This window comes from Proteiniphilum sp. UBA5463, from assembly GCF_002427225.1.
Classification (GTDB): domain Bacteria; phylum Bacteroidota; class Bacteroidia; order Bacteroidales; family Dysgonomonadaceae; genus Proteiniphilum; species Proteiniphilum propionicum.
In genome coordinates this window covers 8,880-60,759 of the sequence record NZ_DIQL01000027.1, presented here as the reverse complement: position 1 = coordinate 60,759, position 51,880 = coordinate 8,880, and the positions used below count along the sequence as shown (strand labels likewise).

The 51,880-nt window shown below is 42.0% G+C and carries 34 protein-coding genes; 21 read left to right on the top strand and 13 right to left on the bottom strand.

Annotated features, from left to right (window positions below):
- Nucleotides 1-722, bottom strand: a 722-nt coding sequence (gene ruvB / locus B3B27_RS04870) for a Holliday junction branch migration DNA helicase RuvB (RefSeq protein ID WP_414703309.1), incomplete at its 3' end; no start/stop codon positions are given.
- A gap of 23 nt (nucleotides 723-745) precedes the next feature.
- On the bottom strand, nucleotides 746-1,666 hold the full coding sequence (queG, locus tag B3B27_RS04865) for a tRNA epoxyqueuosine(34) reductase QueG (protein ID WP_238869196.1): 921 nt from the start codon (nucleotides 1,664-1,666) through the stop codon (nucleotides 746-748).
- Nucleotides 1,667-1,875: 209 nt separating this feature from the next.
- Between queG and B3B27_RS04860 the strand changes: the two genes are divergently transcribed.
- The gene (locus B3B27_RS04860; RefSeq protein ID WP_238869193.1) at nucleotides 1,876-3,339 is read left to right on the top strand and encodes a lipopolysaccharide biosynthesis protein; all 1,464 of its coding nucleotides are present in this window, start codon (nucleotides 1,876-1,878) and stop codon (nucleotides 3,337-3,339) included.
- Nucleotides 3,326-4,234 (top strand): glycosyltransferase family 2 protein, encoded by a 909-nt coding sequence (locus B3B27_RS04855; RefSeq protein ID WP_238869192.1) that lies wholly within the window; start codon nucleotides 3,326-3,328, stop codon nucleotides 4,232-4,234. Before B3B27_RS04860 ends, B3B27_RS04855 begins: the two co-directional genes overlap by 14 nt.
- A gap of 354 nt (nucleotides 4,235-4,588) precedes the next feature.
- On the opposite strand, the gene rnr is transcribed toward B3B27_RS04855, so the two are convergent.
- Nucleotides 4,589-6,733: a ribonuclease R gene (gene rnr, locus B3B27_RS04850; RefSeq protein ID WP_238869190.1), complete on the bottom strand. Its 2,145-nt coding sequence runs from the start codon at nucleotides 6,731-6,733 to the stop codon at nucleotides 4,589-4,591.
- Nucleotides 6,734-7,031: 298 nt separating this feature from the next.
- Here rnr and B3B27_RS04845 point away from each other — a divergent pair, with 298 nt between their 5' ends.
- From B3B27_RS04845 to B3B27_RS04800, 10 genes are all read left to right on the top strand, one after another.
- Nucleotides 7,032-8,045, top strand: coding sequence for an NAD-dependent epimerase/dehydratase family protein (locus B3B27_RS04845; RefSeq protein ID WP_286833573.1), 1,014 nt, complete (start codon nucleotides 7,032-7,034; stop codon nucleotides 8,043-8,045).
- A 21-nt stretch (nucleotides 8,046-8,066) separates the two neighbouring features.
- Nucleotides 8,067-9,299 carry a Cof-type HAD-IIB family hydrolase gene (locus B3B27_RS04840; RefSeq protein WP_238869188.1) on the top strand — a complete coding sequence of 411 codons (1,233 nt, stop codon included), beginning with the start codon at nucleotides 8,067-8,069 and terminating at the stop codon, nucleotides 9,297-9,299.
- Complete coding sequence (locus tag B3B27_RS04835; protein WP_238869187.1) at nucleotides 9,296-10,369, top strand: isochorismate synthase; 1,074 nt, start codon at nucleotides 9,296-9,298, stop codon at nucleotides 10,367-10,369. The genes B3B27_RS04840 and B3B27_RS04835 overlap by 4 nt, the downstream gene beginning before the upstream one ends.
- A gap of 9 nt (nucleotides 10,370-10,378) precedes the next feature.
- A complete protein-coding gene (gene menD, locus B3B27_RS04830; RefSeq protein ID WP_238869185.1) occupies nucleotides 10,379-12,055 on the top strand; it encodes a 2-succinyl-5-enolpyruvyl-6-hydroxy-3-cyclohexene-1-carboxylic-acid synthase in 1,677 nt (558 codons plus the stop codon).
- A gap of 152 nt (nucleotides 12,056-12,207) precedes the next feature.
- Nucleotides 12,208-13,029 carry a 1,4-dihydroxy-2-naphthoyl-CoA synthase gene (menB, locus tag B3B27_RS04825; RefSeq protein WP_238869184.1) on the top strand — a complete coding sequence of 274 codons (822 nt, stop codon included), beginning with the start codon at nucleotides 12,208-12,210 and terminating at the stop codon, nucleotides 13,027-13,029.
- A gap of 11 nt (nucleotides 13,030-13,040) precedes the next feature.
- Nucleotides 13,041-14,096: an o-succinylbenzoate synthase gene (locus B3B27_RS04820; protein ID WP_238869182.1), complete on the top strand. Its 1,056-nt coding sequence runs from the start codon at nucleotides 13,041-13,043 to the stop codon at nucleotides 14,094-14,096.
- Between the two features lies 1 nt (nucleotide 14,097).
- Complete coding sequence (locus B3B27_RS04815; protein ID WP_238869181.1) at nucleotides 14,098-15,183, top strand: AMP-binding protein; 1,086 nt, start codon at nucleotides 14,098-14,100, stop codon at nucleotides 15,181-15,183.
- A 116-nt stretch (nucleotides 15,184-15,299) separates the two neighbouring features.
- Nucleotides 15,300-16,019, top strand: coding sequence for a 4-hydroxy-tetrahydrodipicolinate reductase (gene dapB / locus B3B27_RS04810; RefSeq protein ID WP_238869178.1), 720 nt, complete (start codon nucleotides 15,300-15,302; stop codon nucleotides 16,017-16,019).
- A gap of 22 nt (nucleotides 16,020-16,041) precedes the next feature.
- A complete protein-coding gene (gene lepB, locus B3B27_RS04805; RefSeq protein WP_238869177.1) occupies nucleotides 16,042-17,511 on the top strand; it encodes a signal peptidase I in 1,470 nt (489 codons plus the stop codon).
- A complete protein-coding gene (locus B3B27_RS04800; RefSeq protein ID WP_286833570.1) occupies nucleotides 17,508-18,149 on the top strand; it encodes a WbqC family protein in 642 nt (213 codons plus the stop codon). The genes lepB and B3B27_RS04800 overlap by 4 nt, the downstream gene beginning before the upstream one ends.
- Before the next feature lie 133 nt (nucleotides 18,150-18,282).
- On the opposite strand, the gene B3B27_RS04795 is transcribed toward B3B27_RS04800, so the two are convergent.
- The 4 genes from B3B27_RS04795 to B3B27_RS04780 form a co-directional block, all read right to left on the bottom strand.
- The gene (locus B3B27_RS04795) at nucleotides 18,283-20,034 is read right to left on the bottom strand and encodes a RagB/SusD family nutrient uptake outer membrane protein (RefSeq protein ID WP_238869175.1); all 1,752 of its coding nucleotides are present in this window, start codon (nucleotides 20,032-20,034) and stop codon (nucleotides 18,283-18,285) included.
- A 13-nt stretch (nucleotides 20,035-20,047) separates the two neighbouring features.
- On the bottom strand, nucleotides 20,048-23,572 hold the full coding sequence (locus B3B27_RS04790) for a TonB-dependent receptor (RefSeq protein ID WP_238869173.1): 3,525 nt from the start codon (nucleotides 23,570-23,572) through the stop codon (nucleotides 20,048-20,050).
- A gap of 151 nt (nucleotides 23,573-23,723) precedes the next feature.
- Complete coding sequence (locus B3B27_RS04785; RefSeq protein ID WP_238869172.1) at nucleotides 23,724-24,704, bottom strand: FecR family protein; 981 nt, start codon at nucleotides 24,702-24,704, stop codon at nucleotides 23,724-23,726.
- Between the two features lie 68 nt (nucleotides 24,705-24,772).
- Nucleotides 24,773-25,372, bottom strand: a complete 600-nt coding sequence (locus B3B27_RS04780) for an RNA polymerase sigma-70 factor (protein WP_238869170.1) — start codon at nucleotides 25,370-25,372, stop codon at nucleotides 24,773-24,775.
- Nucleotides 25,373-26,038: 666 nt separating this feature from the next.
- On the opposite strand from B3B27_RS04780, the gene gltX reads away from it, so the two are divergent.
- The 3 genes from gltX (at nucleotide 26,039) to B3B27_RS04765 (ending at nucleotide 30,950) form a co-directional block, all read left to right on the top strand.
- A complete protein-coding gene (gene gltX, locus B3B27_RS04775; RefSeq protein ID WP_238869168.1) occupies nucleotides 26,039-27,568 on the top strand; it encodes a glutamate--tRNA ligase in 1,530 nt (509 codons plus the stop codon).
- On the top strand, nucleotides 27,561-28,781 hold the full coding sequence (locus tag B3B27_RS04770) for a 3-deoxy-D-manno-octulosonic acid transferase (protein ID WP_238869166.1): 1,221 nt from the start codon (nucleotides 27,561-27,563) through the stop codon (nucleotides 28,779-28,781). Before gltX ends, B3B27_RS04770 begins: the two co-directional genes overlap by 8 nt.
- A 96-nt stretch (nucleotides 28,782-28,877) precedes the next feature.
- Entirely contained in the window at nucleotides 28,878-30,950 is a 2,073-nt protein-coding gene (locus B3B27_RS04765; RefSeq protein ID WP_238869165.1) for an HD family phosphohydrolase, read from the top strand.
- A 75-nt stretch (nucleotides 30,951-31,025) separates the two neighbouring features.
- Here the strand turns inward: B3B27_RS04765 and guaA are convergent, their stop codons facing one another.
- A complete protein-coding gene (gene guaA / locus B3B27_RS04760; protein WP_238869164.1) occupies nucleotides 31,026-32,546 on the bottom strand; it encodes a glutamine-hydrolyzing GMP synthase in 1,521 nt (506 codons plus the stop codon).
- Nucleotides 32,547-32,652: 106 nt separating this feature from the next.
- Between guaA and B3B27_RS04755 the strand changes: the two genes are divergently transcribed.
- The 5 genes from B3B27_RS04755 to B3B27_RS04735 all read left to right on the top strand — a co-directional run bounded on the left by B3B27_RS04755 (nucleotide 32,653) and on the right by B3B27_RS04735 (nucleotide 39,772).
- Entirely contained in the window at nucleotides 32,653-34,077 is a 1,425-nt protein-coding gene (locus B3B27_RS04755) for a tetratricopeptide repeat protein (RefSeq protein ID WP_286845038.1), read from the top strand.
- Between the two features lie 14 nt (nucleotides 34,078-34,091).
- A complete protein-coding gene (locus tag B3B27_RS04750) occupies nucleotides 34,092-34,565 on the top strand; it encodes a hypothetical protein (RefSeq protein WP_238869160.1) in 474 nt (157 codons plus the stop codon).
- Nucleotides 34,566-34,839: 274 nt separating this feature from the next.
- Nucleotides 34,840-35,826: a flotillin-like protein FloA gene (gene floA / locus B3B27_RS04745; RefSeq protein WP_238869157.1), complete on the top strand. Its 987-nt coding sequence runs from the start codon at nucleotides 34,840-34,842 to the stop codon at nucleotides 35,824-35,826.
- Between the two features lie 32 nt (nucleotides 35,827-35,858).
- Nucleotides 35,859-36,725 (top strand): nucleoside phosphorylase, encoded by an 867-nt coding sequence (locus B3B27_RS04740; protein WP_238869156.1) that lies wholly within the window; start codon nucleotides 35,859-35,861, stop codon nucleotides 36,723-36,725.
- Between the two features lie 242 nt (nucleotides 36,726-36,967).
- Complete coding sequence (locus B3B27_RS04735) at nucleotides 36,968-39,772, top strand: M16 family metallopeptidase (protein ID WP_238869154.1); 2,805 nt, start codon at nucleotides 36,968-36,970, stop codon at nucleotides 39,770-39,772.
- Nucleotides 39,773-39,898: 126 nt separating this feature from the next.
- On the opposite strand, the gene B3B27_RS04730 is transcribed toward B3B27_RS04735, so the two are convergent.
- The 5 genes from B3B27_RS04730 to B3B27_RS04710 all read right to left on the bottom strand — a co-directional run bounded on the left by B3B27_RS04730 (nucleotide 39,899) and on the right by B3B27_RS04710 (nucleotide 48,715).
- Nucleotides 39,899-41,383, bottom strand: coding sequence for a RagB/SusD family nutrient uptake outer membrane protein (locus tag B3B27_RS04730; RefSeq protein ID WP_238869152.1), 1,485 nt, complete (start codon nucleotides 41,381-41,383; stop codon nucleotides 39,899-39,901).
- Between the two features lie 21 nt (nucleotides 41,384-41,404).
- Nucleotides 41,405-44,464, bottom strand: coding sequence for a SusC/RagA family TonB-linked outer membrane protein (locus B3B27_RS04725; protein ID WP_238869150.1), 3,060 nt, complete (start codon nucleotides 44,462-44,464; stop codon nucleotides 41,405-41,407).
- Nucleotides 44,465-44,481: 17 nt separating this feature from the next.
- On the bottom strand, nucleotides 44,482-46,092 hold the full coding sequence (locus B3B27_RS04720) for a hypothetical protein (protein WP_407681788.1): 1,611 nt from the start codon (nucleotides 46,090-46,092) through the stop codon (nucleotides 44,482-44,484).
- A 318-nt stretch (nucleotides 46,093-46,410) separates the two neighbouring features.
- Nucleotides 46,411-47,667 carry an MFS transporter gene (locus B3B27_RS04715; RefSeq protein ID WP_238869148.1) on the bottom strand — a complete coding sequence of 419 codons (1,257 nt, stop codon included), beginning with the start codon at nucleotides 47,665-47,667 and terminating at the stop codon, nucleotides 46,411-46,413.
- A gap of 4 nt (nucleotides 47,668-47,671) precedes the next feature.
- A complete protein-coding gene (locus B3B27_RS04710) occupies nucleotides 47,672-48,715 on the bottom strand; it encodes a glycoside hydrolase family 130 protein (RefSeq protein ID WP_286845744.1) in 1,044 nt (347 codons plus the stop codon).
- A gap of 376 nt (nucleotides 48,716-49,091) precedes the next feature.
- Here B3B27_RS04710 and B3B27_RS04705 point away from each other — a divergent pair.
- A partial coding sequence (locus B3B27_RS04705; protein WP_286846961.1) for a ligand-binding sensor domain-containing protein occupies nucleotides 49,092-51,880 on the top strand: 2,789 nt, incomplete at its 3' end.

Sequence of the window (51,880 nt, the reverse complement as noted above, 5' to 3'; positions counted from 1 at the left end):
CCGTTCCCTTTTACCTGAGCGAAATCACGTACACGGCGCAAAAGCGCGTTGGCAACACGGGGAGTCCCCCTGCTTCGTGAAGCTATCTCCTCTGCTGCAATCTTTTCGCAGCCAATATGAAGTATATCAGCCGAACGCAGGATAATACCGGTAAGGGTATCCATATCGTAATATTCCAGGTGCATGTTAATTCCAAACCGTGCCCTCAGAGGGCTTGTAAGCAATCCACTCCTGGTGGTTGCCCCCACAAGGGTAAAAGGATTCAGGTCGATCTGTATTGAGCGTGCACTGGGGCCCTTATCAATAAGTATGTCTATGCGGTAATCTTCCATGGCGCTATAGAGGTACTCTTCAACCACCGGTGAAAGACGGTGTATCTCATCAATAAAAAGCACATCGTTCCTTTCAAGTGATGTAAGTACGCCTGCCAGATCGCCGGGCTTATCGAGCACAGGCCCCGATGTCACCTTAAACCCAACACCCAGTTCGTTAGCAATAATGTTTGACAATGTGGTTTTTCCAAGGCCGGGAGGCCCGTGCAGCAACACATGATCGAGCGATTCGCCACGCATGCGTGCCGCACTCACAAAAATCTTCAGGTTCTCCACTATCTTGTCCTGGCCGTTGAACCCTCCAAAGGTTAGCGGGCGCAGAGTATTCTCAAACTCACGCTCACTTTCCTGAAAATCCCGGTTGCTATGTATGTCGAATGTCTCTTCCATCATTTAATCTTGTACAAAAATAGCTATTTATAGCGAGTTTTGGAAATTGCTTCTATATTCCTTTTTAACCCGGAATATTTTGCCCTTTTTACAGATGAATTGCGAAAAATCTGCCGGTAGGTATCTTCATTCATCTCCTGAAGCCTCTCGTAATCGAGCGAAAGGAATTCATCCGAGGGATTAAGTTCCGGCGTATTGTGTGGCCGGGCATACCTGTTCCATGGACACACCTTCTGACAAATATCGCATCCGTAAACGTTATTGCTTAACAGTGGCAAAATTTCCGGTGATATCTCGCATTTATTCTCAATGGTTTGATATGAGATACATTTCCCTGAATTGAGCCAGTGAGGTTTTTCGATGGCTCCCGTGGGACAGGCATCGAGGCACCGGCGGCACTTCCCGCAAGAGTGCGAGACAGGAGCATCGTAATCCAGCTCAAGATCGACAATCAGCTCCCCAAGGAAAAAAAAAGAGCCCTTGCCTGGAATAATCAACAGAGTGTTCTTCCCGATGAATCCCAGTCCGGCCTGAGCAGCCCAGAAGCGTTCCAGCACAGGAGCTGAGTCTGTGAAATATCTTCCTGAAACGCCGTGAAAACGAAGTTTTATAAATTCAAACAACTGTAACAGTTTTTGACGGACCACAATGTGATAATCATTCCCATAGGCATAGTAAGCAAACTGCGGCACGCTATCAGGCAGCTTCCGGTGGGGGTAATAGTTCAGGGCGACCGAAATAATGGATTTTGCTCCTTCAACAAGGAGGCGCGGATCAAGCCTCTTGCTAATATTGCGTTCCAGGTATTTCATCCCGGCATGGTTATTCTCCGAGACCCACTTCATATAACGGGCCTCTTCCCCACTCTCTTCTGCTTTGCTGATGCCACAGGCATCAAAACCAAGTGAAAAGGCATATTGCTTTATTTCTTCAGAAAAGGTCATTCGACAAAAACACAAATAATAGTCTTGTATTATTCAAAAAAAACAACATCTGTTTAATTATTAATAGCGAACAGAATTTTAAAAAACATGTCCTATTTCTATGTACAGATGGGTGTTCAATAAATATTTACCGAACTGTGAATAGAATAGGCTTCAAAAATACAAAAAGTTACGTACTTTTGCAGTTATAACAGGGAATATAACCTCTAATGGCGGAATCAACGTTAAAACAAAAAACAACCGTTTCTCTTTTCTGGAGTTTTGCCGATAAGTTCGGCCAGCAACTGATCAATCTGGGGACGAGCATTGTTCTTATGAGAATTTTGGATCCATCGGAATATGGATTGATAGGTGCACTGGCTCTGTTTATCGCTTTTTCCGGATTACTTATTGACAGTGGCTTTACACGTTCATTGCTGAACAGAAAAACCATCTCGACGGCAGAATACAGCACTGTTTTTTATTTCAATATTTCACTCGCTCTACTGCTGTATGTGATTCTATTTTTGGCGGCACCCTTTCTGGCTAAGATATTTCACGAACCTCGCATTGAACCTGTTTCGCGAATACTCTTCTTGTCACTGATATTCAATTCAGGAGGTATAATACAGCAGACACTGCTGACAAAGAAAGCCGATTTCAGGGGAATTACAAGGATAAATATTGCCGCACTACTTATTGCAGCTTCAGTGGCAATTGTGATGGCACTGAATGGTTACGGCGTATGGTCACTGGTAGTTCAAACAGTTCTTTTAGCCTTTTTCCGCACCATTTTCCTTTGGTTTTATTCGAAATGGAAGCCGGTGATGATATTCAGCTTAAAGCTTTTACGCTCTTTCATGGGCATTAGCAATAAGCTTTTGCTTACATCGGTAATAAACGCAGTTTTCAACAATATCTACCCCAGCATCATCGCTTTCTTCTATCCCAACTCCATGAAACAGGTAGGATATTACAGTCAGGCGAGTAAATATCAGGATATCCCTTTTGGTATCCTATCCAACTCTTTTCGTTCCGTATCGATGCTTATCCTACCGGAGATCAACAATCAGACAGAGAGGCTTAAACGGGTATTGAGCAAAATGATCAAATCTCTCGCTTTCCTCTCTTTTCCTGCGGGATTTCTGATGATTTTGATAGCAGAACCTGCCTTCGCTATTCTGTTCAAAGAGAAGTGGCTGCCAGCTGTGCCTTACTTCAGGATATTATGCCTTGCCGGAGTGATATCACCATTTGCATTTGTACTGAACGAACTATTTATCTCTCGAGAGAAAGCTAACTATTTTCTCGGGGTTGAGATAGTACGTCGCATAATTCTTGTGCTGCTTATTGCCCTGCTTTTCAGTTACGGTATAATTGGCCTGGCAGCAAGCTGGGTGATATACACATATATTACCCTTATAATCTCTCTGGTTTTATCAGGAAGGTTAGTTGACTATTCGTTGCTCGAATTCCTTACCGATGCCTTACCTTACGCCCTGGTAGCGTTTGTAAGCTGTGCAGTGGGATATTTAATCACCCTGAATATAACAGGGAATTACCTCTTTCTTGTCATCAACATTGTGCTTGTAAGCATACTCTATCTGTTGTTGTGCCGCCTGTTTAAGCTGGAGATGGCCAAAGAGATTGAGGAGTGGCTCTCTTCCAAAAGAAAAAAACATGAAAAATCCTGACAACAACACCTTGGTATGTGTGATAATTGTTTCATACAATTTTGAGCCCTGGATTCACAAATGCATACCCTCGGTTCAATCATCCACATTGAGTGCAACTGTTCTGGTTATAGACAACAATTCGGCCGACTCCACATGCGAAACCATTAAAAGTGAATATCCTGATGTTGTACTCATTGAGAATAAGCAGAATCTTGGATTTGGCAAAGCCAACAATATAGGCATTAAATATGCCATTGAGAAAGGTTTCGAATATGTATTCCTGCTTAACCAGGACGCATGGATTGAGAAAGATACGCTTGAGAGGCTTGTGATAGCAGCGAAGAGTAACCGTTGCTACGCAATTATATCTCCCGTTCATCTGAATGGGAGAGGCAGTTCCGCCGATTACGGGTTCTCAGATTATACAGGGATAAAAAACCGTGAAGAGGCACTGCATCTCCCTTCTGAGATAGTAGAATATTCTTTTATAAATGCGGCCATGTGGTTGATTCCAGTTTCAATTTTGAAAGATGCGGGGGGGTTCGCACCAATATTTACCCATTATGGGGAAGACCGTAATTTTGTGCTACGTGTTCAAAAGCTGGGATATAAGATTGGAATAGTCAGGTCTGCCTTTGGATATCACGACAGAGAAGCCCGTACCTTAAGCCGCACACAATATTTTTATTCGGAATATGTCTATTTTTTGACTGAAGCGGTAAACCCGACATATTCATATTTCAAAGCTTTTGCATACAGCCTTCTTGCCGCTCTGAAGAAAGCCGTGCTTGCACTTTTCTCGGGCAAGTATGCGGATTTTAAAGAGTACATATCCATTATATTCCGGCTTATAGGAAAAAGCTCAGCCATATGCCGTACGCGAAATAATAAGGGGACTGAAATTATGAAATAGGTAACCCGCATCAGGATATCCTTTCGGGCGTCGAATCAGCGCTGTGCCAAAAGGGGACTGAAATCATGGAATAGGGAATCCGCTTCAGTAAGTAGCTTTTCCATAAGACAGTCCGGCAAAACCAACGTCCACCGGACATAATGCATTATTCGTCAATACATTACGACCAGCCATAGTCCAATTGTTTTTTGCTGATTGAAAAATGATAAAAAACATTTACTTCAATATTACTATAAAACTGCCATGTATATCAGCCTGTTGAATATCCAAGAACTCTTATTCATGACTTATTAAAATAGGCTCATTAATGCTGTTTTACAAAAAAGTGCAGGTTTTCGTATCACCCCGTTTCAATCATGCAAATATGAAATCAAGTTGCCTCCTCTCCAGGTTTGCCCTGGCAACCTGGATGGTGACCGGCTGACCAAGGCGGTACTCCCTTTTTGTACGACGACCTATCAGACGATAATTTTTCTCATCCAGTTCATAGAAATCATCATCCATCTCCCTAATCGGTATCATCCCCTCGCACTTGTTCTCATTTATTTCAACATAGATGCCCCATTCAGTCACACCGGAGATAACGCCATCATACACTTTTCCCAGCTTGTCAGACATAAACTCAACCTGTTTGTACTTTATTGAGTCCCGCTCAGCGTTGGCTGCAACCTGTTCCATCTGTGAGCAGTGCTCACACTCTTCCTCCAGAGGCCCCTGATCCACACTCTTTTCACTGTTAAGATAACGCTCCAGCAGACGATGTACAAGCATATCGGGATATCGTCGTATGGGTGAGGTGAAGTGTGTATAGTAGTTGAAAGCCAAACCATAATGCCCCACATTCTTTGTAGAATAGACTGCTTTAGACATTGTTCTGATAGCTATCGTCTCAACCAAATTCTCTTCGGGCCGTCCCTGCACCTTATCCAGAAGAGAGTTGATGCTTTTAGCCACATCTATTTTTGTACCTTCTGTTTTAATTTTATGGCCGAAACGAAGAATAAAGGTATTCAGCGTATCCAGCTTTTCAGGATCTGGGACATCGTGTATGCGATATACAAAAGTTTTTGCTTTTTTGCCTTTGGGCACTTTGCCAACAGCTTCTGCGACCGTGCGGTTTGCAAGAAGCATGAACTCCTCTATAAGGTGATTAGCTTCCTTCGATTCAACAAAGAACACACCCAGGGGTTTGCCATTCTCATCGAGGTTGAACTTCACTTCGTAGCGCTCAAAGTTAATTGCTCCGTTCGCAAAACGCTTCTCACGAAGTTGCTGCGCAAGAGAATTGAGGCTCAGTATCTCATCGCTGAAGTCACCTTTTCCCGTATCAATAACTGTTTGGGCATCCTCATAGGTCAAACGGCTATCTGAACGGATGACCGTACGTACGATACGCGATTTTTGTATCTCCGCTTTCTCATTCATATTGAATATAACCGAAAAACAGAGCTTCTCTTCATTGGGCCTTAATGAACACAATTCATTGCTTAACCGTTCAGGAAGCATGGGGATGGTACGGTCCACCAGGTATATCGAGGTAGCCCTGTTCTCAGCTTCCCTGTCGATCAGGTCACCAGGTTTCACATAGTGAGTAACATCGGCAATATGTACTCCTACCTCCCATTGTGTGGGAGATATCCTGCGGATTGAAAGCGCATCGTCAAAATCTTTTGCATCCTTCGGGTCGATGGTAATGGTGAACACATCCCGAAAATCTTCCCGTTTGTCAAATTCTCCTTTGTCAAATGTATCGGGAATAAGATCAGCAAACTTTTCAACTTTTTCAGGATATTTGTATGGCAGATCGTACTGAGCCAGGATGGCGTGCATCTCGGTATCGTTTTGACCGGGTACCCCAAGAATATCTATCACTTTCCCCACTGGGTTGTTGGCTTTCTCAGGCCACTCAACAATTTCAACAACTACCTTGTCTCCGTTCTTTGCGTCATTTAACTCTTCCTTCGGAATGAAAATATCGTTCGAAAGGAATTTACTGTCCATCACAAGAAAAGCAAAATGCTTCTGAACTTCCAGTACACCGACAAAGCGGTTTTGTGCACGTTCCAGGATATCGACAACAGCTCCCTCAGTCTCGGCACGTTTGCGCTTTGCCAGCAACTGTATCTTTACTCTATCACCATTCATGGCATGCTTGCTGTTGCGTTCTGGAATATATATGATATTGCCATCGTCGTCGGGCACAAAAAAATTCTTGCCGTTGCTCCTTCGTTCGAACCTTCCTTCAAGTAACAATCCACGGTTATTTATGCGGTATCTCCCACGTGATGACTCCAGAAGTACATCATCATCGCGCAGTTTGTCGAGTACATTTATCAGTACACGCCGCCCCTCTTCGCCACGGATGTTAAGCGCGGCTGCTATCTGCTTGTAATTAAACTGTTTATCTTTATTCTTCGCTAGAAAATCTGTAACGGAAGCGATGAGGTCTTTTTTTCTGGGTTTTGTAACCGGGTGAATAGTCGTAGTTTTTTTTCTCATAATCGGTTGTTTTCATTCAAAAAAATTGCATTCACAATTTATGAGTGCAAAGTAATAAAAATTTTGGTTTCTTTCCTGCATTTTCAATAATGTTTCGTTTTTAGTGAATCTTAATTTTCTAATCCTGACATAATAACTATTTTTGCGTAACAGTTAGTAAAACCGGCATGATTTAAATAATCATCAGAGGTTCTGTCTGAAATTATATAATTCAACTTTCGCATGTATTACAATTACAGCCCGCATTAATACATAATAAAAGTTCAGTATATAAAAACAGGCATATACAGATTAAATGATGAATAACAAGAAAATTCTTATAACCGGAGCTAGCGGATTTATTGGGAGCACGGCCGTTGACAAAGCCCTCAGTCTGGGTTACGACACCTGGGCCGGGATCCGCCGCAGCAGCAACCGGCAATATTTGCAGGATGAGCGAATTCACTTTATCGTCTTGGATTATACCGATAAAGAGATACTGAAAGGGCAACTCAGCACTTTTGTGAATGAACATGGCAGGTTTGATCATATTATACATGTTGCAGGCCTGACGAAAGCCCTCCATAAGTCGGATTTCGACAAGGTGAATTATGAACAGACACGACATTTAGCGGATGCACTTTTTGAGATCGATGCCCTACCCGACTCGTTTGTGTTGATGAGTTCGCTCAGTGCCATTGGCGTAGGCGACGAAATCAACTACACGCCATTAAACTCCGCCCACCTTCCCAAACCGAACACAGCTTATGGTAAGAGTAAGCTGAAAGCTGAGAACTATATCAAAAGCCTTGACGGTTTCCCTTACCTGATACTTCGCCCGACCGGTGTTTACGGGCCACGAGACAAGGATTACCTTATCCTTATGAAGGCAGTGAAGAGTGGGTTGAATGTGGGTGCAGGATTTAAAAAGCAGCTTCTGTCATTTATCTACAGCGATGATCTGGTGAGCGTTATTTTCACTCTTATTGAAAAAGGTATCCGCAGAAAAGAGTATTTTGTTGCAGACGGAGATCTGTACACAGACACTGAATTCAATAGCATAGTGCAGGAAGCGCTTCAAAAAAAGCATGTGTTGCGGTTAAAGGTCCCGCTTTGGCTTGTGAAGCCGGCAGCATGGATAAATGAAAAAGTATCCGGGTTGTCAGGTAAAGCGACAACGTTCAACACAGACAAATACCTCATTATGAAGCAACGCAACTGGGCTTGCGATATTTCGCCACTGGAAGATGATATCGGCTTTGTACCCAAGTGGAAGCTGAGAGAAGGGATAGAGAAGACAATTGAATGGTATAAAAAAGAGGGATGGCTGTAAAAACATCAACAGATTAGTCATATGAAATACAAACTATTGGTTCTTGATGTAGACGGCACATTGGTGAACAGTAAGAAAGAGCTGTCGGAACAGACTTTGACAGCTCTTTTAAAAGTTCAACACATGGGGCTGCGCATTGTATTGGCTTCGGGGCGCCCTGCCTATGGCCTGCGCCATCTGATTGAAAAACTTGAACTTAAGAAATGGGGCGGATACATACTTTCTTATAATGGTGGCCAGATTATTGATGTTGGTAACGACAAGGTTATATTCGAAAAAAGAATAGACCCGTCAATGATTCCTTATCTGGAAAAGAAAGCTCAGAAGAACGGTTTTGGTATCTTTACCTATCATAACAACCAGCTTATAACGACTAAACCGGGCGACAAGCATATTCAGGACGAAGCAGCACTTAATGGCCTGGAAATTGTTCCGGTAAAAAACCTTTCTTCAGTAGTGGATTTTTCACCCTGCAAGTGTGTTTTGTCAAGTGATGACGAAACAGCCCTAGTTGCTCTGAAAGATTACTGGAGAAAGCGTCTGGCAGGCGTCCTTGATGTATACCGGTCCGAATCGTTCTTCCTTGAAGTAGTACCGGAGTTTATTGACAAGGGAAATACCTTGGGTGTATTGATAGAAAAGCTTGGAATAGATGCAAAAGAAGTAATGGCAATAGGTGATGGCAGGAGAGATTTTTCAATGCTTCAGCTTGCAGGCTTTGGGGTTGCCATGGGTAATGCGCGGGATTCGATCAAAGCCTGTGCCGACTATATAACCGGGGACAATGATAATAACGGAGTAGCTACCGCGGTACAGAAACTTCTCATTGCCAGTACCCGTCCGGCAGATATTTCGCTTGACGAGCTGAACGCAGGTAACCGCGATACGCTTATGGGCAATCTTGGAATTCAATATACCTACGCTTCGGAAGGACGTGTTGAAGCTGTGATGCCGGTAGACAAACGAACACGCCAGCCTTTTGGAATATTACATGGCGGCGCTACGTTGGCGCTTGCTGAAACGGTAGCCGGACTCGGCTCGATGATTATTTGCGAACCTGACGAAATTGTTGCAGGCATGCAGCTCAGTGGCAATCACATATCTTCCGCACACGAAGGAGATACGGTACGAGCCATTGGAACAATCATTCATAAAGGCCGCTCCTCGCATATATGGAATGTGGATGTTTTCACATCTACCAACAAATTAATCTCTTCCATCAGAGTAGTTAACAGCGTATTGAGAAAAAGATGAGAGATCAGAATGCATATCACACCCTGGATGCACTTATAGAGCAAGACAGATGTTTTGCAATATTCAGGCTGCCAGAAGAAACCGCCCCCCGGTTTATTATGCAAACAAACGGGGCGCCTTCTCTTTTTGGGAATGTTGATGACCTGAACGGGCAGCATGGATTTGTAATCGCTCCTTTCCGGGTAACTGCAGAATTACCCGTTATAGTGATACGGCCTGATTGCACCAGCCTCCCGGAAATGAATATTGTTATTCCGGAGAATCAGCAACGGAAAACCAAACCGCAGGTGTATGAGAGTACTGACAAGGTAAAGTATAGTATCTTGTTCGAACTATTCAAAAAACCACTGTTAAACGGCAAAATGAAAAAGCTGGTACTGTCGAGGAGAAAGACAATTGACAGTGAAGAAGCATTTTCGCCAGGGCGCACATTCTTCAAAGCAGTAGAAAAATATCCCCAATCGTATGTGTATCTTTTCCATACACCTGAAAGCGGCACATGGCTGGGGAGTTCACCAGAAGTACTCCTGTCTGGAGCAAAAGAAAGGTGGCAAACCGTCGCCCTGGCGGGAACCCACTATTCCGGCAACAGCGATGTGTTGTGGGACGACAAAAATCTCAGGGAGCAGCACCTTGTAACTTCCTACCTTATAAAGCAGCTCTCTTGTTTTAACATAACACCGGGGATAAACGGCCCATACACAGTTAAAGCGGGCAACCTGGCTCATCTGCGCACAGATTTAAGCTTCTGTATTCCTGACAAATCGAAGGCCGGAACTTTGTTAAATGCGTTCCATCCGACTCCTGCAGTATCGGGGCTTCCTAAAAATGAAGCCTGCCAGTTTATTCAAGATAATGAGGGTTACGACCGCCGTTACTATTCTGGATTCCTTGGTATGCTGGATACGAATGGAGAAACCGGAATCTATGTAAACCTCAGATGTATGCAAATTGAAAAAAAATCGCTTACTTTGTTTGCCGGCGGAGGCTTGCTCGCCACTTCTTCTTTGGATGACGAATGGGAAGAGACAGAGCATAAGCTAAAGACTATGTTAGATATACTTGAATAAGTCGCGGGTATGTACTCAGAAAAAAAGAATGTTTTACAATTAGTGGCGCTGCTCAAAGCGCATGGCATTACCGATATTGTATTGTCTCCTGGATCGCGAAACTCTCCTCTCATCCATTCTTTCGCTACAGATAAGTTTTTCACTTGCTACAGTGTAGTAGATGAACGGAGTGCCGGTTTTTTTGCATTGGGTGTAATACAAGCTTCGGGCAAACCTGTGGCAGTATGCTGTACTTCAGGTACTGCTGCCCTGAATCTGGGTCCGGCCGTAGCAGAAGCCTTTTATCAGCAACTGCCGCTTTTGGTAATCACCGCAGACCGTCCCGCTGCATGGATCGGACAGATGGATGGGCAAACTGTCCCGCAAGCCAATATATTCAAGGAGATAACACGCTGTTCGGTTCAACTGCCTCAGATAGCAGATGATGAAGAAGAATGGTATTGTAACCGGCTTATCAATGAAGCAATACTTGCCTTGAGCTCAGTTGTTCAAGGCCCTACACATATAAATATTCCTTTGGACGAACCCTTGTTTGGCTTCAACAGGGAAACCCTTCCCTCTGTACGTGTAATACGCCAGTCTGTACCGGGATACATAATAAACAGGGAAGACGGTTATGACCGGCGATTTGCCGGCTATCGGAAACGTATGATTATAGCCGGGCAGCTGCCTCCTGAGAACGGCTTGGCCAACATCCTGTATAAACTCCGCGAGATATCGGGAGTAGTAGTGCTGTCGGAACAGCTCTCAAACATCCCCGTAAAGGAGACTTCTCCTTTCGACATAGTACTTTATACGGCTTCTGGAAAAGAACTGGAAGAGCTAACACCCGATTTGGTGATAACACTGGGAGGACATATTGTTTCCAAACGTCTGAAGCATTTCATCCGTTCGGCAGATATCAGCGAACACTGGCATATTTCACCTTCAGGAGAGGTTACAGACACTTTTCAACGAGTTACTGACATTGTCAGGAGCGATGATGAAACATTTCTTAACTATTTGGCAGAGATTCCGCCCAATACGGAGGCGAAGGGTTTCCGTGACATATGGGAAAGACATTGTGCATCAGTCACCAGGCCGGAGGCCGCATTTTCCGATCTTTACGCGGTAGGAGCTTTTATGCAGAAGCTGCCGGAAGATGCCTCCCTCCAATTAGGGAACAGCAATAGCGTGCGACTGGCGCAATTGTTCGATGTTCCGCCTTCCACACGCCTTTATTGTAACAGGGGGACTAATGGAATAGACGGGTCGCTCTCAACAGCGGTTGGGTATGCTGCTTCTTCGGGCAGGCTCACCTTTCTGCTGATTGGCGACCTGAGTTTCTTCTACGACATAAATGGCCTTTGGAATAATTATAAGGATAGCAACCTGCGTATAATGCTGAATAATAACGGCGGAGGTGAGATATTTCACATTCTTCCGGGATTGAACAGATCGGAAGTGTTGAATGAATACATTACGGCAGCACATGCAACCGAGGCCGGAAGCTGGGCACAACAGCAGGGATTTATCTATCTTTCCGCCCGTAATGCAGAGGAGCTGCAACGGCATCTGCCGCAATTCATCGGCATGGAGAGCGAGAAACCTGTTCTGCTTGAAGTCTTTACATCCATTGAAAAAAACGCAGAACAGATAAAATCTTATTATCATCAACAAAAAACAAAAAAACAACGTTCCCGATAAGTGGACACTGAGAATGAACTTGTCTTAAATGTTTTCGATAAAAGATGTGCAGAAAGATAATTTATTTGTATTATGCCTTTACAAGATAACAACTGTTTTTTTTACTTGAATTATCAAGAGCAGGAAAAACTAATTTTAATAAAAACAGATCAATGACAAACAGAGAATGGAAGACTATTAAAGAGTATGAAGATATTCTTTTTGATTTTTATAACGGGATAGCACGGATTACGATAAACCGGCCGCGGTATCGTAACGCCTTTACTCCCAATACCACCGGAGAGATGAGCGATGCCTTGCGTATATGCCGTGAAGAAGCCGATATATGCGTAATAGTTATTACCGGGGCTGGAGACAAGGCTTTTTGCTCGGGAGGTGATCAGAATGTAAAGGGTAAGGGTGGATACATAGGCAAGGATGGCGTTCCACGCCTTAACGTGCTGGATGTTCAAAAACAGATCAGATCGCTCCCGAAACCTGTTATTGCAATGGTGAACGGATATGCCATCGGAGGAGGACATGTGTTGCATGTGGTCTGCGACCTGTCTGTAGCATCTGATAATGCTGTCTTCGGACAGACAGGTCCCCGTGTGGGCAGCTTCGATGCCGGCTTCGGGTCGTCATACCTTGCCCGTATCGTAGGGCAGAAAAAAGCCCGCGAGATATGGTTCCTCTGCCGCCAGTACAGTGCACAAGAGGCGCTTGAAATGGGACTTGTAAACAAGGTGGTTCCATACGAAAGATTAGAGGATGAGGTGGTTGAATGGGCAGAAGCCATGATGCAGCACAGCCCGCTAGCGCTCCGCATGATAAAGGCGGGTCTTAATGCCGAACTGGACGGTCAGGCCGGTATACAGGAGCTGGCAGGTGATGCAACCATGCTTTATTATCTCACTGATGAGGCACAGGAAGGCAAGCAGGCATTTCTTGAAAAACGTAAACCGGATTTTACACAATTCCCCAAATTTCCTTAATCTGATAGAATATGTTCCGGATAGAGATCATACCACATACACTCCTGTTCAAACAGCCGGCAGGCACATCAAGAGGTGTTTATACCGAACACAGTGTATGGTATGTGGTTTTCCGAAACGAGGAGGAGAAACATCATTACGGAGTAGGAGAATGTGCGCCGCTCCACGATCTTAGCTGTGATTATGATGCCCATTACGCCGAAAGGCTGGCCACTTTTTGTAAGATAACGGAAGAGAGACAGAGGGTTGATACGGAATTACTCCGTAATTACCCGTCAATCCTTTTCGGGCTGGAAACAGCTATGCGGCACTATAGGGAACGTAGATGGCAGCTATGGGATAGCCCGTTCAGCCGTGGTGAAGAGGGCATAACTATAAACGGGCTTATCTGGATGGGTGAGTATGCCGATATGTTAAAACAGATAGAATCGGTACTGGCAAGGGGATTTAACTGTGTAAAACTCAAGATCGGCGCTATTGGTTTTGACCGCGAGCTAGCCCTGCTTCGTTTTATACGCAGCCGTTATAGTGAACGTGAAGTGACATTGCGCGTAGATGCTAACGGGAACTTCTCACCAGGGGATGTTAAGGAGAAGCTTCATCAGCTTGCCGGGCTTGGTATACACTCCATAGAACAGCCTGTTAGAGCAGGACAGTGGCATGAGATGGCCGGGTTATGTGAATCCTCACCGCTACCCATAGCTTTGGATGAAGAGCTGATAGGAGTTAACGATCCTGCTGAAAAGAGAAAGCTGCTTGAGACAATCCGTCCCCAATATATTATACTTAAGCCATCATTACATGGAGGAATTGCCGGATGTGCCGAATGGATGGAGCTTGCCGGCGAAATGGACATTGCGTGGTGGATAACATCTGCGCTTGAATCGAACGTGGGACTGAACAGTATTGCCCAGTGGTGTTCAACATTCAACAACTCACTGCCGCAGGGATTAGGAACAGGAATGCTGTATATAAACAATATACCGATGCCCTTGGAAATTAGGGGAGACATGTTGTGGTTCAACCCGAAAGGAGGGATGCCGGATGTGTTCGAATACTTTTCATGATATGGACAAAATTATTATCGGCGGAATAGCTTATACTAAAGAAGATTTTAAAGAAGGCCGGAAAACCGGTTTCACCGGTGAATCTACTTTTCATCACCAACTGTATATGTTTTTGAAGGATTGGTTCTCCGGGACTCCAACAATGCGGCTGAACACTTCCGGATCTACAGGTGTGCCTAAAGAGATTATCGTGCGCAAAGAACAGATGCTGCAAAGCGCAAAGATCACATGCGACTTCTTCGAACTGAAAAGAAATGACAAGGTGCTGCTTTGCCTTCCGTTAGATTATATTGCAGGAAAGATGATGGTAGTACGTGCCCTATATGCAGGGCTGGACCTCTATCTTGTGAAGCCATCAGGCCATCCGCTTCTCGGTACAGATATCACGTTCGACTTTGCTGCAATGGTGCCGTTACAGGTATATAACTCCCTTAAGCGGGATAAAGAGAGAGAACGGTTATCTAAAATAAAACATCTGATAATAGGAGGAGGGGCAATTAATGAGAAAATTGAAAAAGCGCTGAAAGATTTTCCGAATGCTATCTACTCGACCTACGGAATGACCGAAACTCTTTCCCATATAGCTCTGCGCAGAATAAACGGGACCGAAGCCAGCTCTTATTATACCCCCTTCCCAACAGTTTCACTTACATTATCAGATGACAATACGCTAATAGTAGATGCCCCATTGGTTACCGATGGCCCATTAAAAACAAACGATGTGGCTGAACTTCGTCAAGATGGAAGCTTCCGCATTACAGGAAGGAAAGACAATATAATCAATACGGGAGGCATCAAAGTACAGATAGAGGAAATTGAGCAGGTATTAAGCTCTCATATAACAGGCAACTTTGCGATCACATCGATACCGGACCCAAGGCTGGGTGAAGCAATTGTATTGCTTGTGGAACAGCCCGTCTCTCCTGTTTCTGTCAGGAAAGCAATAGAGCAGCTTCTTCCGCGCTATTTGCAGCCTTTACACATCTACGCCGTAACTGCCATTCCGCAAACGGGAAATGGAAAGATCAGCCGCACAGCAACAAGACAGCTGGCAATTCATTCCGGAGTCATGGGGGACCGGCCGTAACCAATGTCAATACGCTAATTACATGCAACTTAGAGAAGATAAAATAAATCTATCGTTGCCAAGGGTAAGATATATACATTAATTTTGTATTTTTGCTCATCTAAAAAGAAGATTATATGAAGATAGCACTTATCGGTTACGGAAAGATGGGGCATGAAATAGAGAAAATTGCCCGGGACAGAGGTCATGATATTGTCTGCATAATAGACATTAATGAAGAGCATAAGTTCAGCACTCCGGAGTTTAAAAGTGCCGATGTTGCAATCGAATTCTCTTCACCCGAAAGCGCCCTGCAAAACTACAAACAGGCTTTTGCAGCCAACGTACCGGTAGTATCGGGAACCACCGGTTGGCTTGAACACCTAAGCGAGATAAAAGAGGAGTGTGACAAAAACGGAAAAACATTTTTTTATGCATCCAACTTCAGCCTGGGGGTTAATCTATTCTTTGCTCTCAACAACTATCTGGCTAAGCTGATGAACCGATATCCCGATTACGATGTGCGCATTGAGGAGACTCATCACATACACAAGCTTGATGCGCCAAGTGGAACAGCTATCACCCTTGCCGACGGCATCATGGCGTATATCGGCAGAAAAGAGAGATGGGTACTGGATGAACCCGTTTCTCACGAAGAGTTGCAGATAAAGGCATTTCGTGAAGGAGAGATACCGGGCATCCACACAGTTATTTATGAATCTGACGCCGACTCCATACGCATCACTCATGATGCCAAAAGCCGCAAGGGATTTGCCCTTGGTGCTGTACTTGCTGCAGAGTTCACAAAAGATAAAAAAGGATTCCTTGGTATGAAAAATTTGCTGGGAACTTTTTAAACATAATTATCAATTTACAAATATGACATTAAAAGAGAGATTTTCTAATGCTACACGCCGGCAATGGTTCTGGCTTGTCGTATGGGTTGTGATAACAATACTATTCTCGATATGGGCACATACCCCGGCGATATTGCTTTTTATTTTTCTTGTATTTGATATATATATCACCAAATTCATACCTTGGTCTTTCTGGAAGAAATCTAAGAATAAAACATTCCGCAAAACCATGGAATGGGTCGATGCTATTCTGTTTGCACTGATTGCAGTATATTTCATCAACACATTTTTCTTTCAAAACTATCAGATACCCACATCATCACTTGAAAAATCGTTGCTGGTTGGCGACTTCCTGGCAGTGAGCAAGCTCAGTTACGGAGCGCGGGCGCCCATAACGCCTTTGTCGTTCCCGCTGGCACAGCACACCATGCCGATAGTAGGCGGCAAATCGTACATCGAAAAGCCTCAGTGGAAATACAACCGGCTAAAGGGTTTCGGAAAGGTTAAAAGAAACGATATCGTAGTATTCAACTTTCCTACCGGCGACACTGTCGCTCTTAACCAGCAGGGAGTTGATTTCTACACGCTCGCCAAACACAATTCCAACGGCAGTGCCGGAGTACGGTCAGACAGGCGCACCTACGGAGAGATAGTCTATCGCCCTGTGGACAGGCGTGAGAATTACGTGAAGCGCTGTATAGGTCTCCCCGGAGAAACCATAGAACTGAGAAACGACTCCGTTTTTATTGATAGTTCATTCCTACCCAACCCACGACTCGCTCAACACAACTATATAATACACACAGACGGAACAGTTATTGCTGACGATGTTTTCAGTGACCTGGGTATTAACAAGGCCGATTATTTCACACAGGACAACTACGGACAGGTAGTTACCCGCACACAAGATCTGGATGGTGCAGACAGCCTGAGCATGGCATGGTTTGGTTTGTATCCACGCAATGGTAATAACGGAAGAGTCTATTTCAGCATCCCTATGACCGGTGAAATGGTTGATAAGATGAAGGCAAAACCATTCGTCTGGGATGTTATCAAAGAGAGTGAACAACCGGGATTGAACTACTACTATCCTCTCAATTACGATACCGGGTGGACCCGCGACACATTCGGGCCGCTATGGATTCCCAAAAAAGGAGCTACCATCAGCTTCGATACCAACGTACAATTAAAAGTTGCAGTCTATGAAAGATGTATTAAAAACTATGAAGGCAATGATTTTGCCTTTCGCAACGGAAAAGTTTATATCAACGGTAACGAGGCAGATTCGTACACATTCAGGTTCGACTACTACTTTATGATGGGTGACAACCGCCATAACTCCGCCGATTCACGCGTGTGGGGATTTGTACCCGAAGACCATATAGTGGGACAACCCTTCCTTATATGGCTGTCGCTGGAAAAAGACAAGGGGTGGTTTGAAGGTAAGATAAGATGGAAGAGGCTGTTTCGAAGTGCGAAAATACCGGCATGACAGATAGGCATCACGCGGGAATAATTCTTCTGCCATCTCTTTATCTTGCACCTGTACAGTATTATGCCGCACTGTTTCAGAGCAGTGGTGCTTTAATAGAGATTCAGGACAATTATCAAAAACAGTCGTACCGAAACCGATGCACCATAGCCGGAGCCAATGGGGCACTATCACTTAGTATACCAATTGAAAAGCCGGAAACGGCAAAATGCAAAATGAAAGATATCCGCATTGCCGAGCATGGCAATTGGCGGCATCTGCACTGGAATGCCATTATTTCGGCTTATAACTCAACACCTTTTTTTCAATATTACGAAGATGATTTCCGCCCTTTTTACGAGGGGGGGAAACATAGATTCCTGCACGATTTCAACGAGCAGTTGCGAGAGCTTGTCTGCCGCCTCACCGGCATTGATACAACAGTGAACTATACCACAGAATATGCAAAGGCCCAATCACAGGACATCTTCGATTTCCGCGAGGCAATACATCCCAAAAAACCTTCGGACTTCATAGCTCCCCGTTATTACCAGGTATTTGCTAAAAAAAATGGTTTTATCCCCAATCTCAGCATCATAGATCTTCTCTTTAACATGGGCAATGAGTCCCGGTTATATTTAAGAGAAAGCATATGGTAGCAGAAGGCCATATGGTCCGGAGCTGAACAGTAAAACAAACACAACATAAACAACATCGAGTTGGTCCAAAAATCGAGAGGGTGAAATGCATAATGCGTTTCACCCTCCTTCATTTAGTTACATCCGGAACCAATTATTCCCAACCGGGATTATTTGGAGCTAATGCCGGGTTCAAAGCAATTTCATTGATAGGAATTGCAAACAGATAGTTTTTAGGAGCAACAAACATAGGGGCAGTGGTTACACGAGCACTGTAAATGTCTATCGGTTTTGTAACATCCGTAACATCAAAGCCTTTTTTCAATTCCTCTACTTCTTCTGCCGTGTATAGAGTCGGATCAATAATCATTCCGTGACGCTTATTGGCTAAGAGATGTCCGGCTGCCCAGCGCATCAAATCGTAACGACGAACGCCTTCTCCAAACAATTCAACGCCTCTTTCACGACGGATTTCACGAATCAAATTTGCATTACTGCCTTTAATCATCGGGTATTGCTCCACCAAACGGGGGTCGGCATCGGGCGATGATGTCAGTTTCACATTAAAGCCAACGCGTGCTCGCAAAGCGTTTACGGTTTTATCCAACTCTGGATCTTTACCCAGCTCTGCTCCGGCTTCAGCTCTTATCAACAAAATCTCGGCAAAACGGAAGACAGGAGCATCTACTGTTCCTTTATGGTGCTCGGAAACGTCTTCAGCTTCGTTGTAATATTTTATTATAGAATATCCTGTAGAACAAGCGCCACTATTACCCTTTGTAGCAACAATCTTTTGAATTGCCGGTCGATTCCCTTTCAATAAATACGTAAATTCTCCCGGCTCTGGAGTAGCTACCGTTTGCAATAATCGAGGGTCACGGTTATTCAACTCTTTAATCATTCCCTCACCTACAGAGTGTAAGGGTGAAGAAGCATAGGGTTTCCCGTCAATTGACAAATAGTTTTCCATGCATTCGCGGCTCATACCAATAGGGGTTTCTCCACGCGACATTTGCCTTGAAACATTGTTTCCTTTTCCAATTGCCGGATCGTATTCTTTTGACAAAATAACTTCTTTATTATTGTTGTAGTTAGATTGAATAAACAATTCGTAATAGGATTTTGAAGGTTTACTACCCTCAAATAATTTATAACCGTACTCAGGCTTCATTAATTCACCGGCGGCAGCATAAGCTGCTTCCAAAAATTTAACATCGCCTTCAATACCGTGATAACGACGATAAGAGCCTTCGAATAAACAAATGCGAGCTTTTAAAGCAATAGCAGCATCTTTACTTACACGGCTCACTTTGGTTTTCCCAGGCAGGTAACTTATTGCCAAATCAATATCACGTAAAACATTATCCATAACAAGCGTACGTGAATCACGGGCTTTGTATAACTCTTCGCTACCCGGTAAAAGTACAGTTTCATACCATGGCACGTCTCCATACGTTCTCACCTTATTGAAATACTCCCACGACTTGAAGAAAAGCACTTCACCCAGATACTTTTTCTTGATGGCATCTGTTTCAGGTGACTTATCATAATTTTGGATAAAATCGTTACAGGCGCGTACCACTTCCCAATCCCACGGTGTATTATTTTTGTCGGTAGGTGCAACGTGATGGCCGAAAGCCACATCATTTTTCTCCCAAGTGAGCATTTGATCGGCATCGGCGTCTAAATTGAGCATTCCGCCCATAGTATAGTCTTGCGGATTACCGTGTCCGGTAATCATTTTCTCATAAAACCAGTTACAATATTGCTCCAACGAACTGGCATTAGCGGTACTGAAAAACTTTCCCTTTTCAATTTTATCGGGTGGAAGTTCATCAAAGTCACAACTTATGAATCCCATCACCAACGTTGCCATAACGTATAATATGTATTTGTTTTTTTTCATTGTTATCTATAGTTTAAAATGTTACATTAAATCCAAAAGAGAATGTGCGGCTAAACGGATATCCCTTACCTTGATCTTCAAATTGCGGACTTCCGTCATTTTTGTCAAATCCTGATACATCTGGCTCAAGGTATTTAAACATTTTGGTGGCTTCCCACAAATTTTGTCCGCTGGCAAACACTCTAACTTGTGATATATTCAGTTTTTCGGGTATACTTGTTGGCAACGTATAGCTTAATGTCACATCGCGCAGACGAATATATGCTCCGTTTTGCAAGTATTTTGTTTGTACTTGGCGGCTTCTCCCGCTAAATGTAGGAACAGGGAAATATGCATCGGTATTTGTCTTGGACCAGGCATTATCCACGTGGTAATCGGTAATGGCGGCCCACCAGATTCCGCTATATCCCCAAAACTGACTTTCGCCAAACCATACGTCGCGCTTACCAACACCTTCAAACATAGCACGCAGGTCAAGCCCTTTCCAGCCAACGTTGGCATTGATACTATAACGATAACGAGGTGTACTGTTACCTATAATTTTACGATCTCCCGGCTCATCTACCGTATTTTTCCCGGGATTAATTTTTGGATCATTATCCAAATTCTTGTAACGGATATCTCCAGGTAACCAAGTTCGGCTGAAATGGCTTTGCGTATCTACCATTTTTGTAGCTTCTGCTTCATCGGCGATAAATCCATCAGTTACATATCCCCATATCTCTCCCAGTCTCTTCCCTTCGTAATGGTCAGCGAGCGAACGTGTAGGATTGTTGTATTTGGTAATCTCGGAGAATGCATCGGAGATACCCATACCAACACTATAAGTAAGTGTACTGCCCCCTACATCTGATATTTTATCATTCCATGTCAACATAAGCTCCCATCCGTTAGTACGCATATCGGCCAAGTTCTCTTTACCACCACTCGTCCCTAAAACTGCCGGATAGGCTTTGCTTACTACCATGTCTCTTGTACGACGCACGTAATAATCAAATGAACCCGACAAACGATTATTCAGTGTCGCAAAGTCCAGTCCCGCGTTTATGGTATTTACTCTTTCCCACGTGATATTGGTGCTTGCCAATGTGGATGGATTGATCCCTTTCAAAATAGCATTGTTTATCACATAGTTATAAGTTCCGGGGCTTAATGTTCCAAGATATTGGAAGTTATTGTCAACGACCTGATTTCCCAAATCACCATAGGATGCTCTCAATTTCAGGTATTCCAATGTAGCTCTTAACGGTTCATAGAAACCTTCTTCCGACACTCTCCAACCTGCCGAAACCGATGGGAAGAAACCCCATTGTTTACCTACGGGATATTTGGAGGAACCGTCGTAACGACCATTTGCTTCAAGCAGGTATTTACCCATGTAATCATAATTTAAACGATAGAAAATACCTTTTACAGCCCAAGAATCTCCCGGCTCTTTAATGTTAATAAACTTATCGGCAAGTCCTCCGTTGGTCAGTTCGTTTACAAATAAATCCTGTGATTCAATTTCTAACTTATTGTAATCTTTTCGCTCATCGTTATATCCGGTCATTAACTTAAAATTATGACTTTTAGCAAGGTTAAAGTCATATTCTGCCCACAAGTTCATAGCACGATAAACATCACCGCTTCTGTACTGCCAGACTCCATTGGGTGTATTTACGGCTACCGGTGGAGTATTTACATCGGGTTGTACCTGATAGATTGTTTTTTTATGCTCGCGATATGTACTGAACCAATAGTTTTGCGTATAATCACCCTTAATTGACAATCCTTTTATAGGCGTAATATTAAAACCTCCGGTGTACCAAAAATCTTTATCAGCAGTTGTGGTACGCCCGGCAAGAGCCATACGCCCGGCAATATTGTAGTTAAAATTATCGCCTTGCAAAGCAGCAAAATCAGTTCCGTTAGGTAAGTAAATAGGAATATGCGGAAACATGCGATAAACTTCATAATACGGGGAACCCATACCGAAGTTATTGGTAGGCACATTTTTATCAGAGTTATTCAGTTTGGTATTGAAGTTCAATTGTAGCCAATCATTCACTTGCGTGGTAAAATTGAAAGCTATATTAAAGCGTTTATATTTATCCTGTCCAAAACGGAATAAGCCGTCCTGTCCTTTATAGCCAACCGAACCATAATAGGTACTCTTCTCCGAGCCACCGGAAAGACTGGCGTTATGCTGCTGCATAAATGCAGCATCATTGTAAAACTCTTTATACCAATCGGTATTACCGGCATAACCCCATTGTCCTCTGCTAGTGAACTTTCCAGTCGTATCCAAGAATGCAGAAGGGTTGTTAACCGGGTCAGCAATGAACTTTTTAGTCGCTTCAATTTGCTCAGCAGAGAAATAGGCTCCCCCACCGTTATTAATGTTTGCCTGGTTAATGGATTCCAACCATTTGTCTGAAGCCATGCCTTTAGGCAAGCGGCTGGGTGATGACCAAGCAAAACTGTTGTTATAATTGATCTGCAATTTTTGATTAAGTTTACCGCGTTTGGTTGTAACCAAAATCACACCGAATGAGCCGCGCGGACCGTAAACGGCTGCAGATGCGGCATCTTTCAATACCGAAACGCTTTCGATGTCTTGTGGATTAATTAGGTTAAGGTCTGTTTCAACCCCATCCACAAGCACCAGGGCCGATCCGCCATTAAGCGATGTAGCTCCACGGATATTGAACTTTGTTTCAGAAGTAGGGTCGCCAGTCTTAAAGCTTATGTTCAAATTAGGAATAGCGCCCTGCAAACCTTTGGCTGCATTTACAAGGGGACGGTCGTTAAGTATCTCACTATCTACCATCTGTACCGCACCCGTCAGATTCACTTTCTTCTGTGTGCCGTATCCCACGACCACTATCTCATTTAATATTTTGGTATTTTCATGCAACACAATACTGAATGTGTTTCTACCGGCGGTAATAATATCTTGTGATTCATATCCCACATAGGAAATCTCAAGTATGGCGTCAGGAGCAACATTTAATACGAAAGTTCCATCAATGTCAGTGACAGTACCGTTGGAAGCATTTCCTTTCTCAACAATGGTTGCGCCGATAACAGGTTCACCCTTGTCATCATTAATAACTCCCGAGATTACTCTTGTAACCAGTTGTTGCTTATTATCTTCAGGCGATGAAATGTTATTATTCCCCTTTTTGTTATTTTTCAGGAGAACACGGTTGTTAATCACTTTAAAACTTACGTCAGATCTACCGAAAATATGTGACAGAACATTTTCTATTCGTTCATTCTTCACATTGACCGACACATCGGACAGTTTTTCTGAAAGGATGTCAGCATCGTAAGAAAATTCATACCCCGTTTGTTGATGTAGCTCCTCAACTACATTTCCCACAGTCGGGTTGTTTAATGTGATCTTTACATTCACTGATTGCGAAGCCAATGCAGACGCAAACACTTGCGAACTCAGTAAAAAAAGCAGTAAGAACGATTTTATCGTCCTTAACAATTTAGATTGGACAACAGCCGTTTGTACCATCATCCCAAGGGTTACATGTTCATTCATACATTTTAGTTTTTCTAATTAAAAAAAGTTTAGTAAACTTATCTGTTTTATTATATAAAGAAAGTGAATTTACTTTCTGCATAGTTTGTTTTTTAATAAGACTAATCAGTTAACCTGAATCTATGCCTAAGCAGCATTCTCTCAAATTGACTTAATTCATGATACGTTTTTCAGTAATAAAAACTTCATTCCCTTCTATACTATAATCGATTGGAGCAAGAAAGCTAAGTATGTCAAGTACTTCCTTCAACGATTCTTCCCGGTTAATAACATACCGGTAACGCCGATCGGCCAGTTTCTTGGATTCCAGATTGATGTTTACATCATAAATAAGGCTCAACTTGTTAACAATTTCACGCAATGTGGCATTCTCAAACTTAATTTGATCAAGGTGCCATGAGGTGAGTGTATTAACATCAACCGTCGAAACGCTGTACCTGTTGTTTTCGGCATTGTACACCACCTTTTCTCCGGGTGACATTTCAAAAACATCTTTTTTGCGATTATCTTGCAACACCACTTTTCCCGATGCAAGAATGGTTTCCACACAACGTCCTTCATCGTCCACAAAAAGGTCGAAAGACGTTCCGGTAACTTTCACATTTATATGGGGAGATGTTACCATAAAAGGCGATTCGGGATTCTTTTTAACATCGAAATAGGCTTTACCTTTTAATGAAACCTGACGATGTTCAGATGAAAACGACTCGGGTATCCGAAGTTCTGAAAACTGAGCCAACCAAACAGTTGAACCATCCTCCAGATCTAATTTCTTTACAGACTCGTTCCCTGCGACAACAATAGTAGTATACTTCCCTGCAGTAAATCGTGTCCAGGCAAATAGAGAGAGAGAGATAATAATTACAGCAACTGCGGCATATTTCAGTATATTCCGGAAACGATAAAGCGATGTGCGGCTGCGGATTTTCTTCTGAACACGAAAAAGAGCCAACGAATTCTCAGCTACTGTGTTGTATTTCGTATATTCTTTAAGTATCTTTAATTTGCTTACCTCAGCGAAAAGTTGACTGTTTTCAGCTGAAGCGATACGCCATTCTTCAAGTTTTTGTCGTTCGTTAACCGACAGTTGTTGAGAAAAATATTTGACCAATAAGGAAAAACCTGAATCCATCGAAATAATCTTATATACAAGCTAAACGAACAACCGGTAAAAACTACGGAGTATAATTACACTTTTCTTCAAAATATTTCACATATAAGCATCAAAAGAAGAAAATCGTATGGGGATAAATGTTTTCGAAGGTATTTAATTGTCAGGTAAATATGACTTTCAACAGTACGTTGGGGCATTTGTAATTTCTCTGCTACTTCATTCATCTTCAATCCATCGCGATATACCAGTTCAAACGCACGTCTGCGCGCTTCAGGAAGCTGGCTGAGCAGGGCGTTCAATTGTTCCTCAAAGTCTTTACTGAAAAGTTCTTTTAAAGGCTGGCAATCGTTCTCAATATAAGAGTGATACTCAATGGCCGATTTCAAAAGCGCCTCCTGAACATATTTTTCCAATCGACTGTTTTTCTTAATGTAATCTATACACCTAGAATATGCCGATTGAAACAGATAACTGTAAAATCCTTCTCCCATATGGAGTTCATTCCGTTTTTCCCAAACATATACGAATACCTCCTGAGCAATATCTTCTCCCACAGTTTTATCATCAAGAATGGTAGTGGCATATGCCGCAATTTTCGGATAAAAACAGCAGAACAACTCTTCAAACAGAGATTGAGAAATTGTCTGAGATGCAGTAAAAGAAATATGGTTGCAACGTGTTACCAAATAATGAAAAATGAAGCGATCTTAAATTTTTCCAAAAGTAGAAAAAATTCTTCATTAACGAAAAAAATTAACTTAAGCCGGTAATATTTTTTTTAATGCTCATAACTGTACATCCACTTAATTTTAAAAGTTCAAGTTTCGCATGTCAAGTATTCAACTAAATATTAGTCTGACAATGCTTTGTGGCTCATTTATCGATTTACATGCTATCTGATAAATAACTCGCCTCGCTCGAACAGCATATCAGATGATGCCTGTTTCATCGAATGGTTTTCCTCTAAACATTTTATAGGTTCCATATTTAGCTAAATAAGTTTTGAGTCTTCTCCGAAAACCTCAAAACCCAATTTTATTGGTTTTCAACTTATTGAAAATCAATGATTATCTTTTGAAATTTTCAAGAAAAAAGACTTATCGGAGGAGACTCAGTTTTAATTTATACATGCGAAACTTGAATTAAATTAAACATAAAACAGATCATAAACATAACAGGGGACCAAAAGGAAACAGGGCTTCGGTTTACCAAAAAATGAGTTATACATACAATTTAAGTAATATTGCACTTGCGGGTTGACTCTGGAAGATGAATTCCCGCTCTGTTTATCGTGTTCATTTTAACGATTTTTGCTATCTTTGCACCGTTTAAAAAAAAAGTACCGTAAAATTATGTGTCATAAGAGAAGAGTCCGTTTCGCACCCAGTCCCACAGGCCCCCTACATATTGGGGGAGTACGGACAGCATTGTATAACTACCTATATGCCAAACAGCAGGGGGGTGATTTCATCCTTCGTATTGAAGATACCGATTCTGCGCGGTTTGTTCCTGGAGCGGAAGAGTATATACAGGAGACATTCGACTGGCTTGGCCTCCAATTTGATGAAAGCCCCCGGAAGGGTGGAAGTTACGGTCCCTATAAACAGTCGCAACGCAGGGAAATATACAAAGAGCATGTTAAATTATTACTTGAGAAAGGAGCAGCCTATATTGCCTTTGATACACCTGAAGAGCTGGATGCCAAAAGATCGGAAATTCCCAATTTTCAATACGATGCATCGACAAGGAACAACATGCGCAACTCTCTCACCTTGACTGAGAAAGAGACTGATTTACTTATAAAATCGGGGATGCAATATGTTGTCCGGATTAAAATTGAGCCTGATAACGAAATCATTGTGGACGATATGATTCGCGGCAAGGTGGCTATCAACTCTTCAGTCGTGGATGATAAGGTAATATACAAATCATCGGACGAACTGCCAACATATCATCTTGCGAACGTGGTTGACGATCACCTGATGGAGATCACGCACGTAATCCGCGGAGAAGAGTGGTTGCCCTCTGCACCGCTGCACGTATGGCTATACAAGAGCTTTGGCTGGGAAGAGGCCATGCCCCGGTTCGCACATCTCCCCCTCCTGTTAAAACCTGAAGGAAGCGGCAAGCTGAGTAAACGCGATGGAGACCGTCTCGGTTTTCCAGTTTTCCCGTTAGAGTGGAGGGATCCTGTATCGGGAGAGGTCTCTTCGGGTTACCGTGAAAGCGGTTATCTACCTGAAGCGGTAATTAATTTCCTTGCTTTTTTGGGATGGAACCCCGGAACAGAGAAGGAAATATTCTCTCTGGAAGAACTTGTACAGGCGTTTTCATTTGAGCGGTGCAGTAAAAGCGGAGCAAAATTCGATGTTGAAAAAGCCAAGTGGTACAACCATCAGTATATACTCCACACCTCCAACAATGAGTTAGCCGGTATGTTTGCCCCCATCCTACTGGAAAAAGGGGTAAATGCACCTGCCGAAAAAGTGGTCAAAGTAGTGGCACTTGTAAAAGACCGCGTACATTTTGTGAAAGAGCTTTGGGATCAATCCTCATACTTCTTTGTCGCCCCAGCCGCATACGATGAAAAGACCATTCGCAAACGTTGGAAAAAAGAGACTCCCGGCCAGATGAAACAACTAATTGGACTGATTGAAAATATGACAGACTTTTCAGCAGAAAATCAGGAAAAGGCAGTAATGGATTGGATTAAGAATAACTGCTTTCATACCGGGAACATAATGAACGCGTTCCGCTTGGCAATTGTTGGCGTAGGGAAAGGCCCTCACATGTTCAACATAACCGAAGTTATCGGAAAAGAGGAGACTCTTTCCAGGCTGCAACAAGCTATTGATACCATACCAGTTCAGGAGAATGTATAATATAGGAATTTTTTTTATGGCGTTTTTTATACGCCTGGCTGCACTTTTTAAAAAAAAAGCGCGTCTGATGGTCAGCGGGCAGAAAGCTACATTCAGCAAACTGAAAGAGAAGATAGACCGGGAGTCCCGTTACATATGGCTACATGCAGCCTCATTGGGTGAGTTTGAACAAGCCCGCCCCCTTATTGAGGCGATAACAAAAGAGCATCCTGAGTATAAAATTCTGCTTACCTTTTTTTCTCCGTCGGGATATGAAGTTAGAAAAGATTATCCTTTGGCCGATATAGTGTGTTATCTGCCGTTCGACACAAAAAAGAACGTACGCCGATTTCTGGATCTGGCGAATCCTTTCATCGCCATTTTCATCAAATATGAGTTTTGGTATAACTATATTCACGAAAGCTTTCTTCGGAAGATCCCTGTCTATCTGGCCTCTGCAGTATTCAGGCCTGGTCAGCCCTTTTTTAAGAACAGACTGACACGTTACGGGAAAATGCTTCGCTTTTACTCACACTTTTTTGTTCAGGACGAACTATCGGCTAAACTCCTGAAAGGTAAAGGCATTGAAAATGTCACACTTGCCGGTGATACACGTATCGACAGAGTAATAGAGGTGCGGAATAATGCAAAGGAACTGCCGGTAGTTGAAAAATTTGCTGATAAAAAGTCAATCGTCATCGTAGCAGGCAGTTCCTGGGCCCCGGACGAAGATCTACTGATCGATTACTTTAACACTCACAGTGGATTGAAACTGATTATAGCACCTCATGAGATTGACGAGCCACGTCTAAGGGAGATAGAAAAGAAGCTGAAACGCGCACACTTGCGTTATTCAAATGCTACCGAGGAAAATATTACACAGTGTGAATGTCTTATAATCGATTGCTTCGGATTACTCTCTTCCATTTATCGATACGGCCAGATAGCCTATATAGGAGGCGGATTTGGAGAGGGAATTCACAATTTGCCCGAAGCGGCGGTGTATGGCATACCTGTCATCTTCGGGCCAAGATACTCAAAGTTCATTGAAGCTCATGGCCTTATAACTAACGGAGGTGGATTTTCCATCAGCAACAAGACAGAATTCAACAAAAAGATGGATGAGATGGCTCTTGATTCATCATCGAGGATAAATGCCGGTGTGAAAGCAAAAGAATATATATTCGGAAACGCTGGGGCGACACGTGAAATAATGAAGCTGATTTCACTCTGAAAAACTTGTAGTACCACAGAGAAAGGTCCATAATATACAAACAATTCAGTAGTTCAGTTGTTGTATAATAACCTCACAACGTTAACACAAAGAGGCATGAACAGTTCATCATCAAAAAAAAAGAAAATAAGAGTCAGAACAAGAATTTTTGTTCCTTTGGTATTTATTGTCGCTGTACTCTTCATAACCTATATTTTTCCCCGTCAGGGTAGTTTCAAATATTCGTTCAATGAAGGGAGACCCTGGCAGTATGGCCTGTTGACGGCTCCATTTGATTTCCCCATCTACAAGCCTGCAGAGCAGTTAAAGACAGAGCAGGACAGTATTTTGCAATTTTACGAACCCTACTTCATTATAAATTATGATGTACAGAAAAATGCCATTGCCGACTTTGATGCTGATGTAAACCTGAATGCCAAACTTGCCACTCTCTCTCCCGGATATAAACTGTATATCCGCGACAAGCTTAACGAGATATACAACAACGGCATAATGCGCTCAATCGACTACGACCTCATACATGAGTCAAAGACAAAGACTCTGCGAATAAAAGAAGAGAATGTTGCACAAGCCAGGTCGATAGAATCACTTTATACAATACGTACCGCATATGAAAAGATATTGAGCGATGCCCCTGCAAATATAGATGCAAACATTCTGAAAACGGCTGATATAAATGAGTATATCAGAGAGAATATAATTTACGATGCGGCAACATCAGAGAAAGCGCAAAATGAATTTATTCAGCAGGTTGATATCAGCCGCGGCATGGTGCAGCAGGGACAAAGAATTATTGACCAGGGAGAGATTGTTGACTCACGCACATATAACATACTCTCTTCACTGAAACGTGTGACTGAAGAACGCAGCGGGGGGGCCACGAAAAATGGCTGGATAATACTGGGACAGTTTATTCTTATTCTTTTTATGTTCGGTTCATTTTATATGTACCTTTTATTCTTCCGCCCTCATGAATATCGCAATAGGAAACATGTGAGTTTCATGGTGTTGCTAATAACGCTCTTTGTGGCGCTAACATGTATCACTGTCCGGTTTGAACTATTCAGCGTATATATAATTCCATATGCCATAGTTACCATTCTCATACGTACCTTTATCGATTCACGTACCGCTTTGTTCGCCAGTATCACCACCGTAATCATGAGCTCACTGATGGTGCCTTTTCCTTTCGAGTTCACTGCAATCCAAATTTCAGTTGCCATGGTCTCTATTTTTATGCTGAAAGAGCTTACTGAGCGTTCTCAGCTTATAAGAAGTTCATTTTTTATCCTTCTTACCTATGTTACGGTGTATCTTGGGCTGATATTATATCAGGAAGGAAATGTAAAGGAGGCCGACTGGGTTATGCTGGTATATTTCTCAATAAACTTTATTTTCATAATGTTCTCCTATTCACTGATCTATCTTGTTGAGCAATCTTTCGGATTCATATCAGGTGTGACGCTGGTAGAACTTTCAAATATAAATAAACCTCTGTTGAAAGAACTCTCCGAAAAAGCGCCAGGTACATTCCAGCACTCATTACAGGTGTCAAATCTGGGAATGGCGGCCGCCGCAAAACTGGGAGCGAATGCCTCTCTTATAAGGACTGGAGCTTTGTATCACGATATAGGGAAAATAAAGAATCCTGCTTTTTTCACGGAAAATCAAGCACCTGGAATGAACCCTCATGCAGGGCTCCCTTTTGAGGAGAGTGCACGCATCATAATCAATCATGTAAAAGATGGGGTGAAGATTGCACAGAAATACAACGTGCCGCAACAGATTATCGATTTTATTGAAACACATCACGGAACAAGCATGCCGAAATATTTTTATATCTCATGGAAAAATGCCAACCCCGGGAAAGAGGCCAATGAAGCCGATTTTCTATATCCCGGGCCGAATCCTTTTTCCAAAGAGACAGCAATTATGATGATGGCCGATGCGGTGGAGGCATCGTCGCGAAGCCTCCCGGAATATACAGAACAATCTATTCGCAACCTGGTTGACAAAATAATTGATTCACAGATGAATGAAGGATATTTCAGAATAGCTCCCATCACATTCAGAGATATTCAGACAGTGAAGGATGTTTTTGTTGATAAACTGAAAACGGTATATCACACCCGTATAGCTTATCCAGAACTGAAACAGCCCACACGTTAACTACCCTCTCTCTATTATTGCTATTGTTGCTATCTTTGCAAGTTCAACTGCCAGGAAGCTTTGAGTACATGCTATCTACTCCCACTCAATTGTTGCTGGAGGTTTTGATGAGATATCGTAAACTACCCGGTTGACTCCCTTCACCTTGTTGATGATCTCATTTGATACCTTTGCCAGGAAATCGTAAGGCAAGCGCGACCAGTCAGCAGTCATTGCATCGGTAGAAGTAACCGCACGCAAAGCGATGGTGTTTTCATATGTACGTTCATCACCCATCACTCCCACCGATTGTACCGGCAAGAGAATAGCACCGGCCTGCCATACTTTGTTGTAAAGTCCTGCAGTACGAAGATTTGAAATAAATATTTCGTCAGCATCCTGTACAATCCGCACCTTTTCGGGCGTTATAGCTCCCAGTATGCGAATACCCAACCCCGGTCCCGGAAAAGGATGGCGGTTAATAAGGGAAGGATCTATTCCTAATTCCAGCCCTATCTTACGTACTTCATCCTTGAACAGCAACCTCAGAGGCTCACACAGTTTAAGATGCATCTTTTCAGGAAGCCCGCCTACGTTATGGTGGCTTTTAATTGTGACACCTGTAATGGAAAGCGACTCAATAATATCGGGATAGATGGTTCCCTGGGCAAGCCATTTTATATCTTTTAGTTTATGTGCTTCTTCTTCGAAAACATCTATAAATCCTTTACCAATTATCTTACGTTTCCTTTCAGGGTCAGTAACACCGGCCAGCTCTTTGTAGAAGCGATTTTTCGCATCCACACCAATCACATTAAGTCCTAAATGCTCATAGTTTGCCAGAACAGTTTTAAATTCGTTTTTGCGTAACAACCCATGGTCTACGAAAATGCAGGTAAGGTTTTTTCCGATAGCTCTGTTTAACAATACCCCGGTAACCGAAGAGTCCACACCTCCTGAAAGAGCCAGAATTACCTTGTCGTCACCCAGCTCCTCTTTCAGCTCCCTGACAGTAGCTTCGATAAACGATGCCGGAGTCCACTCTTTATTTACTTTACAAATGGAAAGGAAATTATCCAATATTTGTGTCCCTTCGTCTGTATGAAATACTTCGGGGTGGAACTGAACCCCCCAAGTAAGTTCTCCATCGATCTTATATGCAGCCGGCTTAACATCTCCTGTAGATGCAATAACTTTGAAATTATCAGGGATACGAGCTATTGTGTCACCGTGAGACATCCACACCTGACTATTTTGTGATATGTTGCCTAAAAGCAAATCATCAACTGCGCTCACGTTCAAGTGTGCGCGGCCATACTCGCGGGCATTAATCCTGCCTACCTCGCCGCCTGACGACACCACCATAAGCTGAGCTCCATAGCATATACCCAACACCGGATATTTACCGCGTATTTCATTTAAATCGGTTTTGAACGCATTCGCATCATTAACCGAAAAAGGACTACCGGAAAGGATTACCCCTTTAACTGAGGTATCTCCGAATGGGAATTTATTGTATGGTACTATCTCGCAATAAGTTTTTAATTCTCTCACACGCCTTCCAATAAGCTGTGTGGTTTGTGAACCGAAATCGAGTATTATAATTTTTTCTTGCATAAGAGGAATTTTTTTCAGGCCTCAAAGATAGTGAAAAAAGAGAAAATCATAAATATTTGAATCGATTGAATATTTTTTTCACTATCTTTGAAAATCAGTAAAAATGATGATGAAGAAACAACATATCTTTCTTACTCTTCTGTTTAGCACATTAGCTTTCGCTTTACAGGCTCAAACACTTGATGAAGCGAAAAAAATGTATCTGGAGGGAAGGTTTGCCCATGCACTTCCTGTTTTCAGGGCAGAATACTTCAATAATCCCAATAACGCTTCAGTAAATCAATGGCTGGGAGTTTGCCTGTATGAAACAGGCAAATTAATTGAAGCCGAAAAGTATCTCACTTTTGCATCACAAAAGAAAATCACCGAAGCATACATATACCTTGGCGAACTCTATTCCAAAACGTACCGTTTTGAAGATGCGGAAAAGGAGTTCGAAAAATATCAACGGGCAAACCGCAGGAACAATGACGCTCTGGAAAAACTGGCTCAAAAACGCATTTATGCCGAAAAACTGAAAAAAGCTGTCAAAAGAACAGAAGACATACAGATTATTGACAGCCTGGTGCTTCCAAAAGCAGATCTCCTATCTGCCTATAACCTGAGCGCATCTTCAGGCTCACTGGTACCGCTGAACGATTTTTTTCCCAATTTGTCAAAAACAGATAAAACACTGTATATGAATGAGCGGAAAGACAAAGTCTATTATTCGCAGGGCGATCAGGTAAAAGGACTCGATCTGTTTACAATGGACAAACTACTCGACACATTCGGGAATGAGAAAAAACTGCCGGAAAATATTAATATGGAAGGAGACCAGGCCTATCCTTTTGTGATGAACGACGGGATGACCATCTATTTTGCATCAACAGGACATCAGTCGTTCGGCGGCTATGACCTGTATATTACCCGTTATAACCTGACTGCCGATTCATATCTCAACCCAAATCAACTGAATATGCCGTTCAACTCACCTTTCAACGACTACATGATGGTGATTGACGAAGAGAAGGAGATCGGGTGGTTTGCGTCAGACCGTTTCCAACCGGCCGACTCAGTTTGTGTATACACGTTCATTCCGAATCAACAGATTATTCTGCTCGAAAGTGAAGACGAAAAACAACTTGCAAACCGTGCAAAGATATCCTCTATTGCCGAAACTTGGAAAAAAGGGGCCGAGTACGCTTCACTACGTGTGAAAGCACGGCAGGAAACAGTTCCTAATCAACCAAAGAGAGGTGATTTTGAGTTCGTGATCAACGACAGAACTACCTATCATTCGCTTTCCGATTTTAAAAACAGCAAAGCCAGATCTGTGTACTCACAGGCAATGGGCCTGGAGAAACAACTTAACGATTTGAATAAGGAGCTTTCCGAAAAACGGGATCAGTATGCAGAAGGAGGTTTATCAAATAACAATTTGAATAGCACAATACTGCACCTGGAAAAAGAGACTGAATCACTCTTCAGAGAGGTAAACAGACTAAAAATTGAGGCAAGGAACGAAGAAATACTAAATAATTTTAAATAAAAGTAATCCCTTATATGACTCTCGACCTCATCATTGTAATTGCCGTGATAGCACTGGGTGTACTTTTCATGCTTATTGAGATATTCTTACTCCCGGGAATCAGCATAGCAGGTATAGCAGGAGCTATCTTCCTGATAGGCGGAATTGTTTATGCTTACATTTTCCTGGGGACCAGTGCGGGAAATATAACCATAGCAGCAGCTTCGCTGGCGCTGGGGGGTACGTTTTTCTGGCTTATAAAATCTAAATCGTTGCGAAAGATCTCACTTGAGGCAAATATCGAGGGGAAAGTTGATACCGGAAATCTTCAGAAAATTAATGCTGGTGATACAGGAATATCTCTCTCCCGCCTTAATCCAATTGGAAAGGTAATGGTTAACGATGTAGAAGTAGAAGGAAAATCTTTCAATGGCGAATTAATTGATGAAGAGACAGAGATTGAGGTTGTAAAAGTGAATACATACAATGTCATTGTAAAAAGGAGATAATACAGCTATATAAAAATACAGCATAACGGATGATTTAGCTGAAATCGAGACAGATACGAAAGTATATTAATTATGTCACAAGCTGAATGTCTGATAATTTCAGATCTGAATAATAAAAATAATTTGTAAATGTTTATTTAAACACCTGACAATCAGCAAAAAGGCCATACAGTTATAGCTAAGTTTATTTTGTTGAAAATTAATGGATTATGTGGCTTATAGAAACTTTGTTATAAAATAATTCAATAAATAATAACACCAAAAACAAAAAATTATGGATTTTTCGTTTCCCTTAATTGTTGCAATTGCCGTAATAATCATTTTTTTATTGATTTTTTTCCATTACGTCCCTTTTTTCCTGTGGATTAATGCATTGTCGGCAGGGGTACACATTTCACTCGTTCAGTTGTTTTTAATGCGTTTGCGACGGGTCCCGCCACATACAATCGTATACGCAATGATTGAAGCGCACAAGGCGGGATTAAAAAATGTAACAAGAGATAATCTTGAAGCACACTACCTTGCCGGTGGACACGTTGAAAAAGTGGTTCATGCCCTGGTATCTGCTTCAAAAGCAAACATCGATCTTACTTTTCAGATGGGAACCGCTATCGACCTGGCAGGCCGTGACGTTCTTCAGGCAGTACAGATGTCTGTAAATCCAAAAGTGATTGATACTCCGCCGGTTACAGCCGTTGCCATCGATGGTATCCAGTTGATAGCAAAAGCCCGAGTAACAGTACGTGCAAACATTAAAAGGTTAGTAGGTGGTGCCGGGGAGGAGACCATTCTCGCCCGTGTAGGTGAAGGCATTGTGTCCTCCATAGGATCCGCAGTCTCGCACAAGTCGGTGCTCGAAAACCCCGATTCCATATCAAAACTGGTACTTAAAAAAGGGCTGGATGCAGGAACAGCGTTCGAAATTCTCTCAATTGATATCGCAGACATTGATATAGGTAAAAATATTGGAGCTGTTCTTCAGATGGATCAGGCGCAGGCAGACAAAAATATTGCCCAGGCACGTGCCGAAGAGCGACGCGCTATGGCAATAGCCCTTGAACAGGAGATGAAAGCTAAAGCTCAGGAAGCCCGTGCCAAGGTGATAGAAGCCGAAGCCGAAGTACCAATAGCCATGGCTGAAGCATTCAGAAACGGTAATCTGGGTATTATGGATTATTACCGTATGGAAAATATTAAAGCCGACACCGATATGAGAGATTCAATAGCGAAGCCCCAAGGCGGAGGAAACAATAAAAAGTAACAGAATAGATATAACCAACACCAATAAATATTATGAGAATAATACCTGAATCGGAATTAATAATAAACTCCGATGGAAGTGCTTTTCATCTTCATATAAAACCCGAACAGCTTTCAGATAAGATTGTGATGATGGGCGATCCTGATCGTGTGACAATGACAGCATCATTTTTCGACACTATTGAATGTGATGTGCAGAGCCGTGAATTTCATACTGTCACAGGAATGTACAAGGGAAAACGAATTACTGCACTATCTCACGGTATCGGTACCGATAATATCGACATTGTGCTTACAGAGTTGGATGCACTGGCAAATATCGACTTTAATACTCGAAAGGTTAAAGATGAGTTCAAGCAACTCACCATGATACGGGTTGGCACATCGGGAGGCATGCAGCCTCATTGCCCTGTGGGATCATATGTTGTATCTGAAAAATCTATCGGGTTCGATGGGCTTATCCATTATTATGCCAACTCGGCAAAAATTCGTGAAGAAGAATTCGAAGAAGCTTTTCAGAGACATGTCAACTGGTCGCCCTATCACTGTTCCCCTTATGTGGTGAGTGCTGACGAAGAGTTGGTCGATCGCATAGGTTATGATATGATAAGGGGTGTTACCATTTCGGCTATAGGATTCTACGGGCCTCAGGGAAGGCATGTACGCCTCCCTCTTGCCTATCCTGAGTTGAATGCCAGGATAGAATCGTTCAGTTTCAACGGATACTCTATAACCAACTATGAGATGGAGAGTTCCGCTATCGCAGGATTAAGTAAATTGATGGGACATAAGGCAATGACTGTTTGTGCCATTATAGCAAATCGCGTAGCTCTGAATTCTAACGCCGATTACAAAGGATCGACGGAAGACCTGGTTAAAATAGTTTTGGACAGAATATAGTTTACCTTTAAGCTATTTCGGAAACAGGTATCTTTCATCAGATCATAAGTAATTCTTTCAACTTTCGCTGGTGTCAACTAAATGAGTATATAGCTAAATATATAGCATTTTTTAAGGGCACTCACCACAGTCTAATAACATTTTGCCATTATAGTGATGTTTTTAGCTGTAATATAACAGAAGCGAAAGTTCAGTTGTTAAATATTAATTTTAAAAAATCTACTCTTCTAAAAAAAACTGTTATGAAGAAAATTTTTACTCTATTTTTTCTTGCGGTTGGACTTGTTGCTTTCTCGCAACAAAACCAGCCGCTCCCTGTTGACCCCAAAGTGAGGACAGGGAAACTTGAAAACGGGCTGACGTATTACATACGTCATAATAAGCTTCCCGAAAACAGGGCCGACTTTTATATAGCACAAAAGGTGGGGTCAATGCAGGAAGAAGACAATCAGGCGGGGCTGGCTCACTTTCTGGAGCATATGGCTTTTAACGGAACAAAAAACTTCCCCGGGAAAAATATGCTCAACTATCTGCAGGACAACGGAATAAAATTCGGCACAAATATTAATGCCTACACCTCTTTCGATGAAACAGTCTATTTCATGACTAACATCCCCACTACCAATCAGAACTTAATTGATTCGGCACTGCTGGTGCTGCATGACTGGTCTAATGCTATTGCACTGGAAGATGCTGAGCTGGAAAACGAACGGGGTGTTATCCGCGAAGAGTGGCGTACCCGCGGAGGAGCACAGCAGCGCCTGTGGGATCAGCTGCTTCCCGTGATGTACCCCGACAGCAAATATGCCAAACGGATGCCTATAGGCAGCATTGATGTTATAAATAATTTTAAACCTGAAGAGATAAGGGCATATTACCACAAATGGTATCGCCCGGACCTGCAAGGTATTATTGTAGTGGGTGATGTAAATGTGGATGAGATGGAACAAAAGATAAAAGAGTTGTTTTCTCCCATAACACTTGATGCAGATAGAGCTGAACGTGAATATTTCCCCGTACCTGACAATAAAGAACCTATTGTGGCTATCGCTACCGACAAAGAAGCAAGAAATACCCGGGTTATGTTATATTACAAACACGAACCGATGCCCGATGAGTTAAAGAGAACACAAGCAGGGTATTTAACACAATATGTATTGAATGCAGCATCATCGATGATTAATCAGCGCTTTTCCGAGATCATTCAGAAACCGGACGCTCCTTTCACTACTGCATATGCTTATGATAGCGATTACTTTGTAGCAAAAACCAAAGACGCATGGACAGTAATTGCCGGAAGCGCGGAAGATAAGATTGAGGATGCACTGGCAGCAATAATCCGCGAAACCGAAAGAGTAAAAAAACATGGGTTTACTGCATCGGAATATGAGATTGTCCGCACAAATATCCTTAAAAGTTACGAGAATGCCTACAATAACCGCGATAAACAGAATAACTCTGCATATTCACAGGAATATGTGCGTGCATTCACTGACGGGGAACCTATTCCCGGTATTGAATATGAGTATCAGTTCATGCAGGCAGTAGCTCCAAATATCCCGGTTGAAGCTGTTAATCAGACCATTCAGCAACTTATAGGGGACGAAAATATTGTGATCTCAGTTACTGGTCCTCAAAAAGACGAGTTAATATACCCTACTGGCGATGAGCTACTTGCAGTCTTAAATTCTGTAAAAGCCGAAACCATTGAACCCTATGCCGAACAGGTAATCAATGAACCGTTGGTGTCAACGCCTCCGGTGCCTGGAAAAATTGTCAAAATTGAAAAAGATGAGACAATGGATGCCACCGTATGGACATTGCAGAACGGGATAAAAGTGATTCTTAAAAACACGGACTTTAAAGATGATCAGATCCTTATGACAGGCACCAGTGAGGGGGGATATTCGCGATATGCGCTTCAGGACCCTATTAACAGCAGGATGATGAGTAATGTTATGACCCTTGGAGGTGTAGGTAATTTCAGTGCTACCGATCTGCCCAAGGTGCTAGCCGGCAAAACTGCATCGGCCCGTCCAAATGTCAGCCTAATTAAACGCGATTTCAACGGTTCTTCCTCAATCAAAGATTTTGAGACCATGCTTCAGTTGGTCTATCTCTATTTCACTGCGCCACGCAAAGATGAAGATGCATTCCAGTCGTATATTCAGCGCATGGAGACTCAGCTCAAAAATCAGGAAGCCGAGCCTATGGTCGCTTTCAGCGACTCAGTAACCGCTGCAATATACGGAAACAATCAGCTTACAAAAAGGTTAAAACCTGAAGATTTAAAAGAGATCAGCTACGACCGTGTTATGGAGATGTACAAAGAACAGTTTGCCAATCCGGGTAGTTTTGTATTTACCTTCGTTGGTAACATAGATGAAGAGAAGGTTCGTCCGGTGGTTGAATTATATCTGGCATCGCTGCCCGGTAAAGCGGCAAAAGATGAATTTAGCAAAGTGCCAATGGACTTCGTGAAGGGTGAATTAACAAACATTTTCCGCAGAGAGATGCAGAACCCTAAAGCTTCAGTCTTTAACGCTATTTCAGGAGTAACTGAACGAAATATGAAAAATCAGATTCTGATGAGTATGTTCGACCAGGTGCTGGATATCGTATATACCGAGAAAGTACGAGAAGAGGAGGGTGGTACATACGGTGTATATGCAGGAGGCTCAATCTCCCGTTATCCCGAAGGACAAACCATGCTGCAGATTATGTTCGACACCGACCCTGAAAAGATGGAGTACCTGAATCAAATTATCCTGGATATACTGGATGATATAGCTTTAAACGGTCCACGTAAAACCGATTTCACAAAAGTAAAAGAGTACATGAATAAAAGCTATAAGGAAAACCTAAAAGAGAACAGTTATTGGACAAATATTCTCGATACAAAATATTTTTATGGTGAAGACAATCACACAAACTATATTGAGACTGTAAATGCTGTTACAAGTAAGGATATTCAGGAATTTGCAGCAAAATTGCTGAACCAGGGCAACAGAAAAACAGTTGTAATGATGCCTAAAGTGGCAGAATAAAATGACAACTGGTATTTACCAGTTTAATAAGTTTGAAAAAGAGAGGGTATGTATCATAATATGATCTTACCCTCTCTTTTTGCACATATATTCAGGGACAAAACACTATGTGAACTTAATCAGTTGTCAATAACCTTCATTTTGAACAATAGTCCCACCTGATTTATCTATCTCCCTTTGTGGAATGGGATACAGGTAATGCACACTCTGAAACCCTCTCTCTCCTAACACTTCTTCTGCAATACCCCAGCGTTTAAGATCCCGAAAACGATGGGACTCAAATCCCAGCTCAACTCTTCTTTCGTGAATCAACCAGTTTGTGACAACAGTAATATTTGACTCATTTACATTTCTGTCGGGCAATGTTCCGGCTGGTGGCTGAGTTCCGTCGGCTGTAACCGAGCTTCCGGCTCTACGACGAATCAGGTTTATAATGCCGATAGCTTCTTTTAATTTACCGGTTTTCAACAACGCTTCTGCCTTCCACAACAGAACATCGGCAAAGCGAATGTAAACTCTGCTGCTTGGAGCATCATCATCACCTTTAAATTCCCCGTCGAGAGTCCCCAATATTTTATTCACATTCCTTGATTCAATATCTACAGTGTAGAGTAGTCTTGGGTCGTTTTCCTCAAAAGCCGCAATAAACGATACCTCAGGAGCCACGAATCCCCAACCCAGCAGAGCACACAGGCCGTTACCTTTTCTTGGGGTCTGGGCTGATTCGTGATCATAGCAAAAAATCACTTCTTGTTCCTGAAATTTTTTATTCACATCAAAGCTATCGAAGTAATTGCTGTTTAAGCTATAATATCCGCTGCCTTCTAGTTCACCTACAAGAGTAATAACTTCCTGCCATCTTTCATTAAACAGAGCCACTTTCGCCTGAAGGGCCATAACCGCTCCTTTTGACACTCGCCATTTTTCTTGTTGATGAGAATATTTGGCATCAGGCAACAGTCCCCTTGCATTGTTTAAATCCTTATCAATCTGAGTCCACACCTCATCGGCTGTTGCCCTTACAGCGACTTCATAAGCCTCATTAAAAGATGTTAGCGGCTTCAACAACAGTGGGACCCCTCCGAAATTCGTCACCAAATCAAAATAGTAAAATGCCCTTAAAAAGTACACCTCTCCTAAAAGCCTGTTTTGTTCAGCTTTGTTAAAATTAAGCTTAGCCATCATCTCTTCATCGGTTAAATAGTCGATAGCTGTATTTACTCTCGAAACTCCTTCATAATTATATGTCCACTGCCCATTAAATCCCCCATTTGAGGCAATAAAACTAAAGTTATTGAACTCATCCATCCATGCCTGGTCTCCATCGGGGTTCCATTTTTTCTGTACATCATCGGAAGCTATATCCTGAAGAATAAAATCGCCTCTGGTAACTGTTCCGTCACTCCATCCCCATTCACCTATAATATTCAGCGTGCTTGAAAGCAGTTGATACGATGAACTTACAGCATATTGTACAGTGGTAACCGTTGGCTGCATATCAACCTGATCGGGCGTAAGCAGGCCTATAGGGTCTTTCGACAGATAGCCTTCGCATCCTGACAACAGAAACACCCCTATTATAAATAAAAACAGATTCCTATAATATTTCATTATCCAAAAGATTTAAGTTGTTTAAAAAGATAGATTTATTCCGCAAATAAAGGACCTCGACTGTGGATAGGTCCCCATATCAATCAAATCCGTAGATTCCGGGTCGAGTCCTGAATATCCGGTCAGTGTAAATAGATTTTGACCCGACATATAGATCCTTATATTTTGCATGCCAAGTTTTTTGATGTTTGTAAAAGAGTATCCGAGTTCAATATTTTTCAATCTTAAGTAGGAAGCATCCTCAACAAATATACTCGATACTCTGCTACTTCCATTGTCGGTAAAACTCACACGTGGAATTTTGTTGGTTGACCCCTCTCCATCCCATGCTTTCAAAATATTTGTGGTGTAATTAAACGGTCGCGTATCATAATCAATTATTTTTTTAGAGTCGTTGTACCTGTCCACACTTCCGACACCTTGAAAGAGTATAGCAATGTCGAAATTTTTATACGAACCTGAAAAGTTCAATCCGTACAACAATCCCGGGTTAGGATCGCCGATGAAATCCCTGTCGTGGTCGTCAATTCTTCCATCGTTATTCCTGTCTTTAAAACGAATATCACCTGGCACAGGAGTTGGGTTGGTTGTGCCGTGCAGGTGAGTACTTATTTCGTTTGCATTTTGATATACTCCATCGAAAACATATCCGTAATAGGCATTAAGCGGCTGCCCTGGCTCCGTTCTTGTAACTGATCCTACCAGACTGGGAAGGTTCGGATGCAGCTTTTCCACCCGGTTTTTTACGGTAGACAAGTTGGCATTGATATTATATTTAAATGCACTTTCGGAATTGCGAAGCATTATACCAAATTCCCAGCCACGATTGCTCACTTCACCTGCATTAACTATGGTAGGCTGCACGTCACCAACTATACTTGGGAGGCTTATAGGCAACAGTATGTCCGTAGTATATTTCTGAAAATAGTCTGCGGTAAAATACAATCTGTTTCTAAAGATACCTGCATCAATACCTATGTTATACTGAGTGGTGGTTTCCCACTTTAAATCGGGATTCCCATACCTGGAGATAAGATATTTGTCTCCATCTTTTCTTATCAACGTAAGATAAGCGTAATTGGCAATTTCCTGATTTCCCAGCTGTCCGATGCTTCCCCTTAGCTTCAAGTCGGAAAGCCAGTCATGTTTTTTCATAAATTGCTCTTCAGACAATTTCCAGCCGGCTGACAAAGAAGGGAAGTATCCCCACCGGTTTTTTTCTGCAAACCGCGAAGAAGCATCTGCCCTGAAGTTAGCCGTGAGCATATACCTCATATCATATACATAAGTCAACGAGGTAAAGTATGACATCAATGCCCATTCAGATCCACTGCCCCCATTCCATAAATCCTGTTCGGTACTCCCAAAATCAATATATCTGAACTTCTCGGTATCATACTCATATCTTCTTCTTGAAGCATTTATTCCCGATCCGTAATTGGTGATAAATTCACTCCCGACCAACGCATTGAGTGAGTGAAGGTCAAACATTTTATCATAACTCAATGTGTTATTCCAGGTAAAAGTCAGCTCTTCGCCCCTGTATTCATTTAATCCATTGGGCCTGTTTTGGCGGCCTAAACCACGATCTATCTGGCTTCCGCCGCCATCATCATCGCCAAAATTGGCAAAAAAAGCCTTTTCATGACGAAAGTTCAAATCAACACCTGCATTGGTCCTGAATCTAAGCTCTTTTTCGGGCAAGAAAGCGATCTCTCCGAAAAGGTTTCCGAATGTTTTAAAATGCGAGCGGGTGTCGTCAGTGAAATAAGCTAGAGCAATCGGGTTTTGTGTCCATTCATACTTATCACTTTCCCATCCTCCAGTATCCCTGTTGTTATGAATATAAAAAGGCAGATCGGTAAAAGGGTTTTTTTCTGAATATGTGGGATCGTTGGGCGACTTGAATACGGAAATTACCGGTGGACGCAAAAGCGCGTGTCTTATTATTCCGGGAGTGTCGCCTTTAGACGAAAGTTTATCCTGGATGGCATAAGAAAGTTGCATATTGGTACCTACTTTTATTCTTTCCGTCAGATTGGCATTGATATTTGTACGAAAATTGAATCGATTGTATTTATCGTTATCATATACAACAATACCATCTTGTGTAACATATCCCACGGAGAGTAAGTACTGCAGTTTATCACTGCCTCCGCTTGCCGTCATCTGAATATTATTAGTATAGCCCGGTTCAAAAAGTTCATCTAACCAGTCGGTGTTTGCAAAATCACTCCGCCCCTTATCTGCAGTATAAGGATTTGTTCCGGAATATCCGGCATTGTTCCACGCCTTTTCCACAACATTCATATACTGTACGGAATTCAGCATCTTGGGAAGATTTGAAGCCTGTTGTATACCGCTGAAAAAGTTAATGTCGAAATTAGTTTTTCCCGCTACCCCGCTTTTTGTAGTAATTACAATTACCCCGGCCGAGGCCCTCGAGCCGTAAATAGCAGCAGCAGAAGCGTCTTTCAGCACAGTCATCGATTCAATATCGGAAGGATTGATAAACGCCAATTCCCGGGTGGGCACCCCATCCACAATATAAAGCGGATTGTTGTTTCCGATGGTACCCTCTCCCCTGATTCTGATATTTATCTCATCACCAGGGGCGCCTGTACTTTGAGTAACCTGAACACCCGCCACCTGCCCTTGAAGCGCCTGCCTTACATCTGCAACCCGGCGTCGCTCCATATCGTCAACGTTGACAGGTGCTACCGCCCCTGTAAGAGTCGACTTTTTTTGCACGGAGTATCCAACAACAACTAACTCATCAATCAATTGAGTCTCGGGCTGAAGGTTTATCTCCAGAAATGTTTGATTTGTTATAACAATTTCCTGGATAGAATATCCTACGTATGATATTCTAAGAGTATTATTTACCGGGACATCCAATTCAAAGTTTCCGTTTACGCCGGTAACAGTACCTGCTCCTGTTTCCACAACAAGTACGGTTACCCCGATCAGTTCTTCATTTGTCAGGGCATCTTTAACAGTACCCCTGACATTGATAGTCGTTTGAGCATGCAATCCCAAAGCAGCACAAACCACAATGACAAAAAATAATGCTTTCTTCATGTTTTACAAAAGTTAAGTTATTTATACGATATGATTTCTTCACCAATCAAAAGTTTATTGTCCACTTTTTCAATTTCTCCGCCTGACGGCAACTCAACAATTACACAGGCTTGCCCGGCCGGCATCTCTATATCTGCCCTGCCCACAACCGATCTGGCCAAGTAGGTTTTTGAAATAATATCAAAAAGGGCGGTTCCCTCTCTCACGGGTGTATACTCCACTTTCACAGATTCGTTATACGGATTGTATAACAAAAAAGTAGGATAGGTTCTATCTGAATAAAAGTCTGTAACGTTACAGTTAAGTTTAAGGACTTTTTCAACATTGGTTTTTTGTATCATAGCCCCAAATATGCCAACGGGTGCCGTACTGTAAAGGCTGAACATGGATTCTTTTGGATTGTCTTTGTGCCACTTCGGCCCGTCGCCGATGGCAACGGGGTGCACCCCCTCCAGCCGGGGGCTCTGCAAGTCGTCCGCGTAACGTAAACCTTCGTAAGCAACAACGGAATTCGTGTATCCCTGCATCGCCGGAAGCCATTGATTGGCATCCGGTATTTTATCGGGGAAGAAAAGACGCGATGCATTCACGTTATTCAGCATCCATTTGGCTATAGCCCTAGCGAATTCAGGTTCATACTTTACCATGGGTACAAGGGGCATAGCCATTTTTATACTGTTCATAAGGAATGCATAACCACCACCATCGGTAATGCTCCCTTGCAGTCCGCTGACATCATATTTCCCCCATCTGTCCACAATAATCCCCCATCCGGTACGCCCGTTTTCACTTTTTGTCCCCTCGAAAACCCAGTCAAGCATCTTTGCAACATCGTAATCTGTTCCCTCCTCGGCATTCAGGCGAGCAGCCGTGTAAACGCCAATAGGCAGCAACACTTCGTAGAAACGACTTTCGGTTTGATTGTCCAACGCCTCAATGGCAGATTTCGCATGCTCAAGGTAGCGCTTATCCCCAAACTGCTTGTATGCCGCATAAAGCACATAGCCATGACCTCCTGCAGCATCTTGTTGCAGAGGAATCTGGTTTATCATACCCTTCATTTGAGCGTAATCAAAGTAAGAGTAATCGTAATTTCCGTTTAACACCGAATCGGCTTTACAGAACTGTTCTGCAATCATACGCTGTATGTTTTGTGCATTATCAACATCCGGGAAAACATCACAGATATTATAAAACAACACGTTCGGAAAAACATCATACCACCAGTCCCTCCCATAGCCTCCGCCCAAAAGAGCTACTTCAGGAGTTGTGTTGTTCATCATTATATTCCAACCATTGTCTGTATTAAAATAGTTTTGGATCATTTTCACAAAGTTGTATCCGTTCTGATTGGTTTTGTCAATACCTATCAATCCGGCACCTAATATTGCTGCTAAGGAGTTGAGGCTTTCATGAAATTCGCCGTTGTTCACATCTGCTCCCTGCCGCACGTCATGAACCGCTGTAAATAACCCGAATGTTTGCTGTGGTAAATTGCGCTTATTATTGTCAAGCCAAATCATTGGCCCGGCAGGCAACGTGGAATCAAAATCAAAAACATACTCGTCAAACTGCCGGGCTTTTTCTTTCCAATCCAGAAGTTCGTAAGGCTGCGGCATGTCGGGCATAAGTTCTACCCTGTTAATATTTACCTGAACAACAGGGTCTCCATAATATGCTTCAGATTTATTGCACGACCATAGCGAAACAATGCAGCCAAGAATTATGAGGTTAAATATTATTTTTAATAAATAAGCCCCTCCTGATAGTCTCTTTCCTTGCAAACATATCGTATTTAATAATTGTGTTAAACAGGACGAACAGGCCCAATCTTGCTTGAAATGTGCCATTGTGTACAAATATCTAACTCCAGTGAAATCACTTTTACTCATATCCTCGTGTTTAAGAGGTTTATATGTTGGTTTCATAATAAGTAATATTTAATATCATTTGTTATATTTATTATCTATATCACTGATGATATTTTTAGCAAGCGGAAGCGATAACAATTGAATAGCACCTACAATTACCAGCGCATATTTCAAGGCAAACTCTTCCGACACCCAAAAAGCTAGTGATATAAACAAACTCATTCCGAAAGCGCGGCCAATAAACAATCCTACCTCATGACTGAGGATATAGGCATATTCATTTCTATTTTCAATTGCTTTCACGGCGTCAATGGTTTTCATCATAGTTGGGAAATAAGCCAAGTCGTGCAGAGGTTGAAACAACACTTTGCACAACACGAAAAAAATAACACCAATGGCAGAAAAAAGAATAGCGTTAAACAGTGTACCTATAAAAAAGACAAACAGTCCAAGTCCAAAAATTGCCATGCGGTGTTTGGGTTTGGCAATCCGCCCTAATATATAAATCAGGATTGCCGTAAGCAATCCGCCCACACCTTGTATCAACCCCAAAGACCCCTCATTACCGACAAGGCGCATAACAAGTATGGCCGGTGCTGTCACCAAAAAGCCCTGCACCATCCCTTTTAGTCCGGCAAGAGTCAAAAGTTTTTGCCAAAGCAGATGAAAACGGGTATAGATAAACCTTTTCTGCACCGGATTGTCGAAGTGCCCTTTCGACAAAACAAGCCCGGCAGCTATCGCGATAAGCAGGCTGAACAGGGTAATAAATTGATAACCGTTATTCACATCAAGCACCCTCCCAAAAAATACAAACCCATCTACCGATACCAGGAAAGCGCCCACAATTAACGGAACAGTTATGCTCCACAACGAAAAAAAGAACGACTCAAGCCCAAAAAAATAGTTCCGGTTTTCATCATTTGTTGAGTTTAGCGTTAGCAGGTAACGGTTGGTCCAGAAAAAACCTGTAGAAGCCCCCAGTACAAATCCTGACAGTCCCAGCTCTACAATTCCTATTGAGTTTACAAACATCATTGCCATTAATGCAGCGGCCGACAACAAAATGCCGAAAGTGTAAAGCGACGAGGCTTTGAACCTTTTCAACATTAACCCGTTGAGCACCGATGTAGCCAGTACCCCGCAGTACATACAAAGCTGGTAAATTGCTACATAAGCAGGACTGCCAGTGTTTCGCATTATGTACGCCCCAACAAAAATCTCTATGATGGGCAATATAAGCGCGTACAACATGTTTGTGACAAGAAGCGTCCTTATGTTCAGTGGTTGAGAGCGAAAAAACTTGTATTCTCCCAATATGCTTTTCGACATATCTCTATTTTAATGAATTCAGTATTTCCCTGATTGAAAATTCAGCACCACAGATAACCTCGTCACTCGCACCGTAGAATATTTTAATAGTATCATTTTCTACATAATGTCCGTTTGTGAAGACAACATTACCGAAAAATCCGTTTTTTTCGTATCCGGCAACCGGTTCCATGATCGGCTCCACACTCCTTGCCAGCACTTTCGACGGGTCGTTCAGGTCCAGCAGCAACGCACCCAAACAATACCGGTGGTCGTCATTTGCACCATGGTATATTTCGAGCCACCCTTCCGGCGTTTTAACAGGTGCACCTCCGGCTCCTACTCGCGCCGAATCCCAGCTGTCAGGTCGGGTGACGGCAATGCACTTGTGGTTCCCCCAATGAATCCTGTCGGGAGATTCGGCCAGCCAGATGTAATTTCCTCCCAGTTCGGGACTACTTGGACGATGCAGAGCATAATATTTCCCGTTTATCTTTTCTTCAAAAATAGCGCAATCTTTATTGTGTGGGGGAAATATCATACCCTTACGATCGTAAGTCTTAAAATCATTTGTAACAATCAGGCCAACACCTACCGCAACTGGTGATACCATTGTATAGGTAAGGTAAAAGCCATCTTCCATCGTCGCCACGCGGCAATCTTCTATACCAAATGATTCGAGAGAGTCTTCGCCAAATATTGGCGGATAGGCGGGGTCTTCTCGAAAATGCACACCATCGTCACTAACTACAAGGCGCAAATAGGATAAAGTTGTAAGATAATTTTGTCCCCTGTATTTTATCACCCGTGGGTCTGAAGCATCTAACTGAGGATCATCTTTGTCGAAAACAAGTACCTCTATTTTTCCACTTTCACTATAGACTGGAAAGCTTATCTTTCCTTCTACTTGTTTTGGGCGTTCTGCTACACGCAATAAAAGCCAGGTCTTGCCATTCATCCTGAATACTCCGGGATTGAGTAAACAGGTTATTTCCATTCCTTCTATTCCCGGTTGCAGGTCAGATGGACGTAACAATGGGTTTTCACTGAAGCGTTTTGCAATATCCATGATATAAATGTTTTAAATAATATATAAACAAAATTAATTTATTACGGACAAACAGTGGTATCCTAATCTTTCAAAATAGTACACTTATCTTTCAATTTAAAAATATATACTCTTTTATATTGGATAATTCACATAGTACAATCTATTTTCAGGATATTAAAAACAGGCGAAATTTAAATAGTATCGCTAATCTTAAAAATCATAAAGAGAAAAGATGTAAATTTGCCTCTATAATATAATAAATATTTGTTTATAGATTTTAACAATCGCAACAGATGTCTCAACATGATAATTAAATAACTGCATCCTTAAAGCATGCAACAAGAAAAATCATAGTCCCGGAATTAAACACAGGCGTAATAAATGTTAGATCGTAATGAAAAAAATTATCTGCATATTACTTATTATTTTACCGGTATCGGGTTATGCAATTTATTTTGACATTAAAACTCTGACGAACAAAGATGGTTTGTCGAACAGTTCCATAAATGTTGTTTTTCAAGATTCGAATCAACTTATGTGGTTTGGGACCTGGGATGGCCTTAATTTGTATGATGGAAAAGGTTTTCAGGTTTATAAACCTTCTCCTGGAAATATTCGAAGTATAAGCAACAACATCGTAAGAGATATCATTGAGGAAAAAAGGGATTATTTGTGGATTGCCACAGACATTGGTATAAATAGATTTAATATCAGAGAAAAAGTTTTTGAACGTTTTTTTGTCGACTCTCTAAGCCGCCGTGAAATAACAAACGAACACTCATATTTAATTGCCCGAAATTCTCAGGGTAAAATTTTTGCATACGTTTATCAACAAGGCCTGTACTATTTCGACTTTAAAAAAAAATATTTTGAGCCGCTGAATCTCAATAAAAAACTGAATGTAAAAAAAATCATTTTTGACAGCGATGACAATCTATGGATATTAACTAAAGAAAAATCTCTGGTTTCAGTTAAATTGAAAACCCATAATGGTCGTATAATTGTGTGTGATACAAGCCTGTTTTTATTAAGTGATGTTGAGAATTTATTCAATCAAAAATCAGGTGGTATATTAATTCAGACATCGGACTATAAAATATATGGATATGATAAATGCCAGGATAAACTAAAGGTACTTCCTTTCAATAGCGATATTGGCTATATCAATGATATCGGATTTTATGAAGGGTCAATTTTTTTTGGTACAAACAAAGGACTGTATCTGTACGATTTTAAAAATGAAATTATTCCGATAATAGAAAACACTCCTGTATTGAATGTTTACAGAGGCACGCAAAATATTATATGGGTGGCCACCGATATGAAAGGAGTATTTAAGATTGTTCCTTCCGATGAAAAATTCATAACCTACTCATCAGAAAACACCTTCAATTTTGGAAATTCTGCCGTGAGGACTTTTTTTGAAGACGAAAGCCGGACTCTTTGGGTTGGCACTAAGGGATCAGGCATTTATAACTTTACAAGAGAACAGGCATCCGGAAAGTTAAAACTCAGCAACATATTCAGCATGGAAAATGGGTTATTGAGCAACTCTGTTTACAAAATAGCAAAAGGCTTTGAGAATGAGTACTGGATTGGAACAGATGGTAATGGGATAAATTATTATGATAAGAAAACGAAAAAAATTCGCAGTTTAAATATTCCCCATAACTTAACCCTTTCATCTATCTATGCCATTTTACCGGACAGTGATAATATTTTATGGGTAGGGACAAGTGGTTATGGCATGTACAAATTGAAAATTGATCTGTCAACAACCCCTTACCGAGTTACAGATTACAAACAATTTGTATTTAATGAAGAGATATCCTCTTTGAGCAATAATATAGTGTATTCAATTATAAAAGAAGACAGTGCCCACTTATGGATAGGTACACGAGGAGGAGGCGTAAACAGATTTAACATCATTGACGAAACTTTTCAAATATTCAAATTATCGGTTAACAGCTATGGCAACGACGATGTACTATGTATTCATAAAGATAATAAAGGAAGTTTATGGGTCGGCACAAGTATGGGGCTGAACAAGCTGACTTGGAGAAACAGAGGACAGCCTGAAGTAATTAATTTCAGTGAAAAAAACGGGATGCCAAACAATACCATTCACGGTATTCTAGAAGACAAGAATAATAATTTGTGGGTAAGCACCAATCATGGACTGGCAAAACTTATTCCGGATGGAACTGATGAAGACGCCTACAGTATCATTTCATACTTTACAAATGACGGATTACAGGACAATGAGTTCTCAGACGGATCATATTATTCAAGTCCATATTCTTCTCTCTTTTATTTTGGAGGTATCAGCGGATTCAATGAATTCAACCCTATTGAAATTATTCAAAATGAATATATGCCTGAACTCTGGCTTGACGCATTTCATGTTGATAATACAGAGACTGATCTGGCCGATTATTTAGTACAAAATGGCGGCCTTGAAGTTCTTACTTTATCACACGAACACAAATCTTTCAGCTTCCGATTCATACCCATTGACTACATTGCTCCATCGAAATGTGAAATAGCATATATGCTGGAAGGGTTCCACGATGCCTGGGTTAACTTAGGAACATCAAATGTAATAGTATTCACTAATTTACCAAGAGGGAAGTATCTACTTAAAGTCAAAACAAGCAATGCTAATAAAATATGGGGCAAGACTCTCTACAGTTTGCCAATAGAAATGACTCCTCCATGGTGGAAAAGCAATTTAGCTTATTTCCTCTACTTTGTTTCTTTCTTAACTCTCCTGGTAATTATAAGGAAAATGATATTGTATCGCATAAGTCTTAACAACAGTATAAGAATGAAAGAACTGGAAAGGCAAAAAACAGAAGAAATCCATCAGGGGAAGCTCCAGTTTTTCACCAATATAGCACACGAGTTTTCCAACTCTTTGACACTTATCTATGGACCTTGCGACAAATTATTGAAAGAAAAAGAGATCGACAGCTATACAAAAAAATATCTGCAAGTAATAAAATCAAATTCAGAAAGGATGCAGAATCTGATAGAACAGCTCGTGGAATTCAGAAAAGCCGAAACCGGACATCTCAAGCTGAAAATTGAAATGGTGGATATTTCCGAGTTGATTAAATATGTGATTGACAACTTTATCGAAATATTGGAGCAAAAGAAGATTGATTATACAACCACTTTCAT

Bases quoted from the DNA above. Each gene is read 5' to 3' on its own strand.
- lepB (WP_238869177.1), top strand. From the start codon at position 16,042: ATGACATTAAAAGAGAGATTTTCTAATGCTACACGCCGGCAATGGTTC.
- rnr (WP_238869190.1), bottom strand. From the start codon at position 6,733: ATGAGAAAAAAAACTACGACTATTCACCCGGTTACAAAACCCAGAAAA.
- B3B27_RS04800 (WP_286833570.1), top strand. From the start codon at position 17,508: ATGACAGATAGGCATCACGCGGGAATAATTCTTCTGCCATCTCTTTAT.
- B3B27_RS04855 (WP_238869192.1), top strand. From the start codon at position 3,326: ATGAAAAATCCTGACAACAACACCTTGGTATGTGTGATAATTGTTTCA.
- dapB (WP_238869178.1), top strand. From the start codon at position 15,300: ATGAAGATAGCACTTATCGGTTACGGAAAGATGGGGCATGAAATAGAG.
- B3B27_RS04750 (WP_238869160.1), top strand. From the start codon at position 34,092: ATGACTCTCGACCTCATCATTGTAATTGCCGTGATAGCACTGGGTGTA.
- menD (WP_238869185.1), top strand. From the start codon at position 10,379: ATGTACTCAGAAAAAAAGAATGTTTTACAATTAGTGGCGCTGCTCAAA.
- B3B27_RS04795 (WP_238869175.1), bottom strand. From the start codon at position 20,034: ATGAAAAAAAACAAATACATATTATACGTTATGGCAACGTTGGTGATG.
- B3B27_RS04785 (WP_238869172.1), bottom strand. From the start codon at position 24,704: ATGGATTCAGGTTTTTCCTTATTGGTCAAATATTTTTCTCAACAACTG.
- B3B27_RS04710 (WP_286845744.1), bottom strand. From the start codon at position 48,715: ATGGATATTGCAAAACGCTTCAGTGAAAACCCATTGTTACGTCCATCT.
- B3B27_RS04720 (WP_407681788.1), bottom strand. From the start codon at position 46,092: ATGCCCGACATGCCGCAGCCTTACGAACTTCTGGATTGGAAAGAAAAA.
- queG (WP_238869196.1), bottom strand. From the start codon at position 1,666: ATGACCTTTTCTGAAGAAATAAAGCAATATGCCTTTTCACTTGGTTTT.
- B3B27_RS04820 (WP_238869182.1), top strand. From the start codon at position 13,041: ATGTTCCGGATAGAGATCATACCACATACACTCCTGTTCAAACAGCCG.
- B3B27_RS04735 (WP_238869154.1), top strand. From the start codon at position 36,968: ATGAAGAAAATTTTTACTCTATTTTTTCTTGCGGTTGGACTTGTTGCT.
- B3B27_RS04730 (WP_238869152.1), bottom strand. From the start codon at position 41,383: ATGAAATATTATAGGAATCTGTTTTTATTTATAATAGGGGTGTTTCTG.
- B3B27_RS04765 (WP_238869165.1), top strand. From the start codon at position 28,878: ATGAACAGTTCATCATCAAAAAAAAAGAAAATAAGAGTCAGAACAAGA.
- menB (WP_238869184.1), top strand. From the start codon at position 12,208: ATGACAAACAGAGAATGGAAGACTATTAAAGAGTATGAAGATATTCTT.
- B3B27_RS04815 (WP_238869181.1), top strand. From the start codon at position 14,098: ATGGACAAAATTATTATCGGCGGAATAGCTTATACTAAAGAAGATTTT.
- B3B27_RS04845 (WP_286833573.1), top strand. From the start codon at position 7,032: ATGAATAACAAGAAAATTCTTATAACCGGAGCTAGCGGATTTATTGGG.
- B3B27_RS04835 (WP_238869187.1), top strand. From the start codon at position 9,296: ATGAGAGATCAGAATGCATATCACACCCTGGATGCACTTATAGAGCAA.
- guaA (WP_238869164.1), bottom strand. From the start codon at position 32,546: ATGCAAGAAAAAATTATAATACTCGATTTCGGTTCACAAACCACACAG.
- B3B27_RS04770 (WP_238869166.1), top strand. From the start codon at position 27,561: ATGTATAATATAGGAATTTTTTTTATGGCGTTTTTTATACGCCTGGCT.
- B3B27_RS04755 (WP_286845038.1), top strand. From the start codon at position 32,653: ATGATGAAGAAACAACATATCTTTCTTACTCTTCTGTTTAGCACATTA.
- B3B27_RS04740 (WP_238869156.1), top strand. From the start codon at position 35,859: ATGAGAATAATACCTGAATCGGAATTAATAATAAACTCCGATGGAAGT.
- B3B27_RS04790 (WP_238869173.1), bottom strand. From the start codon at position 23,572: ATGAATGAACATGTAACCCTTGGGATGATGGTACAAACGGCTGTTGTC.
- B3B27_RS04725 (WP_238869150.1), bottom strand. From the start codon at position 44,464: ATGAAGAAAGCATTATTTTTTGTCATTGTGGTTTGTGCTGCTTTGGGA.
- gltX (WP_238869168.1), top strand. From the start codon at position 26,039: ATGTGTCATAAGAGAAGAGTCCGTTTCGCACCCAGTCCCACAGGCCCC.
- B3B27_RS04860 (WP_238869193.1), top strand. From the start codon at position 1,876: ATGGCGGAATCAACGTTAAAACAAAAAACAACCGTTTCTCTTTTCTGG.
- B3B27_RS04715 (WP_238869148.1), bottom strand. From the start codon at position 47,667: ATGTCGAAAAGCATATTGGGAGAATACAAGTTTTTTCGCTCTCAACCA.
- B3B27_RS04840 (WP_238869188.1), top strand. From the start codon at position 8,067: ATGAAATACAAACTATTGGTTCTTGATGTAGACGGCACATTGGTGAAC.
- floA (WP_238869157.1), top strand. From the start codon at position 34,840: ATGGATTTTTCGTTTCCCTTAATTGTTGCAATTGCCGTAATAATCATT.